Origin of the sequence: Streptomyces sp. 5K101 (genome assembly GCF_046506645.1) — a bacterium.
Lineage (GTDB): Bacteria > Actinomycetota > Actinomycetes > Streptomycetales > Streptomycetaceae > Streptomyces.
In genome coordinates, this window is record NZ_JBKFFO010000007.1 from 285,641 (window position 1) to 341,288 (window position 55,648).

Here is a 55,648-nt window from a genome sequence, read left to right on the forward strand (position 1 = left end):
CCGCAGAACATCGCCTCGACCAGGCTGACCGGGAAGCCCTCGACGACGCTGGACAGGACGACGACCGAGCCGGCGGCGTAGGCGTCGGCGAGTTCGGGTGTCTCAGGGCCGCCGATCTCCTCGAAGGAGACGGGGTTGTCCCCGACGGCGTGCGCGTCCGCGGCCTCGTCGGGGAAGAGCTGCGCGGCCAGGGCCCGGCAGTGGGCGAGGTAGGTCGCCGCCTCCTCACCGGGCGCCGGTGCGCCGAAGAGCCGCAGGCGCGCGGCCGGTTCCTCCTTGCGGACCTCGGCGAAGGCGTGCAGCAGGGCGACCAGGTCCTTGGCCGGCTCGATCCTGCCGACCCAGACGAGAGTGCCGCCGTCCCCCGCGTCGTCGCTCTCGCCGACGGCCGCGAAACGGTCCGCCTCCATACCGGGGTGGACCGTACGCACCGCGGCGCGGTCGGCACCGCATTTCGCCTGCCAGCGCCGGGTGTGTCCGTTCCCCGGGGTGATGACGGCGGCCTGCCGGTAGGCCTCGGCGGCGAGCTGCCCGTGGAACCCGGCGAGCATGGCCCGTACGGGACCGCTCAGCCCGGCCTCGCGCCCGGCGAGATACCGCGCGCGCACATGGACGGCGTACTCGGTGACCAGGAGGGGGACTCCGCAGAAGCGTTTGGCCAGAAGGCCGGGCAGCGTCGCGGGTCCCCCGGACGTGGCGTGGCAGAGGTCGGCCGAGGCGAGGGCGTCGTCGCCGTACCAGTCGAGCGACAGCGGGCGCAGGGCTTGCTCCAGGTGGTCGGCGACCGTGAGCAGGTCGGCGACGGTCACACCGCGGAGTGCGCGGTGCGCGCCCGGCGCGTGGCAGGCGGCTTCCAGGGCGCGCAGGGCGGTTTCGGACCGCAGGGCCGCATGGAGTCCGCCGTTGTCGCGGGCCAGGTCGGCGAGGCCGTACAGCCCGTCGGCGAAGCCGTCGCCGCCGGCACAGACGGCGGCGGCCACATTTCCGAAGTGACCGGCGAAGCGCCGCCGTTCGCGCCGTCCGAGGCGTACGCCGTCGTCCGCGGGCGCCTCCAGCAGGACCGTGTACACCGCGCGCACCTGCGGCGGCAGGGCGGGCAGCGCGTCGTGCCGTGCACTGCGACTGAGTGCGTAGATGTCGAACTCGTGTGGCGCGAGGCCGCGCACCAGACGATCGCACCAGAGCCCGGACTCACCCGTCGCATACGGATACCCACCCTCCGTAATCAATCCGATCCGCACGCGTACACCCCCGATCTCCCTTGTGGACGGCCGCCGTTGGTTGCCGGCGGCTCTCAGCGGGACGACGTTATGCGGATGCGACGGTGGCGCGACGGACGGTTGTCCATCGCGCCACCAGAAGGGGTGAATAGGCGTAACTTTCGCACCCAGGTAGCGTTCCGTCGCGCTACAGTGCGTTTCCGTCACGCAGAGTCATGCTGCGGCCAGCTCCGCAGGGCCTCATTCCCCGGGGTGCACCCAAGGGTTCGGCCTGCACTCGATGCCGCCGATGTCCAGCGACTTCGTCTGCTGCTGCATCACCGGCGCCAAGGCCCCCGGCGTCTGGCAGGTCACGTGATTGTGGCCGAGCCGGTGCCCGACCTCGTGGTTGATGAGCATCTGCCGATAGGCGACCATCGCGCCCGGCCCGTACGTCTCGGCGCCCTGCGCCCAGCGGTACGCGTTGATCATCACGCGCTCCGTGGACGCCGAGTCGCAGGAGACGTTGTCGACGGTCGTGTCCAGACCGGACTTGGCGCACCAGGTGGCCGTCGTGCCGGGGCTCGCGAGGGTGATGACGAACTCGGGGTCGCCCGACGAGATGCGCTCGAAGGTCATGGCCCCGCCGTGCGCCCAGCTCCGCTCGTCGTTCAGCGTCTCCTGGACGGCCCTGGCGAACAGGCCGCGGTCCAGGTCGAGCCCCTTCTCGACGTCGATCCGATAGCGGATCTTGCGTCCCTTGCCGGGCGCCCTGTCCAGTCCGGGGACCGCCTCGAAGTCTCCGGACGCCCGCAGTCGGGGGTCGATGGGGAACTGCCGGGCCATCAGCTGCGCGTACGTCGGGGGCGGCGGGGCCGCTTCCTGCGCGGGGGCCGGCCTGCCGTCGGAGCGGCCCGGGCGCTCCTGCACGGCCCCGCGGTCCCGCTGCGACGACTGCGCGCCGACACTGTCGTCCCGGTCGGCGGCCACCTGCCCGGCGACGACGACCGCGAGGACCGTGGTCACGGCGGCCGCCGCGACGCCGGTGAACGTGCGGCCCTTGCCGCCCTTGGCCGGACGCTGACGGGCCTCGTCGTCGGCGCCGTCCGCCGTGGCGCCGTCTCCCGTAGCTCCGGGAGCCGTGGCATCGGGGGCGGGATCGCCGTCGGGCCCGTACGGATCACGGGCCGGGACGGCCGCCGGTGCGTCGAAGGCCTCGACGAACTCCCGGCGCGGCCCCGGTATCCGCGGCCCGCCCACCGCCACGGGCGGCGGCGCGGTCCGCACCTGCTGCTGGGCGCCGGTCTGCCAGTCGCCCCAGCCTCCGCCGGACTCGTAGTGCTCGGGGTGCCCGCCCCTGGCCGGTCCGGCGAAGTGTCCGGTCCCGGCGGAGGTGTGCTGCTCGGGGCCGGAGCCCGCCGACCGCCTTCGCCGACCGCTGCCGGGCAAGGCCCCGGCGGTCTCCCGCTCCCCGGAGGCCTGGCCGGGCACGCTCCCGGAGCCGGCACCCTTGGGTGCGGGGCCCTTGCGGCTGTGTCGTCCCACGCCCCGGATCAGCTCCCACTGCAGTCGTCGAGCAGGTCCCGGAATGCCTGGGCGACCGTTTCCGGGTACTCCATCATCGCAACGTGCCCGGCGTCCGGGAGCGTCAGCAGCCGGGAGTCCCGGAACGCCGCTGCCGCCTTGCGCGCCATACGGTACGAGACGAGCCGGTCCTTGCGCCCGTAGACGAGCAGGGTCGGCGCGAGCACGCGCTCCGCCTGACGCCACAGCCCGTGCTGGCCGCCAAGCGTGTACGCGTCAACAATGCCCCTCGCCGACCTGGCCATCGCGTCCCAGAAGTACGGAAGGCGCATGCGCCGCTCCATCTCCTCGACCGCGTTGCGCAGCGACTCCTCCGTCACCCGTGTGGGGTCTCCGTAGCAGAGCGCGAGTACCCCGCGGGTGCGCTGTTCGGCGCTCCATCCCTTGGTCATCCGCGCGAAGAGCAGGGCCACTCCGGGCAGGGCGAGCAGCCCGGTCGGCACGGCGGAGCGCTGCACCCGCAGCTCGGGCAGCGCGGGCGAGACGAGAGTGAGCGTGCGCACCAGGTCCGGGCGGACGGCCGCGACCCGGGTGCAGACGGCGCCGCCGAGCGAGTTGGCGAGCAGGTGGACGGGGCCGCGCTCGCTCGCGTCCAGGAAGCGGATGACCGCGCGGGCGTGTCCGGTGACCGAGTAGTTGCCGTCGTCCGGCGGCGGCGAGTCGCCGAAGCCGGGCAGATCGAGGGCCTCGCCGTCCACCACGTCGTCGAGCTGCGCCATCAGCGCCGACCAGTTCTGCGACGAGCCGCCGAGGCCGTGCACGTACAGCGCGGGCGGCAGTCCGGCAGTCGCCGGCGGGCGGGAACGGACGGTCAGGGCCAGGCCCGGCAGGGTGACGGAGCGCAGCTCCTCGCCCTCGGCGACGCGGACGGTCGCGACCTTGGGGGCGACCGCGGCGTTCGCGGCGGCGGTGCCCGGCAGCTCGGTCGAAGACATGCGGGCAATGTTACGAGACGATCACGTCATGACTCGTGTGTTCGGTGTCACAGGTGCGGCGCGTACCGCGTAGCGCCCGCCATCGGGAACTCCTAGGCTCGTACTAAACGGCGCATTCCAGGGAAAGCGGTGCGGTATGACAGTCGATCCCACTGAACCGGAAACCTTCGCCGAGGACGACGACACCGCCACGACCGACGACTCGGAGGTCCCCGAGGCCGACGCCGCCGAGCAGCACACCGACGTACGCCCGGAACGGGACGATCCGGTGAACCGCGCCGATCCGGACGCCGCGAACGAGGCGGACGCCGCCGAACAGGCGCGCGTGGTCGCGCTCGACGAGGACGACTACCGGTGACCTGCCGCGCTTGCCGCCGGTATGTCCGCGTATGGCCCGCGAACAGGCAGCTTCCGCGACCGTCCGGTCCGTGAAATTCTGCGTCCGCACCACGCACTCCGTCGTTACCCAAAAGTACGATGGCGGCGCGGCGCACAGCGCGTACCGGAAGAACTGTGCTTGTTCACCACCTTGGGAGGCGGCGTGACAGCCATCGAGCAGACAGAGGCGCGCCCGCGGGGCACACGCCTGCCACGCCGAGCCCGCAGAAACCAGCTCCTGGGTGCGGCCCAGGAAGTCTTCGTGGCTCAGGGATACCACTCGGCCGCCATGGACGACATCGCCGAGCGGGCCGGCGTCAGCAAGCCCGTGCTCTACCAGCACTTCCCCGGAAAGCTGGAGCTCTACCTCGCGCTCCTGGACCAGCACTGCGAGTCGCTGCTGCAGGCGGTCCGCACGGCGCTCGCGTCGACGACGGACAACAAGCTGCGCGTGGCGGCGACCATGGACGCCTACTTCGCGTACGTCGAGGACGAGGGCGGCGCGTTCCGGCTCGTCTTCGAGTCCGACCTGACGAACGAGCCCGCCGTCCGCGAGCGCGTGGAGCGGGTCTCGTTGCAGTGCGCCGAGGCCATCTCGGACGTGATCGCCGAGGACACCGGCCTGTCCAAGGAGGAGTCGATGCTGCTGGCCGTCGGCCTCGGCGGAGTCTCCCAGGTCGTCGCGCGGTACTGGCTCTCCAGCGGCTCCGGCATCCCGCGGGACACGGCGGTGCAGCTGCTCACGTCCCTGGCGTGGCGCGGTATCGCGGGCTTCCCGCTGCACGGCAGCGAGCAGCACGCGGCCGAACAGCGCTGAAGCTGTTCGCTCCTGGCGTTGTGCACCCGCGCCTGCCGTGTCCGGTGTCCGGGCTAATGTGTGCTGCGTACGGCGCGTTGATCGCGCAACGCAACTGACCGTTCGGAGGGACATAGCCGTGGAGGTCAAGATCGGCGTGCAGCACGCGCCCCGGGAGATCGTTCTGGAGAGCGGGCAGTCCGCCGAGGAGGTCGAGCGCGCGGTGAGCGATGCGCTGGCCGGCAAGGCGCAGCTGCTCAGCCTGACGGACGAGAAGGGCCGCAAGGTCCTGGTGCCGGCCGACCGTCTCGCGTACGTGGAGATCGGCGAGATGACGACGCGACGTGTGGGATTCGGCGCCCTGTAGGCACGGGGCCGATCACATCGAAGAAGGGCCCGGCGGCTTCCGCCGGGCCCTCTCCGTTTTCTGCCATGTTGCCGGATTCCCCTGCTCAGGCGCCTTTTTCGCCCGCTCAGGGGAGGGTTGTGATCCGTTGCCCCGGGGTAGTACGGGCTGTGACCGTTCCTGCCCGCGCCGACGTCCGTGAGGTGATCAGCAGTGCTCCTGGAAGCGCTCGGTTCCGTCCTGATCGGCTTGGCCCTCTCCTGGGCCGCGACGCGTCATCTCGCCGAACGGCTCCCGTCCCGCCGGACGGTCTTCACCACGGGCACGCTGGGCGCACTGTTCGGTGCCTATGTGACGCATGTCGCGCTCGGTCCCGGCCACGAGCCGGCGACCCTTATCGGCTCCGCGGCGATCGGCGCCGTGCTGCTGTCACTGCTGCTGCGTCCCTCGACGCGCAGACTGCACCGCGCGCTCCCTTTCTGAAGGGCGACGACGACCGGCCGCGCGAGGAAGGACGGCCGGCCGGATGCGTGTCGGGTGACGCCGACGGTCAGGCTGCCAGCCCCAGAGCGGCCATCCGCTTGGTGTGCGCCTTGGTGATCCGGGAGAACATCTCGCCGACCGCGGCCAGGTCGAAGCCGCCCGCCACACCGCCCACGAGCATGGTCGAGAGCGCGTCGCGTTCGGCGACGACCCGCTGCGCCTGGGACAACGCCTCGCCCATCAGCCGCCGCGCCCACAGGGCGAGCCGGCCGCCGACGCGCGGGTCGGCCTCGATCGCGGCCCGCACCTTCTCGACGGCGAAGTTGCCGTGACCGGTGTCGTCGAGGACGGCCAGCACCAGGGCGCGGGTGTCGCTGTCCAGGCGAGCCGCGACCTCGCGGTAGAAGTCGCTGGCGATCGAGTCGCCGACGTACGCCTTGACCAGGCCCTCCAGCCAGTCCGACGGAGCGGTCTGGCGGTGGAAGTCGTCCAGCGCCTGGGCGAACGGCTCCATCGACGTCGTCGGCTCCGCCTCGATGGCCGTCAGCCGGTCCCGCAGCTGCTCGAAGTGGTGGAACTCCGCCGAGGCCATCTTCGCCAGCTCCGCCTTGTCGCCGAGCGTCGGCGCGAGCTTCGCGTCCTCGGCGAGCCGCTCGAAGGCCGCCAGCTCGCCGTACGCGAGCGCGCCCAGCAGGTCCACGACAGCGGCGCGGTACTGCGGGTCTGCGGAGGCCGCGGCCCAGTCCTGGGCGGCGATCCCGGTGTGTTCAGTGGCGTTGTCAGGCGTCTCCATGGAGCGCACAATAGCCCGCCCGTCGATCCGGGGAAGCGCCTGGTCAGCCGCGCCCTGAAGACGTTTCCCGGGAATTGCCCCAACACACATGCGCGATTCCGGGGTACAGTGGTAATGCGCCTGCTGGGCATCGGCTTTTTTTCTGCTCGGTGGGCCGTCTGATGAATGAGGATGCCCGGTCGGTGGCCCGATCGGCTCCGCCCCGACCGCCCTCCACGCGGACAGTGCGCACACAGGTGCGGGCGACCGCAGATGAGGGGCCCCTCCAGCGGCACGACGCTCGAGCGACGGCAGTGGTCCCGCGCCATCCGGCCAATCCACGGCCGGCCCAGTACCCAGGTGCGGTACGACCCCCAGCGTTCGCCTCGCGCCGCGTCTCACAGAAGAGGCAACACCCTGACTACGCAGCCCAAGACTTTCCGGGATCTCGGGATCCTCCCCGAGACCGCCGAGGCCCTCGAGGCCGTCGGCATCGTTTCCCCCTTCCCCATCCAGGAGATGACGCTCCCCGTCGCGCTCTCCGGCACCGACGTCATCGGCCAGGCCAAGACCGGCACCGGCAAGACGCTCGGTTTCGGCCTTCCGCTGCTGGAGCGCGTCACCGTCCCCGCGGACGTCGAGGCCGGCCGGGCCCGGCCCGAGGAGCTGACCGACGCCCCGCAGGCGCTCGTCGTCGTCCCCACCCGCGAGCTGTGCACCCAGGTCACCAACGACCTGCTCACCGCCGGCAAGGTGCGCAACGTCCGTGTGCTCGCCATCTACGGCGGCCGGGCGTACGAGCCCCAGGTCGAGGCGCTCAAGAAGGGCGTCGACGTGATCGTCGGCACCCCCGGGCGTCTGCTCGACCTGGCGGGCCAGAAGAAGCTGAACCTCTCGCACGTGCGCGCGCTCGTCCTCGACGAGGCCGACGAGATGCTCGACCTGGGCTTCCTGCCCGACGTCGAGAAGATCATCCAGCTGCTGCCGGTGCGCCGCCAGACCATGCTGTTCTCGGCGACCATGCCGGGCGCGGTCATCGGTCTCGCACGCCGCTACATGTCGCAGCCCACGCACATCCGCGCCACCTCGCCGGACGACGAGGGTGCGACCGTCGCCAACATCACACAGCGCGTCTACCGCGCGCACTCCATGGACAAGCCGGAGATGGTCTCCCGCATCCTGCAGGCCGACGGCCGCGGGCTGGCGATGATCTTCTGCCGTACGAAGCGGACCGCCGCGGACATCGCCGACCAGCTGGCCCGGCGCGGCTTCGCCTCGGGCGCGGTCCACGGCGACCTCGGCCAGGGGGCGCGCGAGCAGGCGCTGCGGGCGTTCCGCAACGGCAAGGTGGACGTGCTGGTGTGCACCGACGTCGCCGCGCGCGGCATCGACGTCGAGGGCGTCACGCACGTCATCAACTACCAGTCGCCCGAGGACGAGAAGACCTACCTCCACCGCATCGGCCGCACCGGCCGTGCGGGCGCGAGCGGCACCGCCGTGACGCTGGTCGACTGGGACGACATCCCGCGCTGGCAGCTGATCAACAAGGCGCTGGACCTGGACTTCAACGACCCGGTCGAGACGTACTCCACGTCCCCGCACCTGTTCGAGGAGCTGAACATCCCGGCGGGCACCAAGGGTGTCCTGCCGCGCTCCGAGCGGACCCGCGCGGGTCTCGCGGCGGAGGAGGTCGAGGACCTGGGCGAGACGGGCGGCCGCGGCCGCCGGTCCGCGTCGACGGCCGTGCGCGAGGAGCGCCCGGCGCGTACGCGCACGCCGCGCCGGCGTACGCGCGGCGGGGCCGAGGTGGCCGCGCCGTCCGTGCCCGAGCAGTCCGCCGGTCCGGCCGAGGAGCCGACGCAGCCGCGCACGCCGCGTCGCCGCCGCCGCACCCGGGTGGGCGCGCAGGCGTCGCCGGAGGCGACGGCCGCGGAGGCGACGGCCGCGGTGGACACGGTCGAGACCGCGGTCGCGACCGCCGAGCCCGCCGCCGAGGAGGCGCCCCGTCGGGCGCGCCACCGTACGCGTGCGTCGCAGGCGGTCGAGGCGTCGGCGTCCACCGTGGTCGCGGAGACCGCGACGGTCACGGAGACGGTGGAGACGGCGGAGCCCGCGGAGGAGAAGCCGCGCCGCCGCCGCACGAGGGCCGCGAAGCCGGCCGCCGAGACCGCGACGGTCACGGAGACGGTGGAGACGGCGGAGCCCGCGGAGGAGAAGCCGCGCCGCCGCACGAGGGCCGCGAAGCCGGCCGCCGAGACCGAGCAGGCGCCCGTCGCCGTGGGCGTCGAGGAGCCGGAGGCGGAGCCCAAGCCGCGCCGCCGCACCCGCGCGACGAACGCGGTCGACACCGTCGAGGCGGCGGAGCCGGAGGCCAAGCCGCGCCGCACCCGCGCCACCAAGGCCGTCGAGACGGCGGAGGGCACCGAGGCCGAGGCGAAGCCCCGCCGCACCCGTACGCGCAAGGCCGCCGACACGGCGGAGGCGACGGAGCCGGAGGCCAAGCCGCGCCGCACCCGCGCCACCAAGGCCGTCGAGGCCGCGGAAGGCACCGAGGCCGAGACGAAGCCCCGCCGCACCCGTACGCGCAAGGCCGTGGCACAGACCGAGAGCTGACGCCACCCCCACGATGAGACGGCCCGGGCCCCGGTAGGGGTCCGGGCCGTCGGCTTCTCCGGGGCGCGGGCGGGAGCCGGCGGGGCCGTGGCACCGTCAGCCGTCCAGGGCGCATGCGCAGGCAGGAGCCCCTGGCGTCGCCGCCCTCACACCGTCAGCCATCCCGAGCACGGGCGGAGCCCTCGAAGCCGCCGGCGTCGCCGCCCCGTCGGCTATCCGGGGCCATGTGCGGGCGGGAGCCCCAGTGCCGCTGCCGCCCGCGGCCCGGTCATATCCGGCAGCATGCGCAGGCGGGCCCACGTCAGCCTCTCGGCGCGTGCACGGGCGGGAGCCCCAAGGGCCCACTGCCCTCGCAGCCCGATCGGCCCCCGGGCCCTGCGCGGGCGGAGGCCCAGGCTCGCTGCCGTCGCCGCCCCTTCAGCCCCCCGGGCCATGCGCGGGTGGGAACCCGGGGACTGTGCCGTCGCGGCCCCGTCAGCCATCCCGGGCACGGGCGGGGCCCGGGCCCGCTGCCGTCGCGGCACCGTCAGCCGTCCAGGGCGCGTTCTCGTGGGCGGTGTCCCTCCGGGCGGAGCCGTAGCGCGTACCGTGCGAGGCCGCCGCCTCGGGGCCGCGCTAGCCTCGGGACCATGAGCCGGCCGCCCACCTTCGTACCGCCCGTCTGTGCCCGATCCGTCCTTCTGCCGACCGCGCGCGGCGACTTCGCCGTGCTCGACGCGCGGCCGTCCTCCGGGCGCGTGCGCGGCACCGTGCTGATGCTGCCGGGGTACACCGGGAGCAAGGAGGACTTCATCGCCCTGCTCGAACCGCTCGCCGACGCCGGTTACCGGACCGTCGCCGTCGACGGGCGCGGCCAGTACGAGACCGAGGGCCCCCGCGACCAGAAGGCTTACGGCCAGGGTGAGTTGGCTCGGGACGTGCTGGCGCAGGCTGCGGCGGCCGGCCGGAGCGTGCATCTCGTCGGGCATTCGCTCGGCGGGCAGATCGCCCGCGCCGCCGTGCTTCTGGACGCCTCGCCGTTCCTGACGTTCACCCTGATGTCCTCCGGCCCCGCAAGGGTCAGTCCCCCTCAGCAGCAGCGGGTGAAGCTGCTCGCGGAGGCGCTCGGCACGATGACCATGGACGAGGTCTGGTCGGCCATGCAGGCCATGGAGGCGGTCGCTCCGGAGGACCTGGACGCGTCACGCAACGGCGACCGGGAGGACCTGCGGCGGCGCTGGCTGCGCCACAACCCGGCCCAACTGCTCGCCACCGGACAGCAGCTGACCTCCGAGCCGGACCGGATCGACGAACTGGCCGCCGTGCGTCCGCTGCCCAAGCACGTGCTGTCCGGGGACCGCGACGACACCTGGCCCGTACCGCTGCTGGACGAGATGGCGCGGCGGCTCGGAGCACACCGGACCGTCGTCGCGGGCGCGGAGCACTCCCCGAACACCGACCGCCCTCGGGAGACCGCGGAGGCCCTGGTGCGGTTCTGGGACCGGCACTGACCGTTCTCGCACAGCGACCGCTCCCGCGCAGTGACCATCCCCTCGCCGTGACCTCGCAGTGACCGTTCCCTCAGAACTGGGACTGCAGGTGCTGCCAGAAGCCGTCCCGCAGCGCACGCCGCAGGACCGCGTGCCCGCGCAGTGACCGCTGGAGGAGCTGTTCCGCCTCGATCAGCAGGTCCTGGTCCACCGGACCGGGCAGGTAGGGGTGTCCGGGCAGCAGATCGGCCATCGCGGCGCGCCCCCGCTCCCCCAGCCAGGTCGCCGCGATCCGGGCGCCGATGAAGCGCACCTCGTCGCGGGAGGGCGGCGGCGCGCCCTCGTTCTCGTACGTCGTGACGGGCCGGCGGGTGATGAAGGGGCGGCAGAAGTCGAGGTCGAACGTCCGCCTGCTGTCGACCTCCCACAGCAACGGCTCCGCCTGGTTGCCGCCCTCGGCGGCCTCGATGCCCCACAGGTGGACGCGCGCGCCGTAGCCCTGCGCCGCCTCGACCGCCGAGACGAGGTCCTCGTCACCACCGATGAGGACCCCGTCGCTGATGGCGCGGTGACGGGCGAGGGACTCCAGGTCGGAGCGGATGAGGGAGTCCACGCCCTTCTGCTGGTTGTTCGCGTTGAGATTGCCGAGGCGCACCTTGACGTCGGGCAGTTCCGCGATGGACTGCTGCTCGGGGGTGTGGATACGGCGTCGGGCGCCGTCGTACCAGTACACGCGCAGCAGGCGGCTGTCGGCGAAGATCGTGCGCGCCTTGTCGATGAGGGCCTCGATCAGCCCCTCGGCGTCGAGGTCGAAGGCCCTGCGGTCCTCGGTACCCGCTACCAGCAACCCGGCCGCAGCATGGACGTAACCGGCGTCGACGAAGATGGCGTGGGTCGAAGGGGTCGTGGCGACCTCGGCGAGCATCCGCTCCAGGAGCTCATTGGTGCGCTCCAGGCGGGCGGCGATGCGGGCGATCTCGGCGTCGTTCATACGAGGCTCATTGTCCGTTGCCGAAGCACTACCCGCCAGTAGTTAGGCATCCGAAAAATTTCCTTAGCGTAGGGAATGTTTGCAGGATGCATGGCGTTGTGGACCTGTGTACCCAGACGGAGAATTCCGTCTGTCAGCAGTTCTCCTTCAGGAGGATCAGACGAAGGGAGAAGCCGTGCGCTTCGAGATCATGCGACTGGACGACGTCGACGGCACCGCCGTGGACAGCACCGTCGTGGACGCCGCCTCCGTCAACCGGATCGTGCAGCAAGCCGCCTCCATCGGCCAGCGCATCCTCATCCGGCCTGCCGAAACCTCGGCTTCGTAACCCTTACGAGCCTTCACGCAACGCGCCCCCGTACGGAAGATCCGTACGGGGGCGCGGCGCGTCGTGGGACCCTCAGGAGCCCTGGATCACCTGCCGGACGCCGTTGATGATCTGCTGCACGGCGATCGCGGAGAGCATCATGCCTGCGAGCCGGGTCACCAGCACGACACCGCCGTCCTTGATCACGCGGATGATGACCAGCGAGTAGCGCATGGTCAGCCAGAGAACGACGTGCATCGCGGCGATCGCCGTCCACACCGACAGCTGTTCGCCCGCGCTGTCCGCGTGCTGGACCGCCAGGATGACCGAGACGATGGCGCCCGGACCGGCGAGCAGCGGCATGCCGAGCGGCACCAGGGCGACGTTGACGTCCTTCGTCTGCTTGGGCTCGTCGGTCTTGCCCGTCAGCAGGTCGAGCGCGATCAGCAGCAGGAGCAGTCCACCGGCGATCATCAGCGCCGGCACGGAGACGTGCAGGTAGTCCAGGATCTGCTGGCCGAGGATGCCGAAGATCGTGATCACGCCGAAGGCGACGGCCACGGCCTGCCAGGCCATCCGGCGCTGCACCTTGGTGGCGCGTCCGGAGGTCAGCGCCAGGAAGATCGGGGTGATCCCGGGGGGATCCATGATGACAAAAAGGGTGAGGAAGAGGGAGCCGAAAACGGCAGCGTCGAACACGGTGAAGGGCCTTGCGGGAGAGGGGTGTACGGAGGGCGGCGGGTCCTACGGGCGCGTCCCGCCGGTACCCGGCACCGGGAACGCGCCCGTGGCGCGGCGGGTGATCTCGCCGTAGATCTCCGGGTCGGTGGTGTAGTCGCCGAGCCGGCAGGTCTTGCGGCTGCCGTGGTAGTCGCTGGAGCCGGTCGTCAGCAGACCGAGTTCCCCGGCGAGGCCGCGCAGGCGTGTGCGCGTCGCCTCGTCGTGGTCCATGTGGTCGACCTCTATGCCGTCGAGGCCGTGCGCGGCCAGTTCGGCGATGACGCTCTCGGACACCGTACGGCCGCGCTTGACCGCCAGCGGGTGCGCGAAGACGGTGACCCCGCCGGCGGCCTTGACGAGGCGTATGGCCGTGAACGGGTCGAGCTCGTGCTTCTCGACGTACGCCCGGCCGCCGTCCGCGATCCAGGCCGGCGTGAAGGCGTCGGACACGGACTCCACGACGCCGAGCCGGACCAGGGCCTCCGCGATGTGCGGGCGGCCGACGGAGCCGTCACCGGCGATACGGGCGACCTCGGCCCACTCGACGGGCACGCCGAGCTCCTGGAGCTTGCCGACCATGGCCCGGGCACGCGGCACCCGGTCGTCCCGTACGAGCTCGCGCTCGCGCAGCAGCTCGGGCTCCTCGGGGTCGAAGAGGTACGCCAGCATGTGCAGCCCGACGCCGTCGAGGCGGCAGGAGAGCTCGGCGCCCGTGACGAGGGTCAGGCCCTCGGGGAGGGCGGCGGCGGCCTCGGCATGGCCGCGGGTGGTGTCGTGATCGGTGAGGGCCACGACGTCCAGACCGGCAGCGGCGGCGGCGTGCACCAACTCGGCCGGACTGTCCGTACCGTCCGAGGCCGTGGAGTGGGTGTGCAGGTCGATGCGCACGCGTGGCTCCGGGGCTCGGGACGGACAAGGGGACGATCCAGGATAACCGGCCCGGACGCCCTGTCCGTGCCATGCGCGGGCTCCGGACGTAAGGCGACCGGTCCGGCAGAGCCCCTTACCCCGGGGCAGCGACGCGGCGTGCGTCGCGGCTACGACAGCAGCCGCGGCGACAGCGCCCCGCAGGGCAGCAGCTCCACCTCGGCGCCCGCGTCCCTCAGGTCCGTCAGCACCAGCTCGTCGTACATCAGCAGCCCGGACTGCTCGGGCCACACCACGGCCCACAGCCACAGACCCCGCGCCTCACCGGCGAACACGGCACGGTCCTCCGGCGCGCCCGCCACGTGCCACAGCGGGGTCGGCCGACCGGCGGCCAGCATCTTCACCTGCGGCGACATGTCCACCCGGATGTGCGGGCCGGGGTCGGGGCCGTCGATGCCCGCGTACCGGGCGCCGAGCCCGACACCCAGCTCCTCGGCGATCAGCAGGAGTTCACCGATGCCGCCGAGGGGTCCGGGGCCCGAGCACGCCACGGCGGTGGCCCGGCCGCCGCTGCGGTCGTCGCCCGCGTAGGCGACGCCGGTGAACAGCCAGCCGACCGGCAACGGCCAGGGCATCCACACCGGGACCTTCGCGCGGTGCACCACGACACCGAGGGCCTCGACACTGGGCGGGATCACCGGCTGCAGCGGGTGCACGGCGCCGTGCACATCGCACTGCCAGGAGTCGGCAAAGAGACCGGGCGCCCTCACCCGGCCACCGCACTTCGGGCAACTGGGTTCGCCCCTCATAGGGGTCAACGGTCCTCCCCGGCAGACGCCGCGTCAAGGACGATCACCCGTCCGGAGCGTGCCTCCGCCCAGCCGAATATGGATGCAATCCGCACTGATCTGCGTTCGTCATGCTCGCCACCGCGTTCGCCGCCGGCCGCAAGACGCCGCCGGCCGGGCTCGCGCACGTGATCACCTTCGCTGCCCTGTCCGGGCTCCGTGGGTGAGCCGGTCGGCTTCCTGGCCGGCTGAAGCCTCGGCAACGCGCTGTTCGCACCGACCGCGCCGGCCGTCATCGCGGGCGTCGCCCGGCCTCGGCATGGCTCATGCCGTCCGTGCCGCCTGGCACCGAAGATCGGGGAGTGGAGCGGCGTCCGCTTGCCCTTCGTGGCGGCCGGCGCGGCGACCGTCCGGGCCCGGCACGCCTCGCGCACCCGCGAGGCCGAGGAATCGGCGCCCCGGCACGGTACGGAGGACGGCGTCACCGCCCTCGCCAACTGGCCTTCGTTACGGCCTGTTTGGAGCCGTCAGTCCAGAGCCACGGACCTGCGCAGTGGATCGCGCAGGTCCGTGCCGCGCGCCAGCCAGCGCTCCTGGAGCTCCGCCGCGCCGTGCACGCGCTTCCACGCGGCCTCGTTGAACGTCATCGGCAGCAGCGGGAGGAAGCGCACGGGGTCCATCGGATCGTCGAGCTCCAGGTCCTCCACCAGGCCGCCCGGCTCCGCCACCAGCACCGAGCTGAACGGCGCACCCGGCCACAGCGGTTCACCGACGTCGAGCGAGGCGCCCGGGGCCACGACGACGCCCTCCACCTGCGGAGAGGCGGCCAGTACGGCGAGGGGCCGCAGCACCTTGTCCGTGTCGGCGAGCCCGGCCCGCACCGAGAGGATCAACTCCGCGCGCGGACCCGCGACCGGGTCGGCGAAGGCCGCGGTGGGGTCCGTCATCGGCTGGGCGGACATGCCGAGAGTGGCGTACCTCACGATGTCCTCGCCGTCGCCCAGGAAGCGCAGGACCTCGATGCGGTCCGTCCCGAGGAAGGTGACCGCGGCGCGCGCGTCCGGTTCGCCCAGGGCGCTGCGCAGCCGGGCCTCGACCAGAGCGAGAACATCATTCATGTCGCGAGCATAAAGCGCGTAAGGAACGGGCAAACACAGGGATTGACCCGTAGTCGGCTGATAGGCTTGGCCGCTGGTCGGGGCAGTACGCCGGGGGATCACCCTCCGACAGCGGCCGGAGGCACTCTCTCCGGTCCCGACGACACGTCATCCCCCACGGGGGACCGGCCGGAGGAGGTGAGGCTGCGGTGGATCGAAGTCGATCGTGCAGTACCAGCAGCTCTTCCGCACGGCACCGCTCCTCGCGCCACGTCTGATCAGGCGATCCGCGGACCGGTGAGCTGAGGCCTTTCCCGCAGGGGGCCCACGGCACTTCGCACACGGAAGAGCACTTCGTTTTTGCCTGTCTGTAGCGAACGCCGTCACCGCGACCCTGCGGTGCCGCCCGCTTTGCGGACGTATGTCCCACGTCCCCATTCCGGGCTGTGCCACGCCATTCGCCGACGGCCTCTCCGTGAAGGAGCCAGCCATGTCGATGATCCGTGACCTGCGCGCAGCGGTCCGCCCGGCCCTGCGCAAGAGCAGCACCTCGTACAGCACCTACGACGCGACGCGCGACCCGTCCGCGTCCAGCGCGGTGGTCGACTGCGCCGTCTACCGCGACGGCAAGCGGCTGGAGAGCGCCGCCTGCCAGACGCCGCACGAGGCGATGCTGCGGGTGCGCGAGGGCGGCGGCTTCGCGTGGATCGGACTGCACGAGCCGACCGAGGCCGAATTCGCGGGAATCGCGGCGGAGTTCGGGCTCCACCCGCTCGCCGTCGAGGACGCGGTCCACGCCCACCAGCGGCCCAAGCTGGAGCGGTACGACGACACTCTCTTCACCGTCTTCAAGACCATCCACTACGTCGAGCACGCCGAACTGACCGCGACCAGCGAGGTCGTGGAGACCGGCGAGGTGATGGTCTTCACCGGGCGGGACTTCGTCATCACGGTCCGGCACGGCGGCAAGGGCTCGCTGCGCGCGCTGCGGCACGGTCTGCAGAAGGACGCCGAGCTGCTGGCCAAGGGGCCGTCGGCGGTGCTGCACGCCATCGCCGACCACGTGGTCGACGGCTACATCGCGGTCGCCGCGGCGGTGCAGGACGACATCGACGAGGTCGAGATCGACGTGTTCTCCGCGCCCGCGAAGGGCAGCCCGCGCGGCAGCGACGCGGGGCGGATCTACCAGCTCAAGCGGGAGGTGCTGGAGTTCAAGCGGGCCGTCTCGCCGCTGCTGCGGCCGATGCAGCTGCTGAGCGAGCGGCCGATGCGGCTGATCGACCCGGACATCCAGAAGTACTTCCGCGACGTCGCGGACCACCTCGCCCGGGTGCAGGAAGAGGTCATCGGCTTCGACGAGCTGCTGAACTCCATCCTCCAGGCCAACCTGGCCCAGGCGACCGTCGCGCAGAACGAGGACATGCGCAAGATCACCTCCTGGGCGGCCATCATCGCCGTGCCCACGGCGGTCTGCGGGGTCTACGGCATGAACTTCGACTACATGCCGGAGCTGCGCTGGCAGTACGGCTATCCCATGGTGCTCACCGGGATCGCCGGTATCTGTCTCATGATCCACCGGACCCTCAAGCGCAACGGCTGGCTCTGACCGGCCGGCCGGTCGATAGGCTGCGGGCATGACATCCCATCTGCTCGGCCAGGCGCTCGTCGAGGAGGCCACGAAGAAGTCCGGCCTCATCTGGGTGCGTGGCGACGGCCCGGCGCGCGCCCTGTGGCACGTGTGGCACGAGGGCGCCGCGCACGTCGTCGGCGACGGACCCGGCGAGCAGCCCCTGCCCGGCCTGGCCGACGGCGGGACCGCCGAGGTCACCGTCCGCAGCAAGGACAAGGGCGGCCGTCTGGTCGCGTGGACGGCCGCCGTACGCGAGCTTCCGCCGGGCTCGGAGGCGTGGGAAGCGGCGGTGGGCGAGCTCAAGGGCAAGCGGCTGAACGCGCCCGACGCGGAGCGGATGACGGACCGCTGGGCGCGGGAGTGCCGTGTCCTGCGCCTGGAGCCGCGCGACACGACGACCGACCTCCCGGACGGCTCCCTGTCCGCGCCCCCGCTCCCGAGCGCGGCCGTCACCCGCCGCCCGATCCCGGCGGCGCTACCCCGCCTCCTCCTCAAGCGCCGCGCCCGCCCCTAGCCGCGCCTCCGGGCCCGCCCACGTGGGACGCCGAGCCGCGCCCGCGCGCAGCCCCCGGCCGGTCGCACCGACCACGCGGCACGCACGCGCGGCCGCGGCCTCCGGTCCCGCCGGCACGGCGCATGCTGCCGGTCGCCGGCAAGCCCGCAGGCGCACGAAAAGTGCGCCACCACGTGCCAAGCGCGCCCGTGCCCGGTCCGCCGGGCTGCGGGCCGCCACCGCACGCGCCCCAAGCGGCGAGGACCGCTTCACCAGGACCGAGCGCGCCTCGCCGGCGCCGGGGAGCCGTCCCGGGGGCGGAACGGCACCATGGAAGGGGGCGGACGAGGAGGCAGCATGGTCACGTTGCACATCGAGCATGCGATCACCGACCTCACCACCTGGAAGGCCGCGTTCGACCGGCACGCCGAATTCCGTCGGAGGCACGGCGTGCGCGCGTACCGCGTCCAGCAGCCCGTCGACAATCCGGCGTACGTCGTCGTCGACCTGGAGTTCGCCACCGCCGGCGAGGCCGAGCGCTTCCGCGACGCGCTCGTCGCGGACGTCTGGCCGTCGCGCGAGAAGGCGCCCGCGCTCATCGGCACGCCCGTGGCGCGGGTCCTGGACCTCGTCGACGAGGGTTAGTCGCCGGACGTCTTCGGCAGCTGGCCGCCGTAGTCCAGCGTCTCGTCCTTCGACGGCTCGGCCAGCTCGAAGTCCTTGTCCCAGTCCCCGAGCGTGAGCACCCCCGCGCCGCCGGCCCGCGTGAACTTCAGCGGGTAGGGCTTGCCCATCAGCGACACGTCCAGCACGCCGCCCTCCCCCTTGGCCGCGAGGACCTTGATGGTGCGCACGCCGCCCACCTGCGTCCGGTCGCCCTTGCTCAGTTCGCCCTGCATCCCGAGCAGCCCGTCGAGCAGCACATCCATGTCCGTGAAGCCGCGGAACTGCTTGTACGAGGGGTCGCCCTGCGGCACCTTCACGTACTTGTCCTCGAGCTTGTCCGCGGCCTCCTCGTCGGCCTTGCTCGGCTCCTCGCCGTCCTCGCCGTCCGCGTGGTTCCAGAAGCCCGCGTCGGCCTTCAGGAACAGGGTGTCGCCGATGCGCAGCAGTTCGAAGGTGTTGTCCTTCGACGTCACCGACCCGGTGCCGCCGTCCTGCTTGAGCCGCATGTTGAGCTTGTACGTACCGCCCTTGCTGACCAGCGTCCCCGACAGCCGCACCGCGGTGGCCCCGTCGGCCGCCGCCCGCGCCTTGTTCTCGATCTCCTGGGCGGTCAGTCTGCCGATCCCGTTGGTGCCCGCGTCCGGGTCCTCGCCGCACGCCGCGACCCCGACGGTCAGCCCGGCACACAGCACGACGGCAAGCAGGGCACGACGGGCCCGGCCGGCCGAAAGGAGGGGAGTCACCAGCGCCCTGCCTCTCTCATCTTGGGGGATGGCAGACCGCAGCGTACCCGTGCCGGAACAGGGGTCTTGCAGAGAGCCGGACGGACGTGAGACGGGGCGACCACGAACGTGACGGGCTAGCCTGAACCAGTCGAACAACGGCATTTCCGGCAAAGGAGGGGCGGCATGGCAGCAGGCGCCCCCCGGGTCTTCGTCTCGCACCTCGCGGGCGTACCCGTCTTCGACCCCAACGGCGACCAGGTCGGCCGGGTGCGCGACCTGGTGGCCATGCTGCGCGTCGGGCGGCGCCCGCCACGGCTGCTGGGCCTCGTCGTCGAAGTCATCAGCCGCCGCCGCATCTTCCTGCCCATGACCCGGGTCACCGGCGTGGAATCGGGCCAGGTCATCACCACCGGCGTGCTGAACATGCGCCGCTTCGAGCAGCGCCCGACCGAACGCCTCGTACTGGGCGAACTGCTCGACCGTCGGGTGCGCCTCGTGGAAACCGGCGAGGAGGCCACCGTCCTCGACGTGGCGATCCAGCAGCTGCCGGCCCGCCGCGACTGGGAGATCGACAAGGTCTTCGTACGCAAGGGCAAGGGCGGCGCCCTGCGCCGCAAGGGCGAGACGCTCACCCTCGAATGGTCCGCCGTCACCGGCTTCTCGCTGGAGGAGCACGGGCAGGGCGCCGAGAGCCTGCTCGCCACCTTCGAGCAGCTGCGCCCCGCCGACCTGGCCAACGTGCTGCACCACCTCTCCCCCAAGCGGCGCGCCGAGGTGGCCGCCGCGCTCGACGACGACCGGCTCGCCGACGTGCTGGAGGAGCTGCCCGACGACGACCAGGTCGAGATCCTGGGCAAGCTCAAGGAGGAGCGCGCGGCCGACGTGCTGGAGGCCATGGACCCCGACGACGCCGCCGACCTGCTCTCCGAGCTGCCCGAGGAGGACAAGGAACGGCTGCTCATGCTGATGCGCCCGGACGACGCGGCCGACGTGCGCCGGCTGATGTCGTACGAGGAGCGCACGGCGGGCGGGCTGATGACGACCGAGCCGATCGTGCTGCGCCCCGACGCCACGGTCGCCGACGCGCTCGCCCGCGTCCGCCAGGCGGACCTCTCCCCCGCGCTCGCCGCGCAGGTGTACGTGTGCCGGCCGCCGGACGAGACGCCGACGGGCAAGTTCCTGGGCACCGTCCACTTCCAGCGGCTGCTGCGGGACCCTCCGTTCACCCTCGTCAGCTCGATCGTCGACAACGACCTGCCGCCGCTGTCGCCGGACACCCAGCTGCCCGCCGTCACCAGCTATCTCGCCGCGTACAACATGGTCGCCGCGCCGGTCGTCGACGAGAGCGGCTCGCTGCTCGGGGCGGTCACCGTCGACGACGTGCTCGACCACCTACTGCCGGAGGACTGGCGCGAGACCGAGTTCGAGGAGTCCGCGCATGGGTAGCGGCGGCGAGCTCGGATCGGCGGAGCGGGGCGAGGCGCGTGAGCGCATGCCGGCGGGTGCGAGCGCCGCGTCGCGCGCCCGCGCACGGCTCGACCTGCCGCGTCCGCCGCGCCGCGTCCTGCTGCCCGAGTACGACCCCGAGGCGTTCGGGCGGCTGTCGGAGAAGATCGCGCGCTTCATCGGAACGGGCCGGTTCCTCGTCTGGATGACGGTGACGATCATCGCCTGGGTGGTGTGGAACGTCACCGCACCGCAGGACCTGCGGTTCGACGAGTTCCCGTTCATCTTCCTCACGCTGGCGCTGTCCCTGCAGGCCTCGTACGCGGCGCCGCTGATCCTCCTGGCGCAGAACCGGCAGGACGACCGCGACCGGGTCAATCTGGAGCAGGACCGCAAGCAGAACGAGCGGTCGATCGCCGACACCGAGTACCTGACCCGGGAGATCGCGGCGCTGCGCATGGGTCTCGGGGAGGTCGCGACGCGGGACTGGATCCGCTCCGAGTTCCAGGACCTGATCAAGGAGATGGAGGAGCGGCGCGCACTATTCCCGCCCGAGCACCGCAGGCACCGTGACGAAGGCGACCGCTGACAGGGCTTTCCCCGGGCGGGAGGCAGCGCCGTACCATCGTCCGTATGGTTACGGAAGACGCGGTGCTCGAGGCACTGGCGACGGTGAACGACCCCGAGATCAACCGACCGATCACCGACTTGGGCATGGTGAAATCGGTCGACATCGGGGACGACGGCACGGTCGCCGTCACGGTGTACCTCACCGTCTCGGGATGCCCCATGCGCGAGACGATCACGAAGAACGTGACCGACGCGGTCGCCCGCGTCGACGGCGTCAGCCGCGTGGACGTCTCGCTCGACGTCATGAGCGACGAGCAGCGCAAGGACCTGGCGGCGTCGCTGCGGGGCACGACCGCCGAGCGCGAGGTGCCGTTCGCCAAGCCCGGCTCGCTGACCAGGGTGTACGCGGTGGCCTCCGGCAAGGGCGGCGTCGGCAAGTCCTCGGTGACCGTGAACCTGGCGGCCGCGATGGCGGCCGACGGGCTGAAGGTCGGTGTCGTGGACGCCGACATCTACGGCCACAGCGTGCCGCGGATGCTGGGGGCGGACGGGCGTCCCACCCAGGTCGAGAACATGATCATGCCGCCGTCGGCGAACGGCGTGAAGGTCATCTCCATCGGCATGTTCACCCCGGGCAACGCGCCCGTGGTGTGGCGCGGGCCGATGCTGCACCGCGCACTCCAGCAGTTCCTCGCCGACGTCTACTGGGGCGACCTGGACGTCCTGCTGCTCGACCTGCCGCCGGGCACGGGTGACATCGCGATCTCGGTCGCCCAGCTCGTGCCGAACGCCGAGATCCTCGTCGTCACCACGCCGCAGCAGGCGGCCGCCGAGGTCGCGGAGCGGGCCGGTTCCATCGCGGTGCAGACGCACCAGAAGATCGTGGGCGTCGTCGAGAACATGTCGGGCCTGCCGTGCCCGCACTGCGACGAGATGGTCGACGTCTTCGGGACCGGCGGCGGTCAGAAGGTCGCCGAGGGCCTGTCGCGGACGACCGGCACGACGGTGCCGGTGCTGGGCTCGATCCCGATCGACGTGCGGCTGCGCGAGGGCGGCGACGAGGGCAAGCCGGTCGTGCTGACCGACCCCGAATCCCCCGCGGGCTCGGCGCTGCGCACGATCGCGGGCAAGCTGGGCGGCCGCCAGCGCGGCCTGTCGGGCATGAGCCTCGGCATCACGCCGCGCAACAAGTTCTGACGGGCGGCTCTCCCTCCCCGTCCTCTTCCGGACCGGAACCGGGCTTCGCCCGAGGAGCTGTTCGGGAAGGGGCGGGGACGGCGGGCCGCGGTCAGGCCGGGTAGGCCGACACGTCCACCACCGCGAACGCCAGGCCGTACGCGCTCATCCCTCGGCCGTACGCCCCGATGTGCACTCCCGCGGTGCGGCTGTCGTCGCGGGTGCCGGCGGTCGTCCCGGCGAGCACCCAGCCGAACTCGGACTCGCGATAGTGGAACGGCGTCGGCACCCCGTCCACCGGAAGCGACAGCATCGACCACGCCGGACCCGCCAGGTCGTCCGCGAGCTCGAACGCCGTCTCCGTCTGCTGGTCCAGCCAGTCGTCGCGCAGCGAGTGGTCCAGCTGCGGGGGCCAGGTGTGGGCCAGCAGGCCCGAGCCGGCCAGCCAGGCCGCGGACGAGGCCGTCGTGGCGTCCAGGACGCCCGTACCGTCGCCGCTGTGCCGCAGCGGGCTCGCCGCGACCGTCACGACCACGGCGAAGCGCTCCTTGGCCGTTCCCGCCACCTCGGACCGTATCGACGGCTCGTCGCCGTGACCGATGGCGCCGTGCTGAACGGTTCCGTCCGCCGCGGTGCCCACATGCATCAGCCGGCGCGGACCGGTGAACGCCTCGTCCAGCCCGTACCAGGGGAAGCCGGCGCTCATGAAGCCGTCTGCCGTACGCCGGGCAGCCTCCTCAGCCGTTCCCCCCTGCGTCGTGCCAGGATCGCTGTCGCCCCGGGCCGGCTCCTCGCCGACCGTGTCCTGCGCCGTCACCCGACTCGTCGTCGCCATCTATCCGGCCGCCTCCTCCGTCGTTCGTTCCTTCAGCGGACCCGCCCCCCTCGGGCGTCCTCACTGCCGGACAGATGGAGAGGATAGCCACCCCGCCCCCGTGCGCAGGGGATGACGGAGCTCGAGCGTGCTCAGGTGGCGTCCGCGTCGAACGGCGGCCGCTCGTTCCGCTCGGCGCTCTCGCGCTTCTTCAGCAGGTCGGGGCCGCCCGAGGGCGAGCCGTTCACCGCGGCCGGGACGGAGCTCTCGGACACGCCGGACGGCTCCTTGCCGTTGACGGCGTCCGTGACCTCGCTGATCTCCTTCTTGAGGTCGAAGCTGCTGCGGAGCTCCTTCAGCTCCTTGAGGTCCTCGTTCTCCGCGAGCTGCTTGCGCAGATACGTCTTCGGGTTGAGGTCCTCGAACTCGAAGTCCTTGAATTCCGGACCCAGTTCACTGCGGATGTCCTCCTTGGCGCTCTCGGAGAACGCCCGGACCTTCCGGATGAAGCGGGCGGCGTCCTGGATCACCTTCGGCAGCTTGTCGGGGCCGAAGATGAGCACGGCGAGGATCACGAGAGCCACCAGCTCCAGTCCGCCTATGTCATTGAACACCCTGCTGCTCCTCGTGTTCTCTGTGGCCCGCAGGTCGGATGGGGTCCGGACCCGAACCACGGTACCTGGCGAATCTGTCGCCCCGGTACCTTCCGGACGCCGCGCAGATGGTCATGAGCTGTCCGCTGAGCCGAGCGTCAGCGTCAGCGTCCGTTCATCGCCGCCACGCCTGATCGTGAGCTCCAGCCGGTCGCCCGGGCGGTGGGCACGGATCTTGACGATGAGCTCCTCGCCGCTGTGCACCCGCTGGCCGTCGACCTTGGTGATCACGTCGCCGGGCTTGACGCCGGCCTTGGCGGCCGGGCCGTCGGGGGTGACCGAAGGGGTGTCGTCCTTGCCCCGCTCGCCGACCCGGGCCCCGTCGCCCGTGAACTTCATGTCGAGGCTCACACCGATCACCGGGTGCGTCGCCTTGCCGGTGTTGATCAGCTCCTCCGCGACGCGCTTGCCCTGGTTGATCGGGATGGCGAAGCCGAGACCGATCGAGCCCGCCTGGCCGCCGTCCGCGCCCGCCCCGGTGTCGGCGGCCCGGATCGCGCTGTTGATGCCGATGACCCGCGCCTGGCTGTCGACCAGGGGGCCGCCCGAGTTGCCCGGGTTTATCGGGGCGTCGGTCTGGAGCGCGTCGACGTAGCTGACGTCGCTGCCGTCGCCCTTCTCGCCGCCGGCCGTGATCGGGCGCTCCTTGGCGCTGATGATCCCGGAGGTGACCGTGTTCTGGAGGTCGAACGGGGCGCCGATGGCGACGACGGGGTCGCCGACCCGGACGTTGTCGGAGTTGCCGAGCGGCAGGGGCTTCAGTCCGGAGACCCCCGTGACCTTGACGACCGCGAGGTCGTATCCGCTGTCCTTGCCGACGAGGGTGGCCTCGGCCGTCTCCCCGCCGCTGAACGTGATCGTGATGTCGCCGGAGGTCCCGGCCGGGTCGACGACATGGTTGTTGGTGAGGATGTGGCCCTGCCGGTCCAGGACGAAGCCGGTGCCCGTGCCCTGTTCACCGCCGCCGCTGACATGCAGGGTGACGACGCTGGGCAGGGCGCTGGCCGCGATGCCCGCGACGCTGTCGGGCGCGCGGTCCGCGCTCTCGCTGCCCGCCTGGGGCAGCTCCACCTGGGGCATGCCGCCGTTGCGCTCGACGTACGCGCCGATGGCACCGCCCGCGCCGCCCGCGACCAGGGCGATAACGAGCGCGCCGATGAGCAGGGGGCCGCGCCTGCGCCTCCTGGCGACCGGCTCGCCGGACTCGGTGAACGGCCGGCCCGGCGCGCTCCAGGGGTCGTACTGCAGCCACACGGAGTTCAGCGGCTGCGGCCGCTCGTCGCCAGGCGACTGCGGGTGGGCGGCTGCGGGCTCGGGCTGCGGATGCGCCACGGGCAGGGCGGGCGGGGCGGGCTGCGGTGCCGCGTACCGCGGCGGCACGGGCGTCCCCTGCGCCTGGGTCGGTACCGGCCGCTGCACGGGAGGCGCGGGCGCCCAGGGCCCCGGCCCACCGTAGGGCGGAGTGCTGTACGGGTCGGGGTCGTGCAGAGGCGTCGGCCGGGAGAAACCCGTCGCAACGGGCGCGGGGGCGACATCCGCCGGAGCCGGGGCCTCCGGCTCGGCGGGCGGTGTCGGGGCGACGCCCGCGTCCGTGGCGACCGGCTCCGTAGGCGCGGCCGGAGCGGCTGCAATGTCGGCCAGTCCGGCGGGCGCAGCCTGGGCGGCCGCCGTGGCCGTCGAGGTCGGGTCGGTCGGCTGCGGCGGCATCGCCGTCGTCGAGGCCGTGCCCTCCGGATCGGCGGCCGCCATGGCCGTGGCGATGGGCTCGGCGGGCGCAGCCGAGGCGACCACCGTGTCCGTGGCGACCAGATCGGCGGGCACGGCCGGGGCGGCCGGCTCCGCGGAGGCACCTTGGGCGGGCGCCGTGGCCGCCGTGGCCGTCGGCGCCGACTTGGTCGGGGTCGGCTGCGGCGGGATCGCCGTCGTCGAGGCCGTGGCGACCGGCTCCGCGGGCGCAGCCGGGGCGGCCGCCGTGGCCGCCGGAGTCAGGTCCGTCGGCTGCGGCGGGATCGCCGTCGTCGACGCCGTCGTCGTTTCCCGCGCGTCGGTCGGCTCGGACCGCTCCTGGCCGGAGGGCGTCACTCGCACCGCGCTGGGGCGGCTCCACCACTTGGCCTTCGATCCGGTGGGCTTCCCGTCGTCCATGTTCTCCCCGCAAACTGCCGGCCTCTGCGGTACCCCCGCGGGGCACGCACCCTGGATTCAACCAGGTTTGCGAATCCCTGCGCAGGGGCCGGTGCGTGCAGCCGTCAGTGCCGGGGCGCCATCGACGAGCCGGGTGCCGTCGGAGCCGCGAGATGCGTCGGGGCCGGGGTGGCGGTCGATGACGCGACCGGCCCGCCGGCGAGCGGGAACCCGGACGCCGTCGGCCGTATCAGCGGCGGCAGGGCGGCGGAGTTGTACATCAGCAGCGCGGCCGTGTACGGGTGCGCCTGCTGCGGGCTCGGCGGTGCGGTGGGCGCGACGGCGTGGAACGGGCCGGTGGCCGGCCGCACCGGCGTACCCGTCGCACCCCGGCGGCGGTCTCCCTCCACGCCGCGCAGCGAGACCGCGCCGCCTGTCGTCGTGGCTCCGGAGGAGGCACCGGCCGGCCCGGCGGACGCTGTACGCACCGGGGTCACCCTGCTGCCACCGCTTTGGCCGCGGGCGCTCGTCTCACCCGAGACGTCCAGGGGCACGGCTCCGCCGAGCGCGATGGCGGCGAAGGACACGGCACTGGCCGCGGCGAACGCGAAGCGTCTGCCGCGCCACGGGGAGCGCTCAGCGTCCGCACGGCCGACCTCGTGAATACGGAAGCCGCTGCCCGCCCCCGGCAGGACCGCCGCATGCGTGCCCCCGGGGACGTACCCGAAGGTCTCCCCGCGCGGTTCGCGGGTATGTCCCGCGGACGGGTTCAGAGCTCCGAGAACGCCGTCGGAGGGGCGGCCGCCGAAGGGACCGCCGCGGTCGTCGTCGATGCCCGTGTCGGCGGGCAGCCCCTGGAGCCGGGCGAGCAGCCCCGCGGACAGCGGCGGCGGTGCGGACTGCGCGAACACGCTCTTGAGGCGGCGCTGGTCGTCGGCCTCCGCCTTGCACTTGGGACAGGTCGCCAGATGCGCGAGGACGCGGTCGCGCACGTCGTGTTTCAGCTCGCCGTCGACCAGTGCGGCGAGCCGGTCCCCCAGGTGCTGCTCCGCGGGGGTCGGACTGGTGCCACTCACGCCGGTGCGACCTCCCCGGCAAGGCCGACGACGCCCGCCAGGGACCGCTGCTGCTCGGCACGGGCCTCGGGGGACCGGTGCTGCAGGGCCTTGCGCAGATGCGAGCGGCCGCGGTGGATACGGCTGCGGACGGTGCCGAGCTTCACGCCCAGGGTCGCGGCGATCTCCTCGTACGACAGCCCCTCGATGTCGCAGAGCACCACGGCGGCGCGGAACTCGGGGGCGAGGGTGTCCAGCGCCTGCTGCACATCGGCGTCGAAGTGGGTGTCGTTGAAAGCCTGCTGGGGGGACGGCTCACGGCTGGGCAGGCGCTCGGCCGCGTCGTCGCCGAGGGCGTCGAAGCGGATGCGCTGCTTGCGGCGGACCATGTCCAGGAAGAGGTTGGTCGTGATGCGGTGGAGCCAGCCCTCGAACGTGCCGGGGGTGTACGTCGACAGCGAACGGAAGACGCGGACGAACACCTCCTGGGTGAGGTCCTCGGCGTCGTGCTGGTTGCCCGTGAGGCGGTAGGCCAGGCGGTAGACCCGAGCGCTGTGCGTGCTGACGATCTCCTCCCAGGTGGGAGGGGTCCACGCCTGCGATTCCGCATCCGATGCGAAGGTCGCGGTGGCTACGGAGTCGGCGGGCACGGAACGGTCAGCGGTGTTGGTCACGGATTTGGGCTCACCCACCGACCTGAGGAAGCGCCTGAGCACTCCTCCCCGATCCGCAGGTGCAGCCGCACCTCCCCTGTCAGCTCTGGTGGTGTCCAGCGGAGCCCCTACCATAGCCACCTCGCCCGTTAGCTCCGGATAAGAATCTTTACGTGGATTTGGGTCCGTGCACCCGGGGCCTGCCGTCCGGCCCCGATCCACGTACTCTTCCCGTCCTTCTCCAACGTCCGGTCCCATCTGCGGGTTCCCGGGCGCAGCGGATACAGTCAGGTCGCGCCAACTACGGGGACAGGAGAGGGTCATTACCGCCAACCGGCAGACGAGCTGGGCGTTCGCCGACGCCTTTGTCGCCGAGGACGACGCTCTGCGCTGGGCCCGCGAGCGGGCCCGGGAAGCAGGGCTGCCCTCGGTGTCGCCCGGCACCGGCTCCGCGCTGCGCCTGCTGGCCGCCACCGCCGACGCCAAGGCCGTGGCCGAGATCGGGACCGGGACCGGTGTCTCGGGGATCTACCTGTTGCAGGGCATGCGGCCCGACGGCGTGCTGACCACGGTCGACCTGGAGCCGGAGCGCCAGCAGTTCGCGCGGGAGGCGTTCCGCGCGGCCGGCTTCGCGGGGAACCGCGCGCGCTTCATCCCGGGCGGCGCGCTGGACGTCCTGCCGCGGCTGGCCGACGGCGGGTACGACCTCGTCTTCTGCGACGGGGACCGTACGGAGTCGCTGGAGTACCTAGCTGAATCGTTGCGCCTGCTCCGTCCGGGCGGGCTGGTCTGCTTCGAGGGCGTGTTCGCGGACGGCCGCACGGTGGACTCGGCGGCGCAGCCGTCGGAGGTGCTGAGGGTGCGGGAGCTGCTGCGTACGGTGCGGGAGAGCCCGGAGCTGCTGCCGACGCTGCTGCCGGTGGGCGACGGCCTGCTCTGCGCGGTCCGGCGCGGCTGACCGCTGCGGCGGGGGCCGCCGCGGCTGACCCGCCCGTGCGCCACCCCGGGACGGGCCGCTGCGCGGCATCAGTCGTCAGCCCCGACGGCCCGCGGGCAGAAAGCGCGCTGCCCCGGCACATGCGTGCCGGGGCAGGCGAAGAATCAGGGCGCGTCAGCCGACGACCTTCTTCAGGGCGTCACCCAATGCGTCGGCTTCGTCCGGAGTCAGCTCGACGACAAGCCGACCGCCGCCTTCGAGCGGAACGCGCATGACGATGCCCCGCCCCTCCTTGGTCACCTCGAGCGGGCCGTCGCCCGTCCGCGGCTTCATGGCCGCCATGCTCGTTCCCCTTCCTGAAACCAGCTCATCGCAGCCGGCGGCCCCATGAGAGGTGCTGTGTCACCGGCATCGAACACATTGCTTCCAGGCCATTATCCCGCATGGCGGGACCCAAAGACCAACATCAGTCGGCATCGCTTACGCAACGCGCTTTCGCAAAACCACCCAATTCGGGGATCGGCCTGCGATACTTCGCCACCCTCCGAAGCCGCCACGACAAGGATTGTTTGACGCAGGTCACATGTCCCCGCCCGGCGATCTCCGCCATGCTGGGCCCCGACATTGCCGTCAGAACCGTAAAGGGGACCCGCCATGGCCGACGCCGTGCTGTACGACGTGAGCGACGGACTCGCGACGATCACGATCAACCGGCCCGAGGCCATGAACGCCATGAACGTCGAGGCGAAGGTCGCGCTGCGGGACGCCGCGCGGGCCGCCGCCGCGGACCCCGGCGTCCGCGCGGTCCTGCTCACGGCGACGGGCAAGGCGTTCTGTGTGGGGCAGGACCTCAAGGAGCACGTGGAGCTGCTGGCCGCGGACCGCGAGTCGGGCAGCGGCGGCACCATGAGCACGGTGCGGGAGCACTACAACCCGATCGTCCGCGCGCTGACCGAGATGCCGAAGCCGGTCGTCGCGGCCGTGAACGGCGTCGCCGCCGGTGCCGGGCTGGGCTTCGCCCTCGCCGCCGACTACCGGATCGTCGCCGACACGGCCAAGTTCACGACGTCGTTCGCGGGCGTGGCGCTGACCGCGGACTCGGGGGTGTCGTGGACGCTGCCCCGGCTGATCGGCCAGAGCCGCGCGGCCGACCTGCTGCTGTTCCCGCGGTCGTTCTCCGCACAGGAGGCGTACGACTGGGGCATCGCGAACCGGCTGGTCCCGGCGGACGAGCTGGCCTCGGAGGCCGTGGCCGTGGCCCGGGGGCTGGCCGAGGGGCCGACGGTCGCGTTCGCCGCGCTGAAGGAGTCGCTGGCGTACGGCGCGAGCCGTTCGCTGAGCGAGGCGCTGGACAAGGAGGAGGAGCTGCAGTCGAAGGCGGGCGCCTCCGAGGACCACGCGATCGCCGTGCAGGCCTTCCTGGCGAAGGAGAAGCCGAAGTACCTCGGACGCTAGGTCCGCTCTGGTGGATCAGGGGCGGGGGCCACGGGCCACGCAGTCGGCGAGGTGGTCGTCGACCAGGCCGCACGCCTGCATCAGGGCGTAGGCCGTCGTCGGTCCGATGAAGCGCAGGCCGCGCTTCTTGAGGGCCTTGGACAGCGCGGTCGACTCGTCGCTGATGGGCGGGACGTCGGCCAGGGTCCGCGGGACCGGGCGCCCGGCCGGATCCGGGGCGTAGGACCAGATCAGTGCGTCGAGCTCGCCGGCGGGCCAGTCGGCGAGCACGCGCGCGTTGGCCATGGCCGCCTCGATCTTGGCGCGGTTGCGGATGATGCCCGTGTCGGCGAGGAGGCGCTCCTGGTCGGCGTCGGTGAACGCCGCGACCGAGGCGATCTTGAAGCCGTCGAAGGCGCTGCGGAAGCCCTCCCGGCGGCGCAGGATCGTGATCCAGGACAGGCCGGACTGGAAGGCTTCCAGGCAGAGCCGCTCGAACAGGGCGTCGTCGCCGTGGACGGGGCGGCCCCACTCCTCGTCGTGGTAGGCCACGTAGTCCGCGGTGGACAGGCCCCAGGGGCAGCGCAGCACGCCGTCGGGGCCGGGCACGGCGCCGGCGCTCATCGCTCCGGCTCCTCTTCCGGCTTGCCGAACAGGTCGCGCGGGCCGGCCGCGCTCGCCCGCGCGCCGGCCAGCGCCGACTCCAGCTCCGCGATACGCGCGTCCCGCTCGGCGAGCTCGGCGCCGAGCCGGTCCAGGACGTCGTCGACGTTGTCCATGCGGTAGCCGCGCGGGGCCACGGGCAGACGCAGGGCCTCCACGTCCGCGCGGCCCAGCGGGCGGTTGACCGGGAGGGGGTCGGTCAGCTGCTCGGGCGCCGCCTCGGGCAGGGCCGCGCTGTCGCCGCCGCCGACGACGGCGAGCGTGACCGCGGCGACGACCACGACCATCGCGATCAGCAAGAACAAGAACACGAGCGACCCTCTCCCCTGACGACCTGGGAACGCCCCGGCGGAACACTCCCGTGCCGATCGTGCCACGGGACACTGACAGTAGGGTCGCAGGGCGGACGATCTGAGGAGGAAACTGCGGATGCTGCGGCTGGGACGGCGCGAGTTCGACGCGCACGAGCCGGTGATCATGGCGATCGTGAACCGGACGCCCGACTCCTTCTACGACCAGGGCGCCACGTTCCGCGACGAGCCCGCGCTGGCCCGGGTCGAGCAGGCCGTGGCCGAGGGCGCGGCCATCATCGACATCGGCGGGGTGAAGGCGGGGCCCGGCGAGGAGGTGAGCGCCGAGGAGGAGGCGCGGCGCACGGTGGGGTTCGTGGCCGAGGTCCGCCGGCGCCACCCGGACGTGGTGATCAGCGTCGACACGTGGCGGCACGACGTGGGCGAGGCGGTGTGCGAGGCGGGCGCCGACATGCTGAACGACGCGTGGGGCGGGGTCGACCCGCGGCTGGCCGAGGTCGCCGCGCGGTACGGCGCCGGTCTGGTGTGCACGCACGCGGGCGGCGCCGAGCCGCGGACGCGCCCGCACCGGGTGGCGTACGACGACGTCATGGCGGACATCCTGCGGGTCACCGTCGGGCTCGCCGAGCGGGCCGTCGGGCTGGGTGTACGCCGGGACGGGATCATGATCGACCCCGGCCACGACTTCGGGAAGAACACCCGGCACAGTCTGGAGGCGACCCGCAGGCTGGGGGAGATGACGGCGACCGGCTGGCCGGTGCTGGTCTCGCTGTCGAACAAGGACTTCGTCGGCGAGACGCTCGACAAGCCGGTCAAGGAGCGGGTGCTCGGCACGCTGGCGACGACCGCCGTCTCGGCCTGGCTCGGGGCGCAGGTCTACCGGGTGCACGAGGTGGCCGAGACCAAGCAGGTGCTGGACATGGTCGCGGCGATCGCGGGCCACCGTCCGCCGACGGTCGCCCGACGGGGACTGGCCTGACGGCGGGGCCGCCGGTGCGCTCCCGGGGACGTCCGGGGCACACCGGCGGCGTACGGGTCTACCTGCCGGTCTCCTTGGTGACCATGGAGACCGCCTCCGCCACGTCGTCCGTGACGTGGAAGAGCAGCAGGTCACGCTCCGACGCCTTGCCCTGCGCGACCACGGTGTTGCGCAGCCAGTCGACCAGGCCGCTCCAGTACGTGGTGCCGAACAGGACGATCGGGAAGCGGGTCACCTTGCGGGTCTGGACGAGCGTGAGCGCCTCGAACAGCTCGTCCAGGGTGCCGAGCCCCCCGGGCAGCACGACGAAGCCCTGCGCGTACTTCACGAACATCGTCTTGCGGACGAAGAAGTAGCGGAAGTTCACGCCGATGTCGACGTGCTGGTTGATGCCCTGCTCGAAGGGCAGCTCGATGCCGAGACCGACGGAGATCCCCTTGCCCTCCCGTGCGCCCTTGTTGGCGGCCTCCATGGCGCCCGGCCCGCCGCCGGTGATCACGGCGAAGCCCGCGTCGACCAGTGCCCGGCCGAGCTTCACCCCGACCTCGTACTCCGGCGACCCGGGGCGGGTGCGGGCGGAGCCGAAGACGCTGATGGCGCTGGGCAGTTCGGCCAGCGCGCCGAAGCCCTCGACGAACTCCGACTGGATGCGCATGACCCGCCAGGGGTCGGTGTGCACCCACTGGGAGTCGCCTTCGGTGTCCAGCAGCCGCTGGTCGGTGGTGGTCGGCTGGACCTGTTCCCTTCGGCGCAGTACCGGTCCCAGTCGCTGCTCCTCCAGCGCGCGCAAACCCTCGGAGTTGCTGCTCATGACCTGCTCCCTCCGCCGAACATCATTTTTCTTCGGGCCAGGGTAGGTCGGCGGACGTTAAGAATGGCGAAATCGGGGCGATCCGCCGGCGTTCGATGTGCGGAAGCACAGCCGCCGTGCCGGGCCGGTCAGTGCCCGCACGGCGGCCGGGGCGGTCAGGCGGTGAGCCACTCCCGTAGCCGCTCCTCGCAGTGCGTGATCTTGTCGGCGACCACGCGCTCGTCCCGCTTGTGGGCGAGAAGCGCGTCGCCGGGGCCGTAGTTGACGGCCGGCACTCCGAGGGCGCTGAACCGTGAGACGTCCGTCCAGCCGAACTTGGGCTGCGCGGTGCCGCCGACGGCGGCCATGAACGCGGCCGCTGCCGGGTGCGAGAGTCCGGGCAACGCGCCGCCTGTGTGGTCGTCCACCACGAATTCGCTCACTCCGCAGTCGGCGAACACCTCACGGACGTGGGCTTCGGCCTCCTCCATGCTGCGGTCGGGCGCGTAGCGGTAGTTGACGACCACGGTGCACGCGTCGGGGATGACATTGGTGGCCACACCGCCCTCAATGCCCACGGCGTTGAGGCCCTCGCGGTACTCGAGTCCGTCGATGACCGGCCGGCGCGGTTCGTAGGCGGCAAGGCGGGCGAGGATCGGGGCGGCGGCGTGAATGGCGTTGGACCCCATCCAGCTGCGCGCGGAGTGGGCGCGCTCACCCTCCGTGCGGAGGTGGACGCGCAGCGTGCCCTGACAGCCGCCCTCGACCTGGGCGTCGGAGGGCTCCAGCAGGACCGCGAAGTCGCCCGTGAGCCAGTCGGGGTGGGCGTCGGCCACATGACCAAGGCCGTTCAGGTGTGCTGCGACCTCCTCGTTGTCGTAGAAGACGAACGTGAGGTCGCGGTTCGGCTCGGGAACGGTGGCCGCGATGCGCAGCTGGACGGCGACGCCCGACTTCATGTCGCTGGTGCCGCAGCCCCACAGGATGCCGTTCTCGTCGAGACGCGAGGGGAGGTTTCCCGCCACCGGCACAGTGTCGATGTGCCCGGCGAGCACGACGCGCTCGGCCCGCCCCAGGTGCGTACGGGCCACGACGTTGTTGCCGTACCGGTCGACGGTGAGGTGGGGCAGGGGGCGCAGGGCCTGCTCGATGGCGTCGGCGAGGGGCTTCTCCTCGCCGCTGACCGAGCGGAAGTCGACCAGCGCTGCAGTGAGCGCCGGGCCGTCCTGGGTGAGGTCGAGCACGGTTTCGGGCATGGCTCAGACCCTAACGCCACCTCCAGTACCGTGGGCGTCGTGTCCGAGACCGCCTCCCCTGTCCGGCGCGGCCGCCTCCTTCGCTTCGCGGCCGCGCTCCTCGTGCTGCTGGCTCTCATCGGCTACGTCGTCGTGCAGTACAGGACCGGCGGCGGCCCGCCGCGCTGCGTCGTGCGCACGGCGGAGGACGGCGGCACCTCGTACGAGCTGTCGGCGGAGCAGGCGGACAACGCGGCAACGATCTCGGCGGTCGGCACCACCCGGGGCATGCCCCAGCGCGCGGTCACCATCGCGCTCGCGACCGCGCTCCAGGAGTCGGCACTGCGCAACATCGAGCACGGCGACCGTGACTCGCTCGGCCTGTTCCAGCAGCGTCCCTCGCAGGGCTGGGGCACGCCGCAGCAGATCCTCGACCCGGTGTACGCGGCCGGGAAGTTCTACGACCATCTCGCCGAGGTGCCCGGGTACTCGCGGCTGCCGCTGACCGTGGCCGCCCAGCGCGTCCAGCGCAGCGGCTTCCCGCAGGCGTACGCGAAACACGAGCCGGACGCCACGCTGCTGGCGGCGGCGCTCACGGGCCGTGCGGCGGCCACGCTGACCTGCGAGTCCCGCGAGGGCGAGCGGTCCGGCGACCCGGTGCGGCTGCGGTCGGAGCTGGTGCGCGCCTTCGGGTCCGACGTGCTGCCGCGCGGCGGTGCGGGTCGCGGGAGCGCCGGCGCCGAGGACACGACGGAGCTCGCCGTTCCGGTGTCGTCGACGGCGGCGGACGGGGGCGCGGCGTCCCGGCGGGGCTGGGAGCTGGCGCACTGGGCGGTGGCCCGTGCGGACGTGCTGCGCATCGCGGAGGTCTCGTACGGGGGCCGGGTCTGGAGCGCGGAGAGGTCCGGGGAGGGCTGGCGCACGGAGCCCTCCGGCGCGGGCGCGCCCGGCGGCACCGCCGATCAGGGCACGGGCGACGTCCGTATGCGGCTCGCACAGTAGTCCGTCGCCTCGCTCGAAGGAGGCATTCCACTCGCTTCGCCCGGAGGGTCTGCGGCTCGGTCGCGCCGGCCCGGGTCCATGCCCCGAATCCCTTTGCCCGCAAGGGAAGTGACGGTTCGCCGCCGTACCGGACATGGCATCGTTTGCCCGTTTTCCCGTGAAACCGATTATGCGACGCGTTACCAATTCTTTACCCCAGGGCACCGCAACTTCCCCCGCACTCTCCACGGTTGTCAGGTCGTCCGTACGCCGGACAGCACGATCACGCACCACGCACAGTCCGAACGTCCTCTCGCTTCAAGGAGCATCATGTCCCTCCCCCTGACCCGTCGGATCGCCCGTGCCGCGCTGCTCATCGCGGCGGGAGCAGCTCCCGTGGTCGGTGCGGCCGGCTCCGCAGGCGCCGTGGAGATCCCCGAGGCCCCGGTCGGCGGCCTGACGGCCCTCGACTCGGACAACGTCGACGGCACGGTCGACCGAGTCTCGAGGGAGACCACCAAGGTGGCCCGCCAGGTCGGCGGCAAGCCGGTCGAGAAGGCCGCGCCCGCCGCGACCAGGACCGTCGGCAAGGCCGTCGGCAAGGCGGCCAGGACGGCCGCCCCGGTCGCCACGAAGGCCGCCGGTGAGACCGCCGGTGAGGCGGGCGGCCTGATCGGCGGCGCCACCAAGGGCGGTCTGCCGACCGACTCGCTCGGCCGTGGCGGGATGCCCACCGGCACGCTCGGCGGTCTGCCGCTGGGCGGCTGATCCGCCGCCGGCCCCTCGACGCGTCGGCGGGCCGAGGGACCGACCGGCACGGTGAACGCGAAGGGCCCGGGAGCCGCTGCTCCCGGGCCCTTCCGCACATCCGGTGCGACGACGGCGCCCGGGAACGGTAAAAGCTCAGCCAAGCCGCTTCACGGCCGCCTCGACCCGCTCGTCGGTCGCCGTGAAGGCCACCCGTACGAACCGCTCGCCCGCCTGCCCGTAGAAGTCGCCGGGCGCGACGAGGATGCCGAGGTCCGCCAGGTACCCGACGGTCTCCCAGCACGGCTCGTCCCGCGTCGCCCACAGGTACAGGCTGGCCTCGCTGTGCTCGATGCGGAAGCCGTGCGCCTCGAGCGCCGAGCGCAGCGCCGTGCGGCGGGCCGCGTACCGGGCACGCTGCTCGGTGACGTGCGCGTCGTCGCCGAGGGCGGCGACGGTCGCCGCCTGTACGGGAGCCGGGGTCATCATTCCGCCGTGCTTGCGGATCCGGAGCAGTTCGCCGAGCACGTCCGCGTCACCGGCGATGAACGCGGCACGGTACCCGGCGAGGTTCGAGCGCTTGGAGAGCGAGTGGACGGCGACGACGCCCTCGTACGTGCCGCCGCAGACGTCCGGGTGCAGCACGGACACCGGCTCGGCCTCCCAGCCGAGCTCCAGGTAGCACTCGTCGCTGAAGACCAGCACGCCGTGCTCGCGCGCCCAGGCGACGATACGGATCAGCTCGTCCTTGGCCAGCACCTTGCCCGTGGGGTTGGACGGCGAGTTCAGCCACAGCAGCTTGAGGCCGGCCGGATCGAGCTCCGTGGGGTCGTCGTAGACGACGGGCTCCGCGCCGCACAGGCGCGCGCCCACCTCGTACGTCGGGTAGGCGAGCCGGGGGTGGGCGACCTTGTCCCCCGCGCCGAGGCCGAGCTGCGTCGGCAGCCAGGCCACCAGTTCCTTGGAGCCGACGACGGGCAGGACGTTGGTGTGCCCGGCGTTCACCGCGCCGAGCCGGCGCTCCACCCAGCCCACCAGCGCGTCCCGCAGCGGGGCCGTGCCCCACACCGTGGGGTAGCCGGGCGAGTCGGCGGCGGCCACGAGCGCCTGCTGGATCAGCGGGGGCACCGGGTCGACGGGCGTGCCGACGGAGAGGTCGACGATGCCGTCCGGGTGGCCCGCGGCCGTCGCCTTGTACGGCTCGAGCTTGTCCCAGGGGAAGACGGGGAGGCGCGAAGAGACTGAGGCCACGGCGGCGCTCGCTTTCTGGTACGTGGGCGTCAAACGCCTCGGTCCCGTACGGACGACGAGCCGTACGGGACCGGAGGATGCGGATCGGATCTGCCGTCCCGCGGCGGATCAGCGGCTCAGCGGCCGATCCGCCGGCGAAGGGCGGCTCGGTCCGGGCGGCTGATCAGCCGTTCTGCGGGGGCAGCGCGGCGATGAAGGGGTGGTCGCGCTCGATCAGGCCGAGCTTGGAGGCACCACCGGGCGAACCGAGCTCGTCGAAGAACTCGACGTTCGCCTTGTAGTAGTCCTTCCACTCCTCCGGGGTGTCGTCCTCGTAGAAGATGGCCTCCACGGGGCAGACCGGCTCACAAGCACCGCAGTCGACGCATTCGTCCGGGTGGATGTACAAGGACCGGGAGCCCTCGTAGATGCAGTCGACGGGGCACTCCTCGATGCACGCCTTGTCCTTGACGTCGACACAAGGCTGCGCGATGACGTAGGTCACGCTGTCGTTCCTCCTCGGTAAGGGCTGGCTTGCGCGGGAGCGCGGCGTCGTCGATGCCCGCCCCTAGTATCTCCGTTCTTGGCAACGATCCGAACAGGAGGGGCTCGCAGAGCTGTGGAATTCACTGCCGGCGGACGACTCAATATCCGTATTACACCTGATGACGTGGGGAAACGAGTCTCCGTCCGGACCCTGGACGCGGCCGGCGGCCCGGGACACGCCTTCACCGACACGGTCGGTGTTCTCACATCATGGACCAGAGGTGTGCTGCTGATCACACGGCGGACCGGCGAAGTCGTCCACATCGCGGAATCGTCCCTGGTCGCGGGCAAGGTCGTGCCTGCGGCACCGGCCCGGCGCAGGGGTCCGGCGGCCGGTTTCGAGGAGCTCGCGCGGGTGATGGCCAGGGCGTGGCAGCCGGTGGAGAGCGAGCGGCTCGGGGACTGGGAGCTGCGGGCGTCGTCCGGCTTCACCCGGCGCGCCAATTCGGTGCTGGCGCTCGGCGACCCGGGGATGGAGCTCGACGCGGCGCTGGAGCGGGTGCGCGACTGGTACGGGCGGCGCGGTCTGCCGGCGTACGTGCAGACCGCGACCGGCGCCGCGGGCACACAGGAGGAGCTGTGCGCCGCGCTGGAGGAGCGCGGCTGGCGGCGCGAGGTCTCGGCCGAGGCGCAGGTCGGCGGCCTCGCGCCGGTCGGCGATCTGGACGCGGACGTCACGCGGGTGCAGCTGGCGCGCACCGTCGACGAGACCTGGCTGCGGCGCTACCAGCGGTCCGGTGTGCCGGGCCCCCATGTGCTCCAGGTCCTGGGCAGCGGCCCTTCGGTGTGGTTCGCCACCGTGCCGGGCACCGGGGAGGTGCCCGCGGCGATCGGCCGATGTGTGGTCGACGCACGCTGGGCGGGCTTCATGGCCGTGGAGGTCGACCCCGAGTACCGCCGTCAGGGTCTCGCCAGGGCGGTCATGGCGGCCCTCGCCCGCCGGGCACTGGAGGAGGGCGCGTCGGCCGCGTGGCTGCAGGTGGAGACGGACAACGAGGCGGCCCGCGCCCTCTACGCAGGCATGGGCTTCGCGGTCCACCACCACTACCACCACTTCCGAGCGGCGTAGACGGGTACGAGAGGCGTATGCAGCACGATTCCCGGCGGCAGGCCTGGCGGGAGCGGTTCGCCGACGAGGCCCGCGCCGAACGTTCCGACCTGGCCCTGCTGTGCCTGCTCGTCGGCACGCAGGCGGACCCCGCGCTGGACGAGGCGGGCATCGACGAGGCCCAGATCGAACTGGACCGCCTGGCGGGGATGCTGCCGTACGGGCTCACGACGCCCCGCGCCTGGGCGAGGGCGCTGGCGGACCTGCTCGGCGGCCGGGAGGGCTTCCACGGCAGCCCGGCGGACTACGAGAACCTGGCCTCCTCGCTGCTGCACGAGGTGCTGCGCCGCCGCCGCGGCCTGCCGATCCTGCTGTCGGTCGTCTGGACGGAGGTCGCCCGCCGGGCGGGCGGGCACGTGTACGGCGTGGCCCTGCCCGGCCACTTCGTGGTCGGCTTCGGCGAGGCGGACGCGCAGGTCCTCGCGGACCCGTTCGCCGCGGGCCGGCTGCTGACGGCACAGGACACGGAACTCCTCGTCGCGAGCACGACGGGCGCGCCGCTGACCCCGTCGATGCTGGTGCCCGCGGACCCGCTCGCGGTGGTCTCGCGCGTCCTGAACAACATCCGGGCCTGGGCGGCGCCCCGCCCCGAGCGCTCGGACGTGGCCCTCTGGGCGCTCGACCTGCTCCTCCTGCTCCCCGCCCACCCGGCCCGGCTGCGCTACGAGCGGGCCCAACTGCTCGTCCAGCGCGGCGAGTTCCTCACCGGCGCGGCGGAGATGGAGGCGTACGCGGACGTGGTGTCCGCGGTGGATCCCCCGACCGCCGAGGCGATCATGGCCCGGGCCCGGGCGGCACGGGCGATGCTGAACTGACGGGGCGGAGATCCACCACGGCGGGCCGGGCCGCGGGACCGGCCCGGCCGTGGTGGCCGGGCCGGTCGGGAACGGGCGGTGCACTCAGAGCGCGTTCTTGTAGAGGAGCACGTTGGGGGTGCCCGCCGGGTTGTTCTTGATCGCACCCTTGGTGGCGTTGGTGATGATCCAGCTGTTCACCGTGGCGGAGGACGCGTCGCCCTTGGCGCCCTTGTAGAGCGCTCCGACGCCCGCGACGTGCGGGCTGGCCATCGAGGTGCCGCTGATGGTGTTGGTGCGGCCGAGGAGCCAGGTGGAGGTGATGCCGACTCCCGGTGCGTACGTCTCGACGCAGGAGCCGTGATTGGTGAAGGAGGCGGCGGTGTCCGTCTTGTCGGACGCGGCGACCGTCATCACGCCGGAGGCGCTCGCCGGCGAGGTCTGGCAGGCGTCCTCGCCGTCGTTGCCCGCCGCGACGGCGAGGAAGACACCCGAGTTGTTGAGGTTGGCGGCCGCGCTGTTGACGGTGGCGGAGAAGCCGCCGCCGAGGGACATGTTGGCGACGGCCGGCTTGACCGCGTGCGTGCGGACCCAGTCCATGCCCTCGATCACGTCGGCGTTGGTGCCGAGGCCGGCGCAGTTGAGGACGCGTACGCCGCGCAGCTTGACGCCCTTGGCCACGCCGTAGGCGGAGCCGCCGATGGTGCCGGCGACGTGGGTCCCGTGGCCGTTGCAGTCCAGGCCGGTGCCTTCGAGGGTGGCGTCGTAGGCGATCGCGGCCCGGCCGCCGAAGTCGGGGTGGCCCGGGTCGATGCCGGTGTCGATGACGTACGCCGTCACGTTCGAGGCCGTGGTCGTGTAGCCGTACGTGGTGGACAGCGGCAGGGTGCGCTGGTCGATGCGGTCCAGGCCCCAGGTCGCGTTGTTCTGGGTGGCGCCGGCCCGGACCACCTGGTCCTCCTCGATCCGCGTCACCGACGGGTGCTTGCGCAGGGCCGTCAGCTGACCGGGAGTGAGCTTGGCGGCGAAGCCGTCGATGACGGCGTCGTAGGTGTGCTGCGGCCGCACACCCGCGAGGCGGGCCAGCCCTGCGGCGCTCGTACCGGATTTGAGGGTGACGATGTAGTGACCGGGGACGGCCTTGCCGGTGGCGCGGACCACCTCGACCAGCGGGTCGTTCGATGGGGTCGCGGCCTCCGCGGTGGCGGGCAGTGCGGCCATGGCGAGGGGGATCGCCATCAGGGCGGCGGCAGTTCGTGTCTTCACGTGGTGCCAGTCCTCCTTGTCGACGTCCGCCGGGGGTTCACCGCGGCTGGACGTTCCATGTGGGGGGGACAGGGAACGTATGAGCGACGTACCGCCGGTAGCAAGAGGTTGGACACGGTTTTCTTCACGAACGGAGGAACATCCCTCACTTCACGGCCCGTCACCCTACATGTCGGACCAACTCCCTTTTGGGCCACGGGATTTCAGGACATGCGCGACAACGGTTATGAACCGGCACGAGCCCCGCGGCCGGCGTCGCGCCCCCGCACGCGGCAAAGCCCCCGCCCGGACTCGGGCAGGGGCTTCGACCAGCTATTCGCTCAGGCCGCTCAGTTCGGGTCGAGCGAGATCACGGCCGTCCGCTCCGCCGGCGTCTTGCCGCGCAGAGCCGGCCCCATCGCCTGGGCCACGTCGTCGGCGGACACCTCGTGCTGCTTGCCGTCGCCCTTGGTGATCATGACGCCGTCGAAGACACCGTCCAGCAGCTCCTCGATGGCCCGCTTGTCGTAGACCTCGACCAGCTTCCCGTCGATCGGCTTCATGGAGAGGATCTTCGGCAGGGACTTCGCCGGTCCGAACTGGATCGACTTGTCACCTGCCTTGATCGTGATCAGGCCGGACATGGCGGGCTGCGCGAACTCCTTCATGGCCCGGTCCAGTTCCGCCTGCGTGATCGTCGGCTCGCGGGTGGCCACCGGGAGTTCGACCACGTTCGGCCTGCCCGTCTCGACCTGCGCGCGGTACGCGTCCTTCACCGAGATCATCGAGCGGCCGACGTCCAGGGACTGGCCCGCCTTGCCGGGCACGGCGACCGCCTTGCCCGGCTCGAAACGGATCGTGCCGTCCGCGGCCGAACCCGAGGTGCCCGCGAGATCCGCGAGCGCCACGCTGAGCTTCTCCTCGTCGACGAGGATCACCGGCTCGGCGACGCGCTCGCCCCCGAAGAGGGAACCGATCACCGACACCGGGTTGTAGTCGCTGCCCGCGGCGGCGCGCACGGTCGCCTGACTGTCCAGGGACAGGCCCGCCAGGTCCGGGGCGAGTTCGGCCTTATTGCCGCCGACCGAGAGCTGGAGCGGCGTCCTGGCCCGCTCGCCGAGCGCCGCGTCCAGCTTGTTGACGGCCTCGTCCCGCGTGCCGCCGCCGATGTCGACCCCCAGGACGGTGGTGCTCTTCGGCACGTCCGAGTGGTTGAGCAGCAGACCGGCGCCGTACGCGATGCCGAGCAGGCCGATCACGCCGGCGCCCACGAGCGCCAGCTTGGAGCGGCCCTTCTTCGCGGGCGCGGGCGCGGGCCGGGGCGCCGGCCGCGGCTCCGCGGCGGAGACGGGTCCGGCCGGGCCCGCCGGACCGCCGCCCGAGCCGGCCGGGAACTCCGGCGCGGAGAACTCGGGGTCCGGCCCGTGCGGGTCGCCCAGCGTCGGGAACGGGGAGCGGTGCTCCTCGGGGACCACGGGAATGCCGCTGGTCAGGGTGTCGCCGGAGACGTAGCCGGGGCCCGGTCCGGGCGCGGGCCTCTGCGGGGTGAGCACCGCGGTGTCGTCGGACATCCGGGGCGCGCCGCCGGGCATTCCGCCGGGCGCCATCGTGCCGGTGGCGGGGCCGGACGTGGGGCCCGCCGGCCCGGAAAGACCCGGTCCCCCCGGCGGGCGTACGCCCAGCGGGGGCGTGTTGCGGCCGGGGGCGAAGCTGTTGCCGCCCCGGCCGGGGCCCTCCTGACCGGGGCCCGCCTGGCCACGCCCGCCACCAGGGCCGTTCGGACCGTTCGGGCCGGGCACGCCGGATCCGTTCGGGCCGGGCGCGCCGCCGGTGGCGGGACGGGGGCCGTCCGGGAAGTACGGGGTGCCCATGCCGGGAGGCGTGCCGTTGCCGCCGCGCGGGCGCGTGGGGAGCGGAGGCACGGCGGCGTCCTCGGCGAGTGCCGCGAGTGCCGAGGTGCGAGGAGCGCCGTCGTCGGCGCCCGGCCCCTTGGGCCCGCCGTTCGCGGAACCGCCGCCCGCCGGACCGCCCTGCGGCGCCGGTGCCGGGCTCGCGGGCTTGCGCGGTGCGAACCAGTCGCTCGCCGCGGGCTTCCCCTCGGCAGCCGGAGCCTGAGCCGTCTCCTGGGCCGCGCTGGGCCGGGGGATGCTGCTGGTGCGCTCGCCCTCGCCCTCCCCCGATCCGGTGTCGGCATCGGCGTCGGCCGACGCCCCGTTCCGCCCGGCGGCGTCGACGTCGCTCATCGGCGTACGCATCACGACGGGCGGGATCGGCCGTGACCCCGGGATGTTGATCCGGATCCGCGTCGTCAGCGTCGTCTCGGTCTTCTTCTCCTCCGGCTGCCGCGGGAAAGCGGCGCCGGCGCCCTCGTCCGGAGCGTCCTGCGTCGGATGCAGCGACGGATACTGGCGGGATCCGTACGGCGGTGTTCCCGAGGGGTACGCGGCTCCACCGCGCCCCTGCGGGCCGGAGGACGAACTGTCAGTTTCACGACTCAAAGCAGGTTCTCCCGGTTGGCTTCGCCGCCCGTTCTTACTGGACAGCTACTGCTGCGGGCGGCTCGGCGGCGCGCACCACCATACTGGCCACCGCCGACGCACACCCGGGGACCGCGGGAAGCGGCCCCCGGCGGCCCTACGGCGGGCCGTACGGGCACGGCCGGTTCAGGGACTTCCCGGCCCGCCGGTCGACCCACCCTAGGGGTCCGCCGAACCGGCTGCGTGCTGGGGGTACGGGCTGCGGCTACCCGCCAAGTCGGCCCGGCCCGCCGCCCGGTTGCGACAGCCGCGACATGGTGGCACAGATCACAGCGGTGGCCATGCCGCCGAGCATGTAGACGAGCGGCGCGATCCCGGAGGTGAACATGGCGTCGCCCTCGGGCCGTCCGACACTGAGGACGACGATCGACAGCAGCCAGCCGACAGCGGACGCGGCCACCCCGAGCTGGCCTCCGGTCGCGCGCAGCGAGCCGTAGAACAAGGCGGCTGTGGCGGCCAGCGCGAGCGCCAAACCGCCCGGGAACCAGGCACCTTGGACCAGCGAGCCCGCGATGCCGACGACAGCGCCGAGTAGCGCGAGACCGACGTACGCGACGGCTCGGCCGGGCCGCGGGGGGCGGGCGGGGAAGAACCCGGCGGCACCACCGCCCGGCCCGTGCCCACCGCCCGGCCCGGTCGTCCCGCCGGAACCGGCCGCTGTGCCCTGCCCCTTCGCGTCGCTCCTGCCGGTCGCGCCGGCCCGCCCGCGCGTTCCGCTCTTCCCTGTCGTGTCGGCCCGCCCGCGCGTTCCGCCCTTTCCGGTTGTTCCACTCATGTGGTCACCCCCGAAGTTCCCTCAGGATCCTCACCTCGTGAGACCTTCCCAAATGCCGCGTTTCCCGCGAGCTCATCCCGAACCCCGGCCTCCGCGAGCCCCGCGAAGAGGTCGTGCTCGCGCTCGCCGGCCGGCGCTCCGGAGGTCCCGACGGCCAACTGGTAGTACTCGGTGGTGAACAGCGGCTGCCCCAGGTCGTTGGAGAGGGCGAAGAAGGCGCCGTCCACGGCGATCTGGGTGGCGTGCGCGCGCATCGCGGCCGCCTTGCGCTCCGCGTACGCGGTGCCGTCGATCTCCGCGGTGATCTCGGAGTCCGCCACCACGCCCGGAATGTCGGCGATCTCCGCGATGCCGGGGAAGTCCGCCCCGGCGGCGCGCAGCCGCGCGAATCCCTCCGCGGCGGCCGACCGCGGGACCCGGTTCCAGTAGATCTTGGCGATGGTGTGCGGGTCGCCGAGGTCGCGCCGGTAGGCGGGCTCGGCGGCCAGCTCGGCGGCGCGCATCGCGACGCGGTGCGTCTGGATGTGGTCGGGGTGCCCGTATCCCCCGTCGGGGTCGTACGTCACCATCACCTGGGGGCGCACGGAGCGGATGATCTCCACGAGGTGTGCGGCGGCCTCGTCGACCTCGGTGTTCCAGAACGCACCCTCGCGGCGGTTCTGCTCGACGCCCATCATTCCCGAGTCACGGAACCGGCCCTGGCCGCCGAGGAAGCGGTGGTCGGTGACGCCCAGCTCCTTCATCGCGGCGGCCAGTTCGCCCGCGCGGTGGGGGCCCAGCCGGTCCTCCCGGTCGGGCGCGAGATGGGCGAGATCGACCGGGATGACCTCGCCCTCCTCGCCGAGGGTGCAGGTCACCAGGGTGACCTGCGCGCCGGAGGCCGCGTACAGGGCCATCGTGGCGCCGTTGTTGATCGACTCGTCGTCCGGGTGCGCGTGCACCAGGAGCAGACGACGGGTGCGGTGATCCTTCATACGGGACAGACTAGGCCCCCGTGCCGAAAGGCCTGCTCAGAACTTGATGCCCCCGATCATTCCCGCCACATTCGTGGTCAGCTCCGTGATCGTCGGAGCCACCGAGGAGCTGGCGAGGTAGAACCCGAGCAACACGCAGACCGCCGCATGTCCGCCCTTCAATCCGGCTTTCCGGATCAGCAGGAAGACGACGATCGCCAGCAGCACCACCGCCGAAATCGAGAGTGCCACGGCGGTTCACCTCCACAGATATTCGGTCGGGACGGTCCAGTTGCATGTGCCCGGAGGGTTCTTACCCACCTTGCGCTACGGATCATAACTATCCGTGCCCACGCATCGATCGGTGCACGGCAGCAAAGGGGGGCGCACAAGCGCGGCTCCGGTGCCCTAGGTTCGGTGCCATGACAGCGACGCAGCAGCTCTCCTTTCCGCGTCAGTCGGCGCGGACCCAGCGCTTCACGCTCGGCGCCCCCCGGTCCTTCACCGTGTCGCCGGACGGTTCGCGGGTGGTCTTCCTGCGGTCGGCGTCCGGCACGGACCGGACCGGCCTGCTCTGGGTGCTCGACCTCGACGGGGCCGCGCCCGCGGAACGGCCGGCCGCCGACCCTCGCGACCTCCTCGGCGGCTCGGCCGAGCACCTGTCACCCGAGGAGCGGGCGCGGCGTGAGCGCAGCCGTGAGGGGTCGGCGGGCATCGTCGGCTACGCGGTGGACCAGGCGGTCGAGTTGGCGGCGTTCGCCCTGTCCGGGAGGCTGTTCACGGCCGAGCTGCGGGCCGGGACGGCGCGCGAACTGACCACTCCGGGGCCGGTGATCGACCCCCGGCCCTCCCCCGACGGGCGGCACGTCGCCTACGTCGCCGGGGGCGCTCTGCGGGTGACGGGCGCCGAGGGCGAGGGGGACCGCGCGCTGGCCGAACCGGAGGACCGGAACGTCACCTGGGGTCTGGCCGAGTTCATCGCCGCCGAGGAGATGGCGCGTTCGCGCGGCTTCTGGTGGTCGCCCGAGTCCGACCGGCTGCTCGTGGCCCGCGCCGACGACCGGGAGGTGCGGCGTTGGTGGATCGCGGACCCGGCGCATCCGGACCGGGAGCCGGCCGAGGTCGCGTACCCGGCGGCCGGGACGCCCAACGCCGAGGTCCGTCTGTACTTCGTCACCTTGGACGGCCGGCACACCGAGGTCTCCTGGGACCGCGTCCGCTACCCGTACCTCGCGCGCGTGCACTGGTCGGCCTCCGGCCCGCCGCTGCTGCTCGTGCAGGCCCGCGACCAGCGCACGCAGCTGTACCTGGTGGTCGACCCGGAGACGGGAGGCACGCGGACGGTGCACGTGGACGAGGATCCGGCGTGGCTGGAACTGTTCCCCGGCGTGCCCGCGTGGGCGCCCGAGTCCTCGGGCGCGCACGGTTTCGGCGGCGGGCGGCTGGTGCGGATCGCCGACGAGGGGGGCGCGCGGGTGCTCGTGGTGGGCGACCGGGTGCTGACGGGCGCGCAGTTGCAGCTGCGCGCCGTGCTCGACATCGGCGAGAGCGATGTGCTCGTGTCGGCGGCGGCGGGCGAGGACGCCGCGGATCCGGAGATCGGCGAGATCCACGTGTACCGGGTCAACGAGCTGGGCGTGGAGCGCGTCTCGGACGGGCCGGGTGTGCACGCGGCCGTCCGCTCGGGCCCGGTCACGGTCCTCGCGTCGTCGGTCACCGGGGCGAGCGGCACGAGCGTGCGCGTGCTGCGGGGCGGCAAGCAGGTCGCGGAGGTCGTGTCGTACGCGGAGCGGCCGGTGCTCACGGCCCGCCCGCGGCTCGTCGAGGCGGGCGAGCACCGGATTCCGTGCGCGGTGCTGCTGCCGACCGGCTACCGGGAGTCGGACGGCCCGCTGCCGGTGCTGCTCGATCCGTACGGCGGGCCGCACGGCCAGCGGGTGCTGGCCGCGCACAACCCGTACCTGACCTCCCAGTGGTTCGCCGACCACGGCTTCGCGGTGATCGTCGCGGACGGGCGGGGCGCGCCGGGCCGCTCCCCCGCCTGGGAGAAGGCGGTCAAGGACGCGTTCACGCTGACGCTCGACGACCAGATCGAGGCGCTGCAGGCGCTGGCCGGATCGCATCCGCTGGATCTCGGCCGGGTGGCGATCCGCGGCTGGTCGTACGGCGGCTACCTCGCGGCGATGGCGGTGCTGCGCCGGCCGGACGTCTTCCACGCGGCGGTGTCGGGCGCGCCGGTGACGGACCTGCGGCTGTACGACACGCACTACACGGAGCGCTACCTGGGCGACCCGGCCGCGCAGCCGGAGGTGTACGGCGCGAACTCCCTGGTCGGCGACGACGGTCTGACGGTGGCCGAGACGCCGAACCGGCCCCTGATGATCATCCATGGTCTGGCGGACGACAATGTGGTGGTCGCCCACAGTCTGCGGCTGTCGTCGGCGTTGCTGGCCGCGGGCCGTCCGCACGAGGTGCTGCCGCTCACGGGCGTGACGCACATGACTCCGCAGGAGCAGATCGCGGAGAACCTGCTGCTGCTCCAGGTGGACTTCCTGAAGCGGTCGCTGGGCCTGGCCTGAACGGGCCCCGGAAGGCGGACGAGGACACGAATCGAGCCACCGCGACGTGGCCGGGAACGGGCGGGTGGCCGGCCGGGGTCCCATGGCGAGACCCCGGCCGGCCCAACGGCACCCGCACGGCCGTACGCTGTTCAGCGTGACGCGTTCGTATATCGGAGTTGCGACAGTCAAGTTGCCTGCGCGTTAACGCATTTGGTGCGCGTATCTCCTGCTTTGCGCCGCGTTCCGACGGCCTGTCATGCCGGTCGCCCCACCGATCCGCGGGTCAGGGGGACGTGGAGAGCGTCGTCCCGCCGCCGTCCGGCCGGTCCCCGCCCGGCACGACATGGCGTTCCTCCGCGAAGTGGCACGCCGACGGATGCTGTACGGGTCCCTCGGCGGTCCGCAGATGGGCGGGCACGGCGAGCAGCGGCACCTCCCGTGCGCAGCGCTCCTGCGCCTTCCAGCACCGGGTGCGGAACCGGCAGCCCGAGGGGATGTTCGTCGGCGACGGCACGTCCCCGGTGAGGATGATCCTCTCCCGGTGCTCGCGCGCCTCGGGGTCCGGGACCGGGACGGCCGACAGCAGTGCCTGGGTGTACGGGTGGGTGGGGTGGTCGTAGATCTCGGCGTCCTTGCCGATCTCCACCACCCGCCCGAGGTACATGACCCCGACCCGGTCGGAGATGTGGCGCACGATCGACAGGTCGTGGGCGATGAAGACGTACGACAGGTCGAACTCGTCCTGCAGCTTCTCCATCAGGTTGATCACCTGCGCCTGCACCGACACGTCGAGCGCGGAGACCGGTTCGTCGGCCACGATGATCTCGGGCCGCAGCGCGAGCCCGCGCGCGATGCCGATGCGCTGGCGCTGTCCGCCGGAGAACTGGTGCGGATAGCGGTTGATGTACTCGGGGTTGAGCCCGACGACGTCCAGCAGCTCCTGCACCTTCTGCCGGCGCAAGCCCTTCGGCGCGACCTCGGGATGGATCTCGTACGGCTCGCCGACGATGTCGCCGACGGTCATGCGTGGGTTGAGCGAGGTGTACGGGTCCTGGAACACCATCTGGATGTTCCGGCGCACGGCCTTGAGCGCGCGCCCGGACAGCTTGGTGATGTCCTCGCCCTTGTACCGGATCGAGCCGGCCGTGGGCCGCTCCAGGTGCACGAGCATCCTGGCGAGGGTGGACTTGCCGCAGCCCGACTCCCCCACGATCCCGAGCGTCTCCCCGGCCAGCAGGTCCAGGTCGACGCCGTCGACGGCCTTGACCGCGCCGACCTGCTTCTTGAACAGGACGCCGCGGGTGAGGGGGTAGTGCTTGTACAGGCCGCGTACCGTCAGGATCGCCTCAGCCATTCAGGGCCTCCTCCCAGAAGTGGCACGCGCTCCCGCGTTCCTCGTCGACCTCGTACAGCGGCGGCTCGTCCGTGCGGCACACGTCCCGGGCCAGCGGGCAGCGCGGGTGGAAGGCGCAGCCGGGTGGGATGCGCATCAGGTTGGGCGGCAGGCCCTTGATCGCGTACAGCGCCCGGCCCTTCCGGTCCAGGCGCGGGATCGATTCCAGCAGACCCCGGGTGTACGGGTGAGCGGGGGACTTGTAGATGCCGTGGACGGGGGCGGTCTCGACGATCCGGCCCGCGTACATGACCGCGATCCGGTCCGCGACGTCGGCGACGACGCCGAGGTCGTGGGTGATCAGGATCAGGCCCATGTCGAGTTCGCGCTGGAGCTCGGCGAGCAACTCCATCACCTGCGCCTGCACGGTGACGTCCAGGGCGGTGGTCGGCTCGTCGGCGATGATCAGGTCCGGCTCCAGGGAGAGCGCCATCGCGATCATGATGCGCTGGCGCATGCCGCCGGAGAACTGGTGGGGATACTGCCCGACGCGCTCCTTCGCGGCCGGGATGCGGACCCGGTCCATCAGCTCGACCGCCTTGGCCCTGGCGTCCTTCCGGGACATGCCCCGGTGCACGACGAACATCTCGCCGAGCTGGTCGCCGACGCTGAGCACGGGATTCAGCGCGGAGAGCGCGTCCTGGAAGATCATGGCCATCTCGGCTCCCCTGACCCTCCGCCGCTCGTCCTCCCCCAGCTTCAGCAGGTCGCGCCCCTTGAACAGGATCTCGCCGCCCGCGATCCTGCCGGGCGGCATGTCGAGGATCCCCATGACGGCCTGGGCGGTGACGGACTTGCCGGAGCCGGACTCACCGAGGACGGCGAGCGTCTCGCCCGCGAAGACCGTGCAGTCGACACCGTTGACGGCCTTCGCGACGCCGTCGCGGGTGCGGAACTCGACGTGCAGGTCCCGTACGTCGAGCAGCGGCCCCGGCCCGGCGGGCGCGGCTGGGGTGACGGACACGGCTGACACCTCCTAACGCAGCTTCGGGTCGAGGGCGTCGCGCACCGCGTCGCCGAGCATGATGAACGCGAGCACGGTGACCGCCAGCGCCCCGGCCGGCCAGAGCATCATGTGCGGGGCATTGCGGACGTAGGGGGACGCCGAGGAGATGTCGATGCCCCAGGAGACGGTCGGCGGCTTCAGTCCGGCGCCGAGGTAGGAGAGCGTCGCCTCCAGCGCGATGTAGGTGCCGAGGGCGATCGTGGCGACGACGATCACGGGTGCGACGGCGTTGGGCGCGATGTGCCGCAGCAGCATGCGGCTGTGGGACGCGCCGAGGGCCCGCGCAGCCTGCACGTAGTCGTCCTGCTTGGCGGTGATGACCGAGCCGCGGGCGATACGGGAGATCTGCGGCCAGCCGAGCAGCATCATGAAGCCGACGACGGGCCATACGGTGGTGGAGTTCACGACGGACAGCAGCACGAGGCCGCCGAGCACGACGGGGATGCCGAAGAAGATGTCGGTGAGCCGGGACAGGATCGCGTCCCCGAAGCCGCCGAAGAACCCGGCGAGCGACCCGAGTACGGAGCCGAGCAGCGCGACGCCGAGCGTGGCGCAGACGCCGACGGTGACCGAGGTCCGGGCGCCGTAGACGGTCCGCGTGTAGACGTCGCAGCCCTGCCCGTTGAAGCCGAACGGATGGCCGGGCTGCGAGCCCTCCTGGGCCCTGGCGAGATCGCACGAGAGCGGGTTGCCCGAGGCGATCAGGGAGGGCCACAGGGAGATGACGACCAGGAAGGCGATCACCAGGGCGGAGACGACGAAGACCGGGTTGCGCCGCAGGTCGCGCCAGGCGTCGGACCACAGGCTGCGCGGCTTGCCGGACGGCCCGGCGCCGTGCGGGCCACCCGGCGCCCTCTCGAGGGTTTCCCCCTCGCTCATCGCGAGGTCGGCTCCGCCGCCCGCTCCCGTGGACGCGATGGCGTTGTCGTCGAAGGGCTGCTGCTCAGGCATACCGGATCCTCGGGTCGAGCACGGCGTACAGGAGGTCGACGAGCAGGTTCGCCAGCAGGAAGACGAGGACGAGCACGGTCACGAAGCCGACGACGGTCTGGGTGTTCTGCCGGAGGATCCCCTGGAAGAGCTGGTAGCCGACGCCGTGGATGTTGAAGATGCGCTCGGTGACGATGGCACCGCCCATCAGGGCGCCGACGTCCGTGCCGATGAAGGTGACGACCGGGATCAGCGAGTTGCGCAGCAGGTGGCGGCGGATGACCCGCCCGCGGGGAAGGCCCTTCGCCTTGGCCGTACGGACGTAGTCGGAACGCGAGTTCTCGGCGATCGAGGTCCGGGTGAGCCGGGTGACGTACGCGAGGGAGACCGAGGCGAGCACCAGTCCGGGCACGATCAGTTCGTCGAGGCGGGCGTCGGAGGAGACGGACGGGTCGATGACGGCCCATTTGATGCCGAGCAGCAGCTGGACGATCAGACCGGTGACGAAGGTCGGCACGGCGATGACCACCAGGGTGATCAGCAGGACGCCGGTGTCCACCGGGCGGCCGCGGCGCAGCCCGGTGACGACGCCGAGGGTGATGCCGATGAGGATCTCGAAGAAGACGGCCACGAGGGTGAGCCGGATGGTGACCGGGAAGGCGTCGGCCATCAGCTCGGTGACCTTCTGCCCGTTGAACGCGGTGCCGAAGTCTCCGGTGAAGAGGTTGCCCATGTAGGTCAGGTATTGCTGCCACACGGGCTTGTCGAGGCCGAACTCCTTGCGCAGCCGGGCGGCCGTGGCGGGGTCGCACTGCCGGTCGCCGCAGAGGCCGGCGATGGGGTCGCCCATGATGTTGACCATCAGGAAGATCAGCAGCGTGGTGCCGAAGAAGACCGGGACCATCTGCAGCAGACGCCGGATCACATAGCGGCCCATGAGGCGCTCCTGGGGTCGTCGTGGGAAGGGGGACGGCCCGGCGCGCGCGGTGCGCCGGGCCGGTCGGCTTCCGCCGTCAGCCGACCGTGATCTCTTCGTAGACGGGGACGCTGAACGGGTTCAGGGCGACGTGGGAGATCCGCTCCGAGTAGCCGGCGCTGCCGTTCTGGTACCAGAGCGGGATGGCGGCCATCTCGTCCCGCACGACCCGCTCGGCCTCCTTGAAGATCTCGACGGCCCTGGCCTGGTCGGTCTCGGCGTTGGCCCGGTCGACGAGGTCGTCGAACCTCTCGTTGGTCCACTTGCCGTCGTTGGAGGAGGCGTTGGTGTAGTAGAGCGGCTGCAGGAAGTTCTGGATCAGCGGGTAGTCCATCTGCCAGCCGGCCCGGAAGGGGCCGGGCATCTTCCTGTCCCCGATCTGGTTGCGGAAGTCCGCGAAGGTGCCGACGGGGGCGCCGACGCAGGCCCTGTCGTTGCCGAGGGCGTTGTTGATGGAGTTGCAGACGGCGTCGACCCAGTCCTTGTGCGAGCCGGTGTCCGCGTTGTACGTGAGCTTCACCTGGCCGCCGGGGATGCCGCCGCCCTCCTGGATGAGCCGCTTGGCCGCCGCGGGGTCGTACGCGCACGCGTCGCCGCACAGGGTGTCGTCGAAGCCGCCCTCCGTGCCGAGCACCGGGGAGGTCCAGTCCTTGGCGGGGGTGCGGGTCTTCTGGAAGATCGTGTCGGTGATCTGCTCGCGGTTGATGGCCCGCGACAGCCCGGTGCGCACCTTGGCCCCGTCCGGGGTGTTCCACGCCCTGTCGTAGAAGGGGAACGCGATGGTCTGGAGGATGCCCGCCGGTGCGTTGATGTACCGGTCCCCGAGGTCGGCCCGGACGTTCTTCAGCTGGGCGGCCGGGACGTCGTCGACGAGGTCGATGTTGCCCGCGATCAGGTCCGTGTAGGCGGTGTTGTTGTCGGTGTAGACGATGAGGTCGATGCCGCCGTTCTTCGCCTTGTCCGGGCCCTTGTACCCGTCCCAGCGGCGCAGCTGCGCCATGGAGCCCTTCTGGTAGGAGTTCAGGGTGTACGGTCCGTTGCCGATCGGCTGGGAGATCCAGGCGTCGTGGTCCTCGAAGAAGGCGCGGGGCAGCGGGGCGAAGGCCGCGTAACCGAGGGTGTCGGGCCAGGTGGAGAACTTCTGGCTCAGCCTGACCGTGAAGCGGAGGTCGTCGACGACCTTCAGCCCGGACATCGTCTCCGCGGTGGCCTCGCCCTTTTCGGGGTGGACCTGTTCGTAACCCTCGATGTAGCCGAAGAAGTAGGCGTTCTTCTGGTTGTTCCTGAGGTGGGCGCCGTAGTTCCACGCATCGACGTACGACCTGGCCGTGACCTTCTCGCCGTTGCTGAAGGTCCAGCCCTCCTCGAGGGTGACCGTGAAGTTCCTCGAGTCGGTGCTCTCGATGCTCTCGGCCATCATGTCCCTGGCCGCGCCGGTCTTCGGGTCGTACCGCTTCAGGCCGCGGAAGATCATGTCCAGTACCTTGCCGCCCTGCACCTCGTTGGTGTTGGCCGGCTCCAGGGGGTTCTGCGGGTCGGTCCAGGAGGACTTCACGATCCCGTTGGCGCCGCTGCCTCCGCCCTCGGTCCCGCCGCCGCAGCCCGCGGCCGCCAGGGCGACGACGACCGCGCATGCGGCCCACTTGGCGTGCGTGGCTCGACGCATGGGGGTTCCTCCCGTGTCCTCGGCATGACTTAGGACCGTATATCACCCCAAAGCGGATCCGAGGCAGCGTCCACGCCCGGGCCGGTCGACGCCCTCCGGCGCCCCGGAATCCGGCCGGGGTGGCGGTCGAATCCGCGTACGAGAGGGCCCCGCCCGCCGCGGTGCGGCAGACGGGGCCCTCGGATGCGCGGATGACTAGTGCACCGCGTGGACGACGTCCTTCTCCTCGGCGAAGTGGCACGCCGACTCGTGCGCGGCCGGGGAGTCCGAGCCCTGGAAGCGCTCGGGGACCGCCAGCAGCGGCACCTCGGTGGCGCACTTGTCCTGGGCCTTCCAGCAGCGGGTGCGGAAGCGGCAGCCCGACGGCGGGTTGGCCGGCGAGGGGACGTCACCGGTGAGGATGATCCGCTCGCGACCCTCGCGGGCCTCGGGGTCGGGCACCGGGACGGCCGACAGCAGCGCCTGGGTATAGGGGTGCGTCGGGTGGTCGTAGATCTGCACGTCGGTGCCGATCTCGGCCATCTTGCCGAGGTACATGACGCCGACGCGGTCCGAGATGTGACGGACGATCGACAGGTCGTGCGCGATGAAGACGTAGGACAGGTTGAACTCGTCCTGCAGCTTCTCCATCAGGTTGACGACCTGCGCCTGCACCGACACGTCGAGCGCGGAGACCGGCTCGTCGCAGATGATGATCTCGGGGTTGAGCGCGAGACCGCGGGCGATGCCGATGCGCTGGCGCTGTCCGCCGGAGAACTGGTGCGGATAGCGGTTGATGTACTCGGGGTTGAGCCCGACGACGTCCAGCAGCTCCTGCACCCTGCGGCGCCGGTCGCCCTTCGGGGCCACCTCGGGGTGGATCTCGAAGGGCTCGCCGATGATGTCACCGACCGTCATACGCGGGTTGAGCGAGGTGTACGGGTCCTGGAACACCATCTGGATGTTGCGGCGCACGGCCTTGAGCGCGCGCCCCGACAGCTTGGTGATGTCCTGGCCCTTGTAGAACACCTCGCCCGCGGTGGCGCTCTCCAGCGTCATCAGCAGCTTGGCGACCGTGGACTTGCCGCAGCCGGACTCGCCGACGATGCCGAGCGTCTCGCCCTGGTAGAGGTCGAAGGAGACCCCGTCCACGGCCTTGACCGCGCCGACCTGCTTCTTGAAGAGGATGCCCTGGGTCAGCGGGAAGTGCTTGACCAGGTCGCGCACCTGCAGGATCGGCTCACCGCGCTGGACCGGGGCCTCGATCGCCGCCACCGCCTCCTGGGTGGTGGCGGCGTCGACCGTCTCCACCTCGGTGACGTTGGGAGTCGCGTCCACGGCCTCGTCCGTCTTCCTCAGCTCAGCCATGGATCGTCTCCTTCCAGAAGTGGCACGCGCTGCCGCGGCCGGGCAGCTCGGTGCCGTCCTGCTCGGTCACCGGCGCGAGGGCCGGGATCTCGGTGCGGCAGATGTCGTCCGCCTTGGGGCAGCGCGGGTTGAAGGCGCAGCCCGTCGGGATCTTGAGCAGGTTGGGCGGCAGGCCCTTGATCGCATAGAGCTCCTGGCCCTTCTGGTCCAGGCGCGGGATCGAGTCCAGCAGACCCCGGGTGTAGGGGTGCGCCGGCCGCTTGTAGAGCTCGTGGACGGGGGCGGTCTCGACGATCCGGCCCGCGTACATGACCGCGATCTTGTCCGCGACGTCGGCGACGACGCCGAGGTCGTGGGTGATCAGGATCAGGCCCATGTTGTACTCGCGCTGGAGCTCGGCGAGCAGGTCCATCACCTGCGCCTGCACGGTGACGTCCAGGGCGGTGGTCGGCTCGTCGGCGATGATCAGGTCCGGCTCGAGGGCCAGGGCCATGGCGATCATGATGCGCTGGCGCATACCGCCGGAGAACTGGTGCGGGTAGTCGCCCACGCGGGCCTTGGCCGCGGGGATCTTCACCCGGTCCATCAGCTCGATGGCCTTGGCCCGGGCCTCCTTCTTGGACAGGCCCTGGTGCACCCGGAACATCTCGCCGAGCTGGTAGCCGACGGACAGCACCGGGTTCAGCGAGGACAGCGCGTCCTGGAAGATCATGGCGATCTTCCGGCCGCGGATCCTGCGGCGCTCCTCGGCGGACATGGTGAGCATGTCCTGGCCGCGGAAGAAGATCTGGCCCTGCGGGATGCGGCCGGGCGGCATGTCGAGGATGCCCATGATGGCCTGGGCCGTCACGGACTTGCCGGAGCCGGACTCACCGAGGACGGCGAGCGTCTCGCCCGCGTCCACGCTGTAGTTGACGCCGTTCACGGCCTTGGCGACACCGTCGCGGGTGTGGAACTCCACGTGCAGGTCGCGCACTTCGAGCAGATGGCCCTCGTAGGCCCCGGTGTCCCGGGGTGCGGGGGCGTCCGCCGTCTTGTCGATGGTCGTCACGTACGCCTCCCTCAGCGCATCTTCGGGTCGAGGGCGTTGCGTACCGCATCGCCGAACATGAGGAACGAGAGCACCGTGATCGAGACCATCACCGAGGGGATGA

The 55,648-nt window shown here is 72.0% G+C and carries 56 protein-coding genes (2 of these 56 cut by a window edge); 21 read left to right on the plus strand and 35 right to left on the minus strand.

From position 1 onward, the window contains the following. From ACLB9X_RS16555 to ACLB9X_RS16565, 3 genes are all read right to left on the minus strand, one after another. On the minus strand, window positions 1–1,241 hold the 5' portion of the coding sequence (locus ACLB9X_RS16555) for a DUF3492 domain-containing protein (protein ID WP_410361114.1). 427 nt of this gene lie to the left of the window's left edge; only the first 1,241 of its 1,668 coding nucleotides appear in the window; the start codon lies at window positions 1,239–1,241; the stop codon falls past the left edge of the window. Between the two features lie 219 nt (window positions 1,242–1,460). Continuing rightward, a complete protein-coding gene (locus ACLB9X_RS16560) occupies window positions 1,461–2,744 on the minus strand; it encodes a DUF3152 domain-containing protein (protein ID WP_410361115.1) in 1,284 nt (427 codons plus the stop codon). Between the two features lie 8 nt (window positions 2,745–2,752). After that, the gene (locus ACLB9X_RS16565; RefSeq protein ID WP_410361116.1) at window positions 2,753–3,718 is read right to left on the minus strand and encodes an alpha/beta fold hydrolase; all 966 of its coding nucleotides are present in this window, start codon (window positions 3,716–3,718) and stop codon (window positions 2,753–2,755) included. Between the two features lie 136 nt (window positions 3,719–3,854). On the opposite strand from ACLB9X_RS16565, the gene ACLB9X_RS16570 reads away from it, so the two are divergent. The 4 genes from ACLB9X_RS16570 (at window position 3,855) to ACLB9X_RS16585 (ending at window position 5,721) form a co-directional block, all read left to right on the plus strand. Next, window positions 3,855–4,076 (plus strand): hypothetical protein, encoded by a 222-nt coding sequence (locus ACLB9X_RS16570; RefSeq protein WP_410361117.1) that lies wholly within the window; start codon window positions 3,855–3,857, stop codon window positions 4,074–4,076. A gap of 183 nt (window positions 4,077–4,259) precedes the next feature. Beyond that, window positions 4,260–4,913: a TetR/AcrR family transcriptional regulator gene (locus ACLB9X_RS16575; RefSeq protein ID WP_410361118.1), complete on the plus strand. Its 654-nt coding sequence runs from the start codon at window positions 4,260–4,262 to the stop codon at window positions 4,911–4,913. 118 nt (window positions 4,914–5,031) lie between these two features. Further along, a complete protein-coding gene (locus tag ACLB9X_RS16580; RefSeq protein ID WP_410361119.1) occupies window positions 5,032–5,259 on the plus strand; it encodes a DUF3107 domain-containing protein in 228 nt (75 codons plus the stop codon). 192 nt (window positions 5,260–5,451) lie between these two features. Continuing rightward, the gene (locus ACLB9X_RS16585; protein WP_410361120.1) at window positions 5,452–5,721 is read left to right on the plus strand and encodes a hypothetical protein; all 270 of its coding nucleotides are present in this window, start codon (window positions 5,452–5,454) and stop codon (window positions 5,719–5,721) included. A 67-nt stretch (window positions 5,722–5,788) separates the two neighbouring features. Here the strand turns inward: ACLB9X_RS16585 and ACLB9X_RS16590 are convergent, their stop codons facing one another. Further along, complete coding sequence (locus ACLB9X_RS16590; RefSeq protein ID WP_410361121.1) at window positions 5,789–6,514, minus strand: ferritin-like fold-containing protein; 726 nt, start codon at window positions 6,512–6,514, stop codon at window positions 5,789–5,791. 498 nt (window positions 6,515–7,012) lie between these two features. Between ACLB9X_RS16590 and ACLB9X_RS16595 the strand changes: the two genes are divergently transcribed. Continuing rightward, window positions 7,013–9,106: a DEAD/DEAH box helicase gene (locus ACLB9X_RS16595; RefSeq protein WP_410361122.1), complete on the plus strand. Its 2,094-nt coding sequence runs from the start codon at window positions 7,013–7,015 to the stop codon at window positions 9,104–9,106. A gap of 629 nt (window positions 9,107–9,735) precedes the next feature. After that, a complete protein-coding gene (locus ACLB9X_RS16600; RefSeq protein ID WP_410361123.1) occupies window positions 9,736–10,596 on the plus strand; it encodes an alpha/beta fold hydrolase in 861 nt (286 codons plus the stop codon). 70 nt (window positions 10,597–10,666) lie between these two features. Here ACLB9X_RS16600 and ACLB9X_RS16605 read toward each other — a convergent pair whose 3' ends face one another. Further along, window positions 10,667–11,566, minus strand: a complete 900-nt coding sequence (locus ACLB9X_RS16605) for an NYN domain-containing protein (protein ID WP_410361124.1) — start codon at window positions 11,564–11,566, stop codon at window positions 10,667–10,669. A gap of 175 nt (window positions 11,567–11,741) precedes the next feature. On the opposite strand from ACLB9X_RS16605, the gene ACLB9X_RS16610 reads away from it, so the two are divergent. After that, window positions 11,742–11,894: a hypothetical protein gene (locus tag ACLB9X_RS16610; protein ID WP_177150633.1), complete on the plus strand. Its 153-nt coding sequence runs from the start codon at window positions 11,742–11,744 to the stop codon at window positions 11,892–11,894. A 72-nt stretch (window positions 11,895–11,966) separates the two neighbouring features. On the opposite strand, the gene ACLB9X_RS16615 is transcribed toward ACLB9X_RS16610, so the two are convergent. The 4 genes from ACLB9X_RS16615 to ACLB9X_RS16630 all read right to left on the minus strand — a co-directional run bounded on the left by ACLB9X_RS16615 (window position 11,967) and on the right by ACLB9X_RS16630 (window position 15,366). Next, window positions 11,967–12,572 (minus strand): MarC family protein, encoded by a 606-nt coding sequence (locus ACLB9X_RS16615; protein WP_410361125.1) that lies wholly within the window; start codon window positions 12,570–12,572, stop codon window positions 11,967–11,969. Between the two features lie 45 nt (window positions 12,573–12,617). Beyond that, window positions 12,618–13,481: a PHP domain-containing protein gene (locus ACLB9X_RS16620; protein ID WP_410361126.1), complete on the minus strand. Its 864-nt coding sequence runs from the start codon at window positions 13,479–13,481 to the stop codon at window positions 12,618–12,620. A 149-nt stretch (window positions 13,482–13,630) separates the two neighbouring features. After that, window positions 13,631–14,269, minus strand: coding sequence for a DUF6758 family protein (locus ACLB9X_RS16625; RefSeq protein ID WP_410361127.1), 639 nt, complete (start codon window positions 14,267–14,269; stop codon window positions 13,631–13,633). Between the two features lie 506 nt (window positions 14,270–14,775). Next, complete coding sequence (locus ACLB9X_RS16630; protein ID WP_410361128.1) at window positions 14,776–15,366, minus strand: suppressor of fused domain protein; 591 nt, start codon at window positions 15,364–15,366, stop codon at window positions 14,776–14,778. Window positions 15,367–15,835: 469 nt separating this feature from the next. On the opposite strand from ACLB9X_RS16630, the gene ACLB9X_RS16635 reads away from it, so the two are divergent. The 3 genes from ACLB9X_RS16635 (at window position 15,836) to ACLB9X_RS16645 (ending at window position 18,113) form a co-directional block, all read left to right on the plus strand. Next, a complete protein-coding gene (locus tag ACLB9X_RS16635) occupies window positions 15,836–16,951 on the plus strand; it encodes a magnesium and cobalt transport protein CorA (RefSeq protein ID WP_410361129.1) in 1,116 nt (371 codons plus the stop codon). A 28-nt stretch (window positions 16,952–16,979) separates the two neighbouring features. Continuing rightward, a complete protein-coding gene (locus tag ACLB9X_RS16640; RefSeq protein WP_410361130.1) occupies window positions 16,980–17,489 on the plus strand; it encodes a hypothetical protein in 510 nt (169 codons plus the stop codon). Window positions 17,490–17,825: 336 nt separating this feature from the next. Then, window positions 17,826–18,113 carry a hypothetical protein gene (locus ACLB9X_RS16645; protein WP_410361131.1) on the plus strand — a complete coding sequence of 96 codons (288 nt, stop codon included), beginning with the start codon at window positions 17,826–17,828 and terminating at the stop codon, window positions 18,111–18,113. Here ACLB9X_RS16645 and ACLB9X_RS16650 read toward each other — a convergent pair. Continuing rightward, window positions 18,110–18,877: a hypothetical protein gene (locus ACLB9X_RS16650; protein ID WP_410361132.1), complete on the minus strand. Its 768-nt coding sequence runs from the start codon at window positions 18,875–18,877 to the stop codon at window positions 18,110–18,112. The genes ACLB9X_RS16645 and ACLB9X_RS16650 overlap by 4 nt on opposite strands. Before the next feature lie 165 nt (window positions 18,878–19,042). Here ACLB9X_RS16650 and ACLB9X_RS16655 point away from each other — a divergent pair, with 165 nt between their 5' ends. Genes ACLB9X_RS16655 through ACLB9X_RS16665 form a run of 3 tightly spaced genes read left to right on the plus strand, consistent with a single transcriptional unit; the run spans window position 19,043 to window position 22,072 of the window. Beyond that, window positions 19,043–20,305: a magnesium transporter MgtE N-terminal domain-containing protein gene (locus ACLB9X_RS16655; protein ID WP_410361133.1), complete on the plus strand. Its 1,263-nt coding sequence runs from the start codon at window positions 19,043–19,045 to the stop codon at window positions 20,303–20,305. Continuing rightward, window positions 20,298–20,894: a DUF1003 domain-containing protein gene (locus tag ACLB9X_RS16660; protein WP_410361134.1), complete on the plus strand. Its 597-nt coding sequence runs from the start codon at window positions 20,298–20,300 to the stop codon at window positions 20,892–20,894. The genes ACLB9X_RS16655 and ACLB9X_RS16660 overlap by 8 nt, the downstream gene beginning before the upstream one ends. Before the next feature lie 44 nt (window positions 20,895–20,938). Then, window positions 20,939–22,072: an Mrp/NBP35 family ATP-binding protein gene (locus ACLB9X_RS16665; protein WP_410361135.1), complete on the plus strand. Its 1,134-nt coding sequence runs from the start codon at window positions 20,939–20,941 to the stop codon at window positions 22,070–22,072. A gap of 91 nt (window positions 22,073–22,163) precedes the next feature. On the opposite strand, the gene ACLB9X_RS16670 is transcribed toward ACLB9X_RS16665, so the two are convergent. The 5 genes from ACLB9X_RS16670 to sigE form a co-directional block, all read right to left on the minus strand. Then, entirely contained in the window at window positions 22,164–22,886 is a 723-nt protein-coding gene (locus ACLB9X_RS16670; RefSeq protein ID WP_410361136.1) for a hypothetical protein, read from the minus strand. Between the two features lie 131 nt (window positions 22,887–23,017). After that, window positions 23,018–23,479: a sec-independent translocase gene (locus tag ACLB9X_RS16675; RefSeq protein ID WP_410361137.1), complete on the minus strand. Its 462-nt coding sequence runs from the start codon at window positions 23,477–23,479 to the stop codon at window positions 23,018–23,020. 111 nt (window positions 23,480–23,590) lie between these two features. After that, window positions 23,591–25,267, minus strand: a complete 1,677-nt coding sequence (locus ACLB9X_RS16680) for a S1C family serine protease (RefSeq protein ID WP_410361195.1) — start codon at window positions 25,265–25,267, stop codon at window positions 23,591–23,593. Between the two features lie 500 nt (window positions 25,268–25,767). Continuing rightward, window positions 25,768–26,718 carry an anti-sigma factor family protein gene (locus ACLB9X_RS16685; RefSeq protein ID WP_410361138.1) on the minus strand — a complete coding sequence of 317 codons (951 nt, stop codon included), beginning with the start codon at window positions 26,716–26,718 and terminating at the stop codon, window positions 25,768–25,770. After that, window positions 26,715–27,485, minus strand: a complete 771-nt coding sequence (gene sigE / locus ACLB9X_RS16690) for an RNA polymerase sigma factor SigE (RefSeq protein WP_410361139.1) — start codon at window positions 27,483–27,485, stop codon at window positions 26,715–26,717. The genes ACLB9X_RS16685 and sigE overlap by 4 nt, the downstream gene beginning before the upstream one ends. Before the next feature lie 121 nt (window positions 27,486–27,606). Between sigE and ACLB9X_RS16695 the strand changes: the two genes are divergently transcribed. Further along, a complete protein-coding gene (locus tag ACLB9X_RS16695) occupies window positions 27,607–28,308 on the plus strand; it encodes an O-methyltransferase (RefSeq protein WP_410361196.1) in 702 nt (233 codons plus the stop codon). Between the two features lie 153 nt (window positions 28,309–28,461). Here the strand turns inward: ACLB9X_RS16695 and ACLB9X_RS16700 are convergent, their stop codons facing one another. Continuing rightward, window positions 28,462–28,629: a DUF3117 domain-containing protein gene (locus ACLB9X_RS16700; RefSeq protein WP_003966491.1), complete on the minus strand. Its 168-nt coding sequence runs from the start codon at window positions 28,627–28,629 to the stop codon at window positions 28,462–28,464. A 312-nt stretch (window positions 28,630–28,941) separates the two neighbouring features. Here ACLB9X_RS16700 and ACLB9X_RS16705 point away from each other — a divergent pair, with 312 nt between their 5' ends. Next, on the plus strand, window positions 28,942–29,742 hold the full coding sequence (locus ACLB9X_RS16705; RefSeq protein ID WP_410361140.1) for an enoyl-CoA hydratase/isomerase family protein: 801 nt from the start codon (window positions 28,942–28,944) through the stop codon (window positions 29,740–29,742). Between the two features lie 15 nt (window positions 29,743–29,757). Here the strand turns inward: ACLB9X_RS16705 and ACLB9X_RS16710 are convergent, their stop codons facing one another. Both ACLB9X_RS16710 and ACLB9X_RS16715 read right to left on the minus strand, forming a co-directional pair. After that, entirely contained in the window at window positions 29,758–30,345 is a 588-nt protein-coding gene (locus tag ACLB9X_RS16710; RefSeq protein WP_410361141.1) for a DNA-3-methyladenine glycosylase I, read from the minus strand. Further along, the gene (locus tag ACLB9X_RS16715; RefSeq protein WP_410361142.1) at window positions 30,342–30,695 is read right to left on the minus strand and encodes a DivIVA domain-containing protein; all 354 of its coding nucleotides are present in this window, start codon (window positions 30,693–30,695) and stop codon (window positions 30,342–30,344) included. The genes ACLB9X_RS16710 and ACLB9X_RS16715 overlap by 4 nt, the downstream gene beginning before the upstream one ends. A 118-nt stretch (window positions 30,696–30,813) precedes the next feature. On the opposite strand from ACLB9X_RS16715, the gene folP reads away from it, so the two are divergent. Further along, on the plus strand, window positions 30,814–31,674 hold the full coding sequence (folP, locus tag ACLB9X_RS16720; protein WP_410361143.1) for a dihydropteroate synthase: 861 nt from the start codon (window positions 30,814–30,816) through the stop codon (window positions 31,672–31,674). A 58-nt stretch (window positions 31,675–31,732) separates the two neighbouring features. Here the strand turns inward: folP and ACLB9X_RS16725 are convergent, their stop codons facing one another. Then, a complete protein-coding gene (locus ACLB9X_RS16725; protein ID WP_410361144.1) occupies window positions 31,733–32,485 on the minus strand; it encodes a TIGR00730 family Rossman fold protein in 753 nt (250 codons plus the stop codon). A 155-nt stretch (window positions 32,486–32,640) separates the two neighbouring features. Continuing rightward, a complete protein-coding gene (dapE, locus tag ACLB9X_RS16730) occupies window positions 32,641–33,720 on the minus strand; it encodes a succinyl-diaminopimelate desuccinylase (protein WP_410361145.1) in 1,080 nt (359 codons plus the stop codon). Between the two features lie 30 nt (window positions 33,721–33,750). Here dapE and ACLB9X_RS16735 point away from each other — a divergent pair, with 30 nt between their 5' ends. Both ACLB9X_RS16735 and ACLB9X_RS16740 read left to right on the plus strand, forming a co-directional pair. Further along, on the plus strand, window positions 33,751–34,701 hold the full coding sequence (locus ACLB9X_RS16735; protein WP_410361146.1) for a hypothetical protein: 951 nt from the start codon (window positions 33,751–33,753) through the stop codon (window positions 34,699–34,701). A 309-nt stretch (window positions 34,702–35,010) separates the two neighbouring features. Further along, a complete protein-coding gene (locus ACLB9X_RS16740) occupies window positions 35,011–35,448 on the plus strand; it encodes an ATP-binding protein (protein ID WP_410361147.1) in 438 nt (145 codons plus the stop codon). 135 nt (window positions 35,449–35,583) lie between these two features. Here ACLB9X_RS16740 and dapC read toward each other — a convergent pair whose 3' ends face one another. Beyond that, window positions 35,584–36,678 carry a succinyldiaminopimelate transaminase gene (gene dapC / locus ACLB9X_RS16745; protein WP_410361148.1) on the minus strand — a complete coding sequence of 365 codons (1,095 nt, stop codon included), beginning with the start codon at window positions 36,676–36,678 and terminating at the stop codon, window positions 35,584–35,586. A 163-nt stretch (window positions 36,679–36,841) separates the two neighbouring features. After that, window positions 36,842–37,162 (minus strand): ferredoxin, encoded by a 321-nt coding sequence (gene fdxA / locus ACLB9X_RS16750; protein WP_003985062.1) that lies wholly within the window; start codon window positions 37,160–37,162, stop codon window positions 36,842–36,844. A gap of 114 nt (window positions 37,163–37,276) precedes the next feature. On the opposite strand from fdxA, the gene ACLB9X_RS16755 reads away from it, so the two are divergent. Beyond that, window positions 37,277–38,272 carry a GNAT family N-acetyltransferase gene (locus ACLB9X_RS16755; RefSeq protein ID WP_410361149.1) on the plus strand — a complete coding sequence of 332 codons (996 nt, stop codon included), beginning with the start codon at window positions 37,277–37,279 and terminating at the stop codon, window positions 38,270–38,272. A gap of 17 nt (window positions 38,273–38,289) precedes the next feature. After that, window positions 38,290–39,126: a transglutaminase-like domain-containing protein gene (locus tag ACLB9X_RS16760; protein WP_410361150.1), complete on the plus strand. Its 837-nt coding sequence runs from the start codon at window positions 38,290–38,292 to the stop codon at window positions 39,124–39,126. Between the two features lie 84 nt (window positions 39,127–39,210). Here ACLB9X_RS16760 and ACLB9X_RS16765 read toward each other — a convergent pair whose 3' ends face one another. The 5 genes from ACLB9X_RS16765 to ACLB9X_RS16785 all read right to left on the minus strand — a co-directional run bounded on the left by ACLB9X_RS16765 (window position 39,211) and on the right by ACLB9X_RS16785 (window position 44,867). Then, complete coding sequence (locus tag ACLB9X_RS16765; protein WP_410361151.1) at window positions 39,211–40,371, minus strand: S8 family peptidase; 1,161 nt, start codon at window positions 40,369–40,371, stop codon at window positions 39,211–39,213. 329 nt (window positions 40,372–40,700) lie between these two features. Further along, window positions 40,701–42,848, minus strand: a complete 2,148-nt coding sequence (locus ACLB9X_RS16770) for a hypothetical protein (protein ID WP_410361152.1) — start codon at window positions 42,846–42,848, stop codon at window positions 40,701–40,703. Window positions 42,849–43,092: 244 nt separating this feature from the next. Continuing rightward, window positions 43,093–43,662: a DUF6113 family protein gene (locus ACLB9X_RS16775; RefSeq protein ID WP_410361153.1), complete on the minus strand. Its 570-nt coding sequence runs from the start codon at window positions 43,660–43,662 to the stop codon at window positions 43,093–43,095. Further along, window positions 43,659–44,636, minus strand: coding sequence for an N-acetyl-1-D-myo-inositol-2-amino-2-deoxy-alpha-D-glucopyranoside deacetylase (gene mshB, locus ACLB9X_RS16780; protein ID WP_410361154.1), 978 nt, complete (start codon window positions 44,634–44,636; stop codon window positions 43,659–43,661). The genes ACLB9X_RS16775 and mshB overlap by 4 nt, the downstream gene beginning before the upstream one ends. Window positions 44,637–44,672: 36 nt before the next feature. Further along, on the minus strand, window positions 44,673–44,867 hold the full coding sequence (locus ACLB9X_RS16785) for a hypothetical protein (protein WP_177150662.1): 195 nt from the start codon (window positions 44,865–44,867) through the stop codon (window positions 44,673–44,675). Window positions 44,868–45,037: 170 nt separating this feature from the next. Between ACLB9X_RS16785 and ACLB9X_RS16790 the strand changes: the two genes are divergently transcribed. Continuing rightward, complete coding sequence (locus ACLB9X_RS16790) at window positions 45,038–47,194, plus strand: alpha/beta fold hydrolase (RefSeq protein ID WP_410361155.1); 2,157 nt, start codon at window positions 45,038–45,040, stop codon at window positions 47,192–47,194. Window positions 47,195–47,459: 265 nt separating this feature from the next. Here ACLB9X_RS16790 and ACLB9X_RS16795 read toward each other — a convergent pair whose 3' ends face one another. The 8 genes from ACLB9X_RS16795 to ACLB9X_RS16830 form a co-directional block, all read right to left on the minus strand. Further along, window positions 47,460–48,530 (minus strand): ABC transporter ATP-binding protein, encoded by a 1,071-nt coding sequence (locus ACLB9X_RS16795; protein WP_410361156.1) that lies wholly within the window; start codon window positions 48,528–48,530, stop codon window positions 47,460–47,462. Then, the gene (locus tag ACLB9X_RS16800) at window positions 48,523–49,494 is read right to left on the minus strand and encodes an ABC transporter ATP-binding protein (protein WP_410361197.1); all 972 of its coding nucleotides are present in this window, start codon (window positions 49,492–49,494) and stop codon (window positions 48,523–48,525) included. The genes ACLB9X_RS16795 and ACLB9X_RS16800 overlap by 8 nt, the downstream gene beginning before the upstream one ends. Before the next feature lie 51 nt (window positions 49,495–49,545). Next, complete coding sequence (locus ACLB9X_RS16805) at window positions 49,546–50,526, minus strand: ABC transporter permease (RefSeq protein WP_410361157.1); 981 nt, start codon at window positions 50,524–50,526, stop codon at window positions 49,546–49,548. Then, window positions 50,519–51,442 carry an ABC transporter permease gene (locus ACLB9X_RS16810; protein ID WP_410361158.1) on the minus strand — a complete coding sequence of 308 codons (924 nt, stop codon included), beginning with the start codon at window positions 51,440–51,442 and terminating at the stop codon, window positions 50,519–50,521. Before ACLB9X_RS16810 ends, ACLB9X_RS16805 begins: the two co-directional genes overlap by 8 nt. Window positions 51,443–51,518: 76 nt before the next feature. Further along, the gene (locus ACLB9X_RS16815) at window positions 51,519–53,147 is read right to left on the minus strand and encodes an ABC transporter substrate-binding protein (RefSeq protein ID WP_410361159.1); all 1,629 of its coding nucleotides are present in this window, start codon (window positions 53,145–53,147) and stop codon (window positions 51,519–51,521) included. A gap of 195 nt (window positions 53,148–53,342) precedes the next feature. Next, on the minus strand, window positions 53,343–54,494 hold the full coding sequence (locus tag ACLB9X_RS16820) for an ABC transporter ATP-binding protein (protein WP_410361160.1): 1,152 nt from the start codon (window positions 54,492–54,494) through the stop codon (window positions 53,343–53,345). Beyond that, the gene (locus ACLB9X_RS16825) at window positions 54,487–55,545 is read right to left on the minus strand and encodes an ABC transporter ATP-binding protein (protein ID WP_410361161.1); all 1,059 of its coding nucleotides are present in this window, start codon (window positions 55,543–55,545) and stop codon (window positions 54,487–54,489) included. The genes ACLB9X_RS16820 and ACLB9X_RS16825 overlap by 8 nt, the downstream gene beginning before the upstream one ends. 11 nt (window positions 55,546–55,556) lie before the next feature. Further along, a protein-coding gene (locus ACLB9X_RS16830) for an ABC transporter permease (protein WP_410361162.1) crosses the window boundary here: on the minus strand, window positions 55,557–55,648 show its end. It continues 877 nt past the right edge of the window; 92 of the gene's 969 nt are visible here — the last part of the coding sequence; its start codon lies beyond the right edge, outside the window — the gene reads right to left on this strand; its stop codon occupies window positions 55,557–55,559.

Coding starts and splice junctions, on each gene's coding strand:
- ACLB9X_RS16565 (WP_410361116.1), bottom strand. CDS start 3,718: ATGTCTTCGACCGAGCTGCCGGGCACCGCCGCCGCGAACGCCGCGGTC.
- ACLB9X_RS16570 (WP_410361117.1), top strand. CDS start 3,855: ATGACAGTCGATCCCACTGAACCGGAAACCTTCGCCGAGGACGACGAC.
- ACLB9X_RS16590 (WP_410361121.1), bottom strand. CDS start 6,514: ATGGAGACGCCTGACAACGCCACTGAACACACCGGGATCGCCGCCCAG.
- ACLB9X_RS16595 (WP_410361122.1), top strand. CDS start 7,013: ATGACGCTCCCCGTCGCGCTCTCCGGCACCGACGTCATCGGCCAGGCC.
- ACLB9X_RS16600 (WP_410361123.1), top strand. CDS start 9,736: ATGAGCCGGCCGCCCACCTTCGTACCGCCCGTCTGTGCCCGATCCGTC.
- ACLB9X_RS16605 (WP_410361124.1), bottom strand. CDS start 11,566: ATGAACGACGCCGAGATCGCCCGCATCGCCGCCCGCCTGGAGCGCACC.
- ACLB9X_RS16625 (WP_410361127.1), bottom strand. CDS start 14,269: ATGAGGGGCGAACCCAGTTGCCCGAAGTGCGGTGGCCGGGTGAGGGCG.
- ACLB9X_RS16630 (WP_410361128.1), bottom strand. CDS start 15,366: ATGAATGATGTTCTCGCTCTGGTCGAGGCCCGGCTGCGCAGCGCCCTG.
- ACLB9X_RS16635 (WP_410361129.1), top strand. CDS start 15,836: ATGTCGATGATCCGTGACCTGCGCGCAGCGGTCCGCCCGGCCCTGCGC.
- ACLB9X_RS16640 (WP_410361130.1), top strand. CDS start 16,980: ATGACATCCCATCTGCTCGGCCAGGCGCTCGTCGAGGAGGCCACGAAG.
- ACLB9X_RS16645 (WP_410361131.1), top strand. CDS start 17,826: ATGGTCACGTTGCACATCGAGCATGCGATCACCGACCTCACCACCTGG.
- ACLB9X_RS16655 (WP_410361133.1), top strand. CDS start 19,043: ATGGCAGCAGGCGCCCCCCGGGTCTTCGTCTCGCACCTCGCGGGCGTA.
- ACLB9X_RS16660 (WP_410361134.1), top strand. CDS start 20,298: ATGGGTAGCGGCGGCGAGCTCGGATCGGCGGAGCGGGGCGAGGCGCGT.
- ACLB9X_RS16665 (WP_410361135.1), top strand. CDS start 20,939: ATGGTTACGGAAGACGCGGTGCTCGAGGCACTGGCGACGGTGAACGAC.
- ACLB9X_RS16670 (WP_410361136.1), bottom strand. CDS start 22,886: ATGGCGACGACGAGTCGGGTGACGGCGCAGGACACGGTCGGCGAGGAG.
- ACLB9X_RS16680 (WP_410361195.1), bottom strand. CDS start 25,267: ATGGCGGCCGCCGATCCGGAGGGCACGGCCTCGACGACGGCGATGCCG.
- sigE (WP_410361139.1), bottom strand. CDS start 27,485: ATGGTAGGGGCTCCGCTGGACACCACCAGAGCTGACAGGGGAGGTGCG.
- ACLB9X_RS16700 (WP_003966491.1), bottom strand. CDS start 28,629: ATGGCGGCCATGAAGCCGCGGACGGGCGACGGCCCGCTCGAGGTGACC.
- ACLB9X_RS16705 (WP_410361140.1), top strand. CDS start 28,942: ATGGCCGACGCCGTGCTGTACGACGTGAGCGACGGACTCGCGACGATC.
- ACLB9X_RS16710 (WP_410361141.1), bottom strand. CDS start 30,345: ATGAGCGCCGGCGCCGTGCCCGGCCCCGACGGCGTGCTGCGCTGCCCC.
- folP (WP_410361143.1), top strand. CDS start 30,814: ATGCTGCGGCTGGGACGGCGCGAGTTCGACGCGCACGAGCCGGTGATC.
- ACLB9X_RS16725 (WP_410361144.1), bottom strand. CDS start 32,485: ATGAGCAGCAACTCCGAGGGTTTGCGCGCGCTGGAGGAGCAGCGACTG.
- dapE (WP_410361145.1), bottom strand. CDS start 33,720: ATGCCCGAAACCGTGCTCGACCTCACCCAGGACGGCCCGGCGCTCACT.
- ACLB9X_RS16740 (WP_410361147.1), top strand. CDS start 35,011: ATGTCCCTCCCCCTGACCCGTCGGATCGCCCGTGCCGCGCTGCTCATC.
- ACLB9X_RS16760 (WP_410361150.1), top strand. CDS start 38,290: ATGCAGCACGATTCCCGGCGGCAGGCCTGGCGGGAGCGGTTCGCCGAC.
- ACLB9X_RS16775 (WP_410361153.1), bottom strand. CDS start 43,662: ATGAGTGGAACAACCGGAAAGGGCGGAACGCGCGGGCGGGCCGACACG.
- mshB (WP_410361154.1), bottom strand. CDS start 44,636: ATGAAGGATCACCGCACCCGTCGTCTGCTCCTGGTGCACGCGCACCCG.
- ACLB9X_RS16790 (WP_410361155.1), top strand. CDS start 45,038: ATGACAGCGACGCAGCAGCTCTCCTTTCCGCGTCAGTCGGCGCGGACC.
- ACLB9X_RS16795 (WP_410361156.1), bottom strand. CDS start 48,530: ATGGCTGAGGCGATCCTGACGGTACGCGGCCTGTACAAGCACTACCCC.
- ACLB9X_RS16805 (WP_410361157.1), bottom strand. CDS start 50,526: ATGCCTGAGCAGCAGCCCTTCGACGACAACGCCATCGCGTCCACGGGA.
- ACLB9X_RS16810 (WP_410361158.1), bottom strand. CDS start 51,442: ATGGGCCGCTATGTGATCCGGCGTCTGCTGCAGATGGTCCCGGTCTTC.
- ACLB9X_RS16815 (WP_410361159.1), bottom strand. CDS start 53,147: ATGCGTCGAGCCACGCACGCCAAGTGGGCCGCATGCGCGGTCGTCGTC.
- ACLB9X_RS16820 (WP_410361160.1), bottom strand. CDS start 54,494: ATGGCTGAGCTGAGGAAGACGGACGAGGCCGTGGACGCGACTCCCAAC.